46 protein-coding genes, 3 tRNA genes, 1 other RNA gene and 1 pseudogene are annotated in these 54,504 nt (G+C 34.5%); 22 read left to right on the top strand and 29 right to left on the bottom strand.

Translation table 11 applies throughout. The features are described 5' to 3' along the window. A pseudogene (locus AACY93_RS08430) lies at window positions 1–338 on the bottom strand (hypothetical protein); the annotation flags it as partial. A 30-nt stretch (window positions 339–368) separates the two neighbouring features. Further along, window positions 369–875 (bottom strand): hypothetical protein, encoded by a 507-nt coding sequence (locus AACY93_RS08425; protein ID WP_286853899.1) that lies wholly within the window; start codon window positions 873–875, stop codon window positions 369–371. 476 nt (window positions 876–1,351) lie between these two features. Between AACY93_RS08425 and AACY93_RS08420 the strand changes: the two genes are divergently transcribed. The 4 genes from AACY93_RS08420 (at window position 1,352) to AACY93_RS08405 (ending at window position 5,613) form a co-directional block, all read left to right on the top strand. Further along, window positions 1,352–1,840, top strand: a complete 489-nt coding sequence (locus tag AACY93_RS08420; protein WP_286853900.1) for a histidine phosphatase family protein — start codon at window positions 1,352–1,354, stop codon at window positions 1,838–1,840. Between the two features lie 172 nt (window positions 1,841–2,012). Further along, a complete protein-coding gene (gene ppk1 / locus AACY93_RS08415) occupies window positions 2,013–4,079 on the top strand; it encodes a polyphosphate kinase 1 (RefSeq protein WP_286853902.1) in 2,067 nt (688 codons plus the stop codon). Between the two features lies 1 nt (window position 4,080). Next, on the top strand, window positions 4,081–4,986 hold the full coding sequence (locus tag AACY93_RS08410; RefSeq protein WP_286853904.1) for a rod shape-determining protein: 906 nt from the start codon (window positions 4,081–4,083) through the stop codon (window positions 4,984–4,986). Between the two features lie 99 nt (window positions 4,987–5,085). Beyond that, window positions 5,086–5,613, top strand: a complete 528-nt coding sequence (locus AACY93_RS08405; RefSeq protein ID WP_286853906.1) for a porin family protein — start codon at window positions 5,086–5,088, stop codon at window positions 5,611–5,613. Between the two features lie 75 nt (window positions 5,614–5,688). Here AACY93_RS08405 and AACY93_RS08400 read toward each other — a convergent pair whose 3' ends face one another. The 4 genes from AACY93_RS08400 to AACY93_RS08385 all read right to left on the bottom strand — a co-directional run bounded on the left by AACY93_RS08400 (window position 5,689) and on the right by AACY93_RS08385 (window position 9,912). Continuing rightward, window positions 5,689–6,786 (bottom strand): T9SS type A sorting domain-containing protein, encoded by a 1,098-nt coding sequence (locus AACY93_RS08400; protein WP_286853909.1) that lies wholly within the window; start codon window positions 6,784–6,786, stop codon window positions 5,689–5,691. Between the two features lie 34 nt (window positions 6,787–6,820). Then, on the bottom strand, window positions 6,821–7,402 hold the full coding sequence (locus tag AACY93_RS08395) for a tRNA-(ms[2]io[6]A)-hydroxylase (protein ID WP_286853911.1): 582 nt from the start codon (window positions 7,400–7,402) through the stop codon (window positions 6,821–6,823). Window positions 7,403–7,446: 44 nt separating this feature from the next. Next, a complete protein-coding gene (locus tag AACY93_RS08390; RefSeq protein ID WP_286853913.1) occupies window positions 7,447–8,028 on the bottom strand; it encodes a hypothetical protein in 582 nt (193 codons plus the stop codon). Window positions 8,029–8,160: 132 nt separating this feature from the next. Beyond that, window positions 8,161–9,912, bottom strand: coding sequence for a DNA polymerase III subunit gamma/tau (locus AACY93_RS08385; RefSeq protein ID WP_286853915.1), 1,752 nt, complete (start codon window positions 9,910–9,912; stop codon window positions 8,161–8,163). A gap of 204 nt (window positions 9,913–10,116) precedes the next feature. Here AACY93_RS08385 and rnpB point away from each other — a divergent pair. Continuing rightward, window positions 10,117–10,430, top strand: an RNA gene (gene rnpB, locus AACY93_RS08380) — RNase P RNA component class A. A gap of 12 nt (window positions 10,431–10,442) precedes the next feature. Then, window positions 10,443–11,045 (top strand): hypothetical protein, encoded by a 603-nt coding sequence (locus AACY93_RS08375; RefSeq protein WP_286853917.1) that lies wholly within the window; start codon window positions 10,443–10,445, stop codon window positions 11,043–11,045. 11 nt (window positions 11,046–11,056) lie between these two features. Here the strand turns inward: AACY93_RS08375 and AACY93_RS08370 are convergent, their stop codons facing one another. Genes AACY93_RS08370 through AACY93_RS08360 form a run of 3 tightly spaced genes read right to left on the bottom strand, consistent with a single transcriptional unit; the run spans window position 11,057 to window position 13,132 of the window. Beyond that, complete coding sequence (locus AACY93_RS08370; RefSeq protein ID WP_286853919.1) at window positions 11,057–11,593, bottom strand: RsmD family RNA methyltransferase; 537 nt, start codon at window positions 11,591–11,593, stop codon at window positions 11,057–11,059. Further along, window positions 11,593–12,414, bottom strand: a complete 822-nt coding sequence (locus AACY93_RS08365) for a DUF3822 family protein (protein WP_286853922.1) — start codon at window positions 12,412–12,414, stop codon at window positions 11,593–11,595. Before AACY93_RS08365 ends, AACY93_RS08370 begins: the two co-directional genes overlap by 1 nt. Beyond that, complete coding sequence (locus AACY93_RS08360; protein ID WP_202898526.1) at window positions 12,398–13,132, bottom strand: hypothetical protein; 735 nt, start codon at window positions 13,130–13,132, stop codon at window positions 12,398–12,400. Before AACY93_RS08360 ends, AACY93_RS08365 begins: the two co-directional genes overlap by 17 nt. 123 nt (window positions 13,133–13,255) lie before the next feature. Here AACY93_RS08360 and AACY93_RS08355 point away from each other — a divergent pair, with 123 nt between their 5' ends. From AACY93_RS08355 to AACY93_RS08335, 5 genes are all read left to right on the top strand, one after another. Further along, the gene (locus tag AACY93_RS08355) at window positions 13,256–14,680 is read left to right on the top strand and encodes an ATP-binding domain-containing protein (RefSeq protein WP_286854217.1); all 1,425 of its coding nucleotides are present in this window, start codon (window positions 13,256–13,258) and stop codon (window positions 14,678–14,680) included. Window positions 14,681–14,798: 118 nt separating this feature from the next. After that, window positions 14,799–15,527, top strand: coding sequence for a 3-deoxy-manno-octulosonate cytidylyltransferase (gene kdsB / locus AACY93_RS08350; protein WP_286853924.1), 729 nt, complete (start codon window positions 14,799–14,801; stop codon window positions 15,525–15,527). 71 nt (window positions 15,528–15,598) lie between these two features. Then, window positions 15,599–16,303: an HAD family hydrolase gene (locus tag AACY93_RS08345; RefSeq protein WP_040491853.1), complete on the top strand. Its 705-nt coding sequence runs from the start codon at window positions 15,599–15,601 to the stop codon at window positions 16,301–16,303. A 27-nt stretch (window positions 16,304–16,330) separates the two neighbouring features. After that, window positions 16,331–17,413, top strand: a complete 1,083-nt coding sequence (locus AACY93_RS08340; protein ID WP_286853929.1) for an iron-containing alcohol dehydrogenase family protein — start codon at window positions 16,331–16,333, stop codon at window positions 17,411–17,413. Window positions 17,414–17,415: 2 nt separating this feature from the next. Beyond that, window positions 17,416–17,964, top strand: a complete 549-nt coding sequence (locus tag AACY93_RS08335) for a 1-acyl-sn-glycerol-3-phosphate acyltransferase (protein WP_286853931.1) — start codon at window positions 17,416–17,418, stop codon at window positions 17,962–17,964. A 134-nt stretch (window positions 17,965–18,098) separates the two neighbouring features. On the opposite strand, the gene AACY93_RS08330 is transcribed toward AACY93_RS08335, so the two are convergent. From AACY93_RS08330 to gcvT, 6 genes are all read right to left on the bottom strand, one after another. After that, window positions 18,099–19,565 carry a carboxypeptidase-like regulatory domain-containing protein gene (locus AACY93_RS08330; RefSeq protein ID WP_286853934.1) on the bottom strand — a complete coding sequence of 489 codons (1,467 nt, stop codon included), beginning with the start codon at window positions 19,563–19,565 and terminating at the stop codon, window positions 18,099–18,101. Window positions 19,566–19,677: 112 nt separating this feature from the next. Further along, complete coding sequence (locus AACY93_RS08325; protein ID WP_007649424.1) at window positions 19,678–20,400, bottom strand: YebC/PmpR family DNA-binding transcriptional regulator; 723 nt, start codon at window positions 20,398–20,400, stop codon at window positions 19,678–19,680. 138 nt (window positions 20,401–20,538) lie between these two features. After that, entirely contained in the window at window positions 20,539–20,829 is a 291-nt protein-coding gene (locus tag AACY93_RS08320) for a 4a-hydroxytetrahydrobiopterin dehydratase (protein WP_007649422.1), read from the bottom strand. A 54-nt stretch (window positions 20,830–20,883) separates the two neighbouring features. Further along, entirely contained in the window at window positions 20,884–21,717 is an 834-nt protein-coding gene (locus AACY93_RS08315; protein ID WP_286853939.1) for a sugar nucleotide-binding protein, read from the bottom strand. Between the two features lie 26 nt (window positions 21,718–21,743). Beyond that, complete coding sequence (locus AACY93_RS08310; protein ID WP_007649417.1) at window positions 21,744–22,658, bottom strand: glutaminase; 915 nt, start codon at window positions 22,656–22,658, stop codon at window positions 21,744–21,746. Between the two features lie 3 nt (window positions 22,659–22,661). Continuing rightward, window positions 22,662–23,744: a glycine cleavage system aminomethyltransferase GcvT gene (gene gcvT / locus AACY93_RS08305; RefSeq protein WP_286853942.1), complete on the bottom strand. Its 1,083-nt coding sequence runs from the start codon at window positions 23,742–23,744 to the stop codon at window positions 22,662–22,664. Between the two features lie 210 nt (window positions 23,745–23,954). On the opposite strand from gcvT, the gene AACY93_RS08300 reads away from it, so the two are divergent. Next, window positions 23,955–25,589, top strand: a complete 1,635-nt coding sequence (locus AACY93_RS08300) for an aminopeptidase P family protein (RefSeq protein WP_286853945.1) — start codon at window positions 23,955–23,957, stop codon at window positions 25,587–25,589. A gap of 29 nt (window positions 25,590–25,618) precedes the next feature. On the opposite strand, the gene AACY93_RS08295 is transcribed toward AACY93_RS08300, so the two are convergent. After that, window positions 25,619–26,134 (bottom strand): GNAT family N-acetyltransferase, encoded by a 516-nt coding sequence (locus AACY93_RS08295; RefSeq protein ID WP_287005653.1) that lies wholly within the window; start codon window positions 26,132–26,134, stop codon window positions 25,619–25,621. Between the two features lie 122 nt (window positions 26,135–26,256). On the opposite strand from AACY93_RS08295, the gene AACY93_RS08290 reads away from it, so the two are divergent. Continuing rightward, on the top strand, window positions 26,257–27,816 hold the full coding sequence (locus AACY93_RS08290; protein WP_287005654.1) for an NAD(P)H-hydrate dehydratase: 1,560 nt from the start codon (window positions 26,257–26,259) through the stop codon (window positions 27,814–27,816). Window positions 27,817–27,866: 50 nt separating this feature from the next. Here AACY93_RS08290 and AACY93_RS08285 read toward each other — a convergent pair whose 3' ends face one another. Next, window positions 27,867–28,901 carry a TlpA disulfide reductase family protein gene (locus tag AACY93_RS08285; RefSeq protein ID WP_287005655.1) on the bottom strand — a complete coding sequence of 345 codons (1,035 nt, stop codon included), beginning with the start codon at window positions 28,899–28,901 and terminating at the stop codon, window positions 27,867–27,869. Window positions 28,902–29,026: 125 nt separating this feature from the next. Between AACY93_RS08285 and hutH the strand changes: the two genes are divergently transcribed. Then, on the top strand, window positions 29,027–30,535 hold the full coding sequence (hutH, locus tag AACY93_RS08280; RefSeq protein WP_287005657.1) for a histidine ammonia-lyase: 1,509 nt from the start codon (window positions 29,027–29,029) through the stop codon (window positions 30,533–30,535). Here hutH and AACY93_RS08275 read toward each other — a convergent pair. Continuing rightward, the gene (locus AACY93_RS08275; RefSeq protein ID WP_287005659.1) at window positions 30,532–30,903 is read right to left on the bottom strand and encodes a hypothetical protein; all 372 of its coding nucleotides are present in this window, start codon (window positions 30,901–30,903) and stop codon (window positions 30,532–30,534) included. The two genes, hutH and AACY93_RS08275, sit on opposite strands and share 4 nt — an antisense overlap. A 104-nt stretch (window positions 30,904–31,007) precedes the next feature. Then, entirely contained in the window at window positions 31,008–33,557 is a 2,550-nt protein-coding gene (locus AACY93_RS08270) for an ATP-dependent Clp protease ATP-binding subunit (protein ID WP_287005661.1), read from the bottom strand. A 259-nt stretch (window positions 33,558–33,816) separates the two neighbouring features. On the opposite strand from AACY93_RS08270, the gene gyrA reads away from it, so the two are divergent. Together gyrA and AACY93_RS08260 are read left to right on the top strand one after the other, a co-directional pair. Continuing rightward, a complete protein-coding gene (gene gyrA / locus AACY93_RS08265) occupies window positions 33,817–36,363 on the top strand; it encodes a DNA gyrase subunit A (RefSeq protein WP_287005663.1) in 2,547 nt (848 codons plus the stop codon). A gap of 32 nt (window positions 36,364–36,395) precedes the next feature. After that, window positions 36,396–37,640 (top strand): tetratricopeptide repeat protein, encoded by a 1,245-nt coding sequence (locus AACY93_RS08260; protein WP_286853960.1) that lies wholly within the window; start codon window positions 36,396–36,398, stop codon window positions 37,638–37,640. A 57-nt stretch (window positions 37,641–37,697) separates the two neighbouring features. Here the strand turns inward: AACY93_RS08260 and AACY93_RS08255 are convergent, their stop codons facing one another. Together AACY93_RS08255 and AACY93_RS08250 are read right to left on the bottom strand one after the other, a co-directional pair. Then, window positions 37,698–38,447, bottom strand: a complete 750-nt coding sequence (locus AACY93_RS08255) for a C40 family peptidase (protein ID WP_286853962.1) — start codon at window positions 38,445–38,447, stop codon at window positions 37,698–37,700. A gap of 109 nt (window positions 38,448–38,556) precedes the next feature. Continuing rightward, on the bottom strand, window positions 38,557–39,738 hold the full coding sequence (locus tag AACY93_RS08250; RefSeq protein WP_286853964.1) for an acetyl-CoA C-acyltransferase: 1,182 nt from the start codon (window positions 39,736–39,738) through the stop codon (window positions 38,557–38,559). Between the two features lie 128 nt (window positions 39,739–39,866). Here AACY93_RS08250 and AACY93_RS08245 point away from each other — a divergent pair, with 128 nt between their 5' ends. The 4 genes from AACY93_RS08245 to AACY93_RS08230 all read left to right on the top strand — a co-directional run bounded on the left by AACY93_RS08245 (window position 39,867) and on the right by AACY93_RS08230 (window position 42,288). After that, entirely contained in the window at window positions 39,867–41,915 is a 2,049-nt protein-coding gene (locus AACY93_RS08245) for an HDIG domain-containing metalloprotein (RefSeq protein WP_286853966.1), read from the top strand. Between the two features lie 94 nt (window positions 41,916–42,009). Then, window positions 42,010–42,093, top strand: a tRNA-Ser gene (locus AACY93_RS08240). 29 nt (window positions 42,094–42,122) lie between these two features. Next, window positions 42,123–42,197: transfer RNA gene (locus AACY93_RS08235), tRNA-Pro, on the top strand. Window positions 42,198–42,214: 17 nt separating this feature from the next. After that, a tRNA-Arg gene (locus AACY93_RS08230) sits at window positions 42,215–42,288 on the top strand. 80 nt (window positions 42,289–42,368) lie between these two features. On the opposite strand, the gene AACY93_RS08225 is transcribed toward AACY93_RS08230, so the two are convergent. The 8 genes from AACY93_RS08225 to tsaD form a co-directional block, all read right to left on the bottom strand. After that, the gene (locus AACY93_RS08225; RefSeq protein WP_286853968.1) at window positions 42,369–43,025 is read right to left on the bottom strand and encodes an HAD family hydrolase; all 657 of its coding nucleotides are present in this window, start codon (window positions 43,023–43,025) and stop codon (window positions 42,369–42,371) included. 32 nt (window positions 43,026–43,057) lie between these two features. Beyond that, window positions 43,058–44,248 (bottom strand): class I SAM-dependent methyltransferase, encoded by a 1,191-nt coding sequence (locus tag AACY93_RS08220; protein WP_339611684.1) that lies wholly within the window; start codon window positions 44,246–44,248, stop codon window positions 43,058–43,060. A 7-nt stretch (window positions 44,249–44,255) separates the two neighbouring features. Continuing rightward, entirely contained in the window at window positions 44,256–45,347 is a 1,092-nt protein-coding gene (locus AACY93_RS08215) for an AI-2E family transporter (protein WP_286853973.1), read from the bottom strand. 37 nt (window positions 45,348–45,384) lie between these two features. Then, window positions 45,385–45,891 carry a TrmH family RNA methyltransferase gene (locus AACY93_RS08210; protein WP_286853975.1) on the bottom strand — a complete coding sequence of 169 codons (507 nt, stop codon included), beginning with the start codon at window positions 45,889–45,891 and terminating at the stop codon, window positions 45,385–45,387. Window positions 45,892–46,073: 182 nt separating this feature from the next. Next, window positions 46,074–46,721, bottom strand: a complete 648-nt coding sequence (locus AACY93_RS08205) for a DUF4159 domain-containing protein (RefSeq protein WP_286853977.1) — start codon at window positions 46,719–46,721, stop codon at window positions 46,074–46,076. Between the two features lie 17 nt (window positions 46,722–46,738). Further along, the gene (locus tag AACY93_RS08200; protein WP_286853979.1) at window positions 46,739–47,446 is read right to left on the bottom strand and encodes a 16S rRNA (uracil(1498)-N(3))-methyltransferase; all 708 of its coding nucleotides are present in this window, start codon (window positions 47,444–47,446) and stop codon (window positions 46,739–46,741) included. After that, window positions 47,446–48,078 (bottom strand): peptidylprolyl isomerase, encoded by a 633-nt coding sequence (locus AACY93_RS08195; protein ID WP_286853981.1) that lies wholly within the window; start codon window positions 48,076–48,078, stop codon window positions 47,446–47,448. The genes AACY93_RS08200 and AACY93_RS08195 overlap by 1 nt, the downstream gene beginning before the upstream one ends. Before the next feature lie 99 nt (window positions 48,079–48,177). Further along, window positions 48,178–49,200 (bottom strand): tRNA (adenosine(37)-N6)-threonylcarbamoyltransferase complex transferase subunit TsaD, encoded by a 1,023-nt coding sequence (gene tsaD, locus AACY93_RS08190; protein WP_286853983.1) that lies wholly within the window; start codon window positions 49,198–49,200, stop codon window positions 48,178–48,180. A 93-nt stretch (window positions 49,201–49,293) separates the two neighbouring features. Between tsaD and AACY93_RS08185 the strand changes: the two genes are divergently transcribed. Both AACY93_RS08185 and AACY93_RS08180 read left to right on the top strand, forming a co-directional pair. Then, on the top strand, window positions 49,294–53,700 hold the full coding sequence (locus tag AACY93_RS08185; protein WP_287005670.1) for a translocation/assembly module TamB: 4,407 nt from the start codon (window positions 49,294–49,296) through the stop codon (window positions 53,698–53,700). Window positions 53,701–53,822: 122 nt separating this feature from the next. After that, a partial coding sequence (locus AACY93_RS08180) for an ATP-dependent 6-phosphofructokinase (protein WP_339611678.1) occupies window positions 53,823–54,504 on the top strand: 682 nt, incomplete at its 3' end.

The raw sequence follows: 54,504 nt of genomic DNA, 5'->3' as shown, positions 1-54,504 counted from the left end.
GGATTAGCTCCATTTTCAGTTGAAAACGTTAAGGTTGACGATGAAGAGTTGCTGGTTGATGGATCGCCATCAACATCAACATACTCCATATCGTTATTACTATTGTTTCTAGTATCGGTATAATTTTCCAGGGTAAGGTTGGTATTACCTATCATGGTAAAGTCCCCTTTAATATTGTATACTGTTTGACCCGGAGTAAAATCAGATTCCCTTGGAGTAAACGGAACCCTAACTTGACTGTAGCTAAAGAAACTAGCACTTAATAACATAACTGTTAATAAAACTAGTTTTAAAACATTTCTATTAGCTTGAATTTTAATAGCGTATAATTTTTTCATCTGTATAATAATTAAATATTATAATTTTATTTAGGACGGGTTTACAACTTTATAAAATACAGTTGTAACAGAATCTGCATTTAAGAGGAAGTTTCTAATTTGTTGGTCTGTACATTCAAACAAACATTTTACATACACATATCTCAATGAAGGAAATCCATTGATTCTTGACAAATCCAATCTATTGTTCAAATCGGATGCTCTATTTAATGTTATGGTAATTACTTCTACCTGACTATACAAATTGTTGTTGTCTAATAATAAGCTGCTTGAAGTTCCATCTAAAAGTTTTAACACCTTAGGACTTGTTTCACCAGTGACATTAATAATTCTTGAATTCTCTATGTAAATGGTAGGATTTTTTCCATGCAATAATTGGTCAGGAATAGTCACAGAAGTCCTTAAATTGCTATTTTCAGAATTGTCATCGAATATTCTCTGAATGTTTTCTTGTGCCAAAAGGTTGGCAGAAAAGAAAATGGATAGCATACAAACCAATAGAAAGTTTGAAAACGTTCGTTCAATTGTTTTTTTCATAATTTTTCAAGTTTAAATTGTAAACCTTAAATAATAAAAATGTTAAAACCTAAATTTTATCTTAATTCTTTGTATTTCAATATGTTGAAAATTGTTGAGGGAAGTACATTGACGTATCAATGCATAATGGATTAAGTTAATTTCTTGATTTGGGATCATCTTTGATTAATAGCTTACAATACAAATAAATAGCGATTCTTTAATCAAATCAAAAATAAATGTTAAATAACTCAAATATTCGATAACAGGAGTTCTACAAACACTTAATCGATGAAATGCAATAATTAACCGAACTTATAAATTTTGAAAACCTTAATATTAACCATTCATGGAACTTTATGCCATGCAATTACTAATTAACAATTAATTTTTATAGTTTTATAATAGCTTACTTATATTTTTATTTGTGGCCAAAATAAGTCATATGACCGACATATGCAACACTTTATCGATAAAAATTGCATTTAATCGTAAAAATGAAAAAAATAATTATTGTTAGACATGCTAAATCTTCTTGGAAAGAAGACTTGTCAGATCATGAAAGAGGCTTGGAATCTAGAGGTATTAAAGATGCAGAACTTGTTTCTTTATACTTTAAACAGTTTGAAACACAACCGGATATGGTACTTTCAAGTACTGCAAAAAGAGCTAAAAAAACTGCAGGAATCTTTATTGAAAACCTAAAAATAAATCCAGATTTGGTTCATTATTATAAAGAACTCTATGATTTTACAGGAGAAAGCCTTATCAAAACAATAAAAAACACATCAGACAGCATTCAATGCTTGATGGTTTTTGGACATAATCATGCCTTGACCCATTTTGTGAATACCTTTGGCGATAGATATATAGACAATGTGCCTACAAGTGGGCTTGTGGTTATAGAATTTCATGTGGACTCCTGGAAACACATTTTTAAAGGACAAACACTTAAAATTATTTTTCCTAGGGATTTAAGAGAGTGATTCCTTGAAAATTTAATGGTCAAACGGGTTTTTATTGGTGTAAATTCCAGAACCATCATTCCTGCTTTTATTTTTTCAATATTGGCTTGTGCTTTAACTTATAAGTATGAGGTCATTCTATTCGGTATTTCATACTAATAGAATATATTTGTAGTATCTAAATATGTTTTTAATGACAAAAAGTGAGAAGCTTAATAACAGTTATGTTAACAGAGAAATAAGTTGGTTGCAATTTAATGCAAGAGTGCTACAGGAAGCTGCAGATAAAAATGTGCCATTAATTGAAAGATTGAGGTTTTTAGGAATTTTCTCAAACAATTTAGATGAGTTTTTTAAAGTACGTTATGCAACCGTAAAACGTATTGTTGAAGCTGGAAAAGGTGCAAAAAGCGAGCTTGGTGGTATCAAGGCCAAGGAATTGTTGGAGGAAATCACCCAAATTGTTATCGCGCAACAAAGTGAAAGCTTAGAAATTTTGAGCAATATTCAAAGCAAGCTGGAAAAAGAGCATATTTATTTTATAAAAGAAGATGAAATAAACGAAGCGCAACATAAATTCATTAAACAATATTTTATTCAAAAAGTAAGTCCGGCCTTGGTAACCATTATCTTAAGCAATCAGGTAGACTTACCCAACTTGAAGGATAGTGCATCTTACCTAGCTGTTAAAATGGTTTTGAACAATGGAAAAAACCATCAGTATGCTTTAATAGAAATATCAAAAACCATGGATCGTTTTGTTGTGTTGCCAGAACAGAACGATAAAAGCTATATCATTATGCTAGATGATTTGCTTCGATATTGCTTGGACGATATTTTTAACATTTTTGATTATGACAGCATCACTGCACATATGATAAAAATTACTCGCGATGGTGAACTGGATTTTGACAGTGACTTGAGTAAAAGTTTTATAGAAAAAATTTCCGATAGTGTAAAACACAGACAAATAGGTGAACCTGTTAGGTTTGTTTATGATAAAACCATAGACAACGAAACCTTAACCTATCTCATGTCCAAAATGGGAATTGATTCCCACGATAGCATTATTCCAGGTGGTCGTTACCACAATCGTAGGGATTATATGGGCTTTCCAAGTCTTGGTAGAACCGATTTGCTTTACAATAAAATTGAACCCTTACCAATTAAAGGCTTGAGTTTGGAAGCCAGCATTTTTGATAGTGTGGCTAAAAAAGACTACTTGCTTTATGCGCCTTATCAAACCTTTTCCTATGTGGTAAAATTTTTAAGGGAAGCTGCATTGGACCCAAAAGTAAAAACCATAAAAATAACCATTTATAGACTTGCAGAAATTTCGCATGTGGCAAGTTCCCTCATCAATGCTGCAAAAAATGGAAAGAAAGTTACTGTATCCATAGAAATACAAGCTCGTTTTGACGAACAAGCCAACATAGATTATGCCGAGCAAATGCAAAACGAAGGCATTAATTTAATATTTGGTGTTCAAGGCTTAAAAGTGCATAGTAAAATGTGTGTGATAGAAAGAGAGGAAAACCATAAATTAAAACGTTATGGTTTTATAAGTACAGGGAACTTTAACGAGTCTACAGCTAAAATATATACAGATTACACATTGTTTACCTCAGACCAAAGAATATTAAAAGATATTAATAAAGTGTTTAATTTCTTTGAAATAAATTACAAAATCTACAGATACAAACACATTATTACCTCGCCTCATTATACACAAAAAGCCTTTTTTAAACTTATAGATACCGAAATCCAAAACGTGAAAGCTGGAAAACCAGCCTATATCAGATTGAAAATGAATAGTTTGTCCAGTTTTAAAATGGTAGACAAGCTATATGAAGCCAGTAGGGCAGGTGTTAAAATTCAAATGATTATTCGTGGCATTTGTTGCTTGATTCCAGGTGTAAAAGGAATGAGCGAAAATATTGAAGTAATAAGTATAGTAGATAAGTTTTTGGAACATACCAGACTGTATATATTTTGCAATGATAATAACCCAAAGGTTTACATTTCATCAGCCGATTTCATGACCAGAAACATAGAAAACAGGGTAGAGGTGAGTTGTCCAATTTATGACGAAGACATTAAACAAGAACTTATAGATACCTTTAATATATCTTGGAGCGATAACGTAAAAGCCAGGATTTTAAACGAATCCCAAAAAAACGAATACAGAAAAAGCAAAGCACCAAAAATTAGATCGCAATTTGCTTTGTACGATTACTATTTAAAAAAACTAGAAAATTAAGATGCTTTCAATAAAAAAATATGCTGCTATAGATATTGGATCCAATGCTGTTAGACTTTTAATAGCAAATATAATTGAAGAGAAAGGTAAGGATACACGCTTTAAAAAAAGCTCTTTGGTACGAGTGCCCATTCGTTTGGGAGCCGATGTATTTTTGGAGCAACATATTTCAGACCACAACAAAGAAAGAATGTTGGATACCATGAAAGCCTTCAAGTTGTTAATGAAAACCCATAAAGTTGTAAAATACAAAGCTTGTGCTACTTCAGCCATGAGAGAAGCAGCAAACGGGAAGGACATTTCAGAATTGATTTATAAAAAAACCAACATTAAAATAGATATTATAGAAGGTGAAGAAGAAGCTGCCATTATTGCCGCAACAGACCTGCATCAGTTTATTGATAAAAACAAAACCTATCTGTATGTGGATGTTGGTGGTGGAAGTACCGAATTTACTGTTATCCACAATGGACAATCCATAACTTCAAAGTCCTTTAAAATTGGGACGGTAAGATTATTGAACGATATTGTTAAAAAAGAAACCTGGAACGAACTGGAGACTTGGATCAAGAAACATACAGAAGCTTATGAAAAAATTGATGTTATAGGCTCTGGTGGTAACATTAATAAAATATTTAAAATCTCCGGGAAACCTTTGGGTAAACCCTTAACCTATTTCTATTTAACTTCTTATTACAATACCTTACAATCGTATTCATATGAAGAGCGAATTACCGAACTGGATTTGAATCAAGACCGAGCAGACGTTATTATTCCTGCCACACGTATTTACCTCTCTGCCATGAAATGGAGTGGTGCCAAAGATATTTATGTTCCAAAAATCGGATTGTCCGATGGCATTATAAAAAGCATCTATTACGATACGGTTTCAAGCAATACACAGTAAAAATTATACATTTAATCTTTAATATATATCACTTTTCGGCAAAACGTATATATTAGCTTCATTAGAAACCCGAAACTACTTTTTTAAAAATATTTTATTATGAAAAAAACAATTTTTCTTTTGGCTTTTGTAATATGCTCAACCTATTCATTTTCACAAGGAAGCTTATATGGCATTCGTGCTGGTTTAAACATTTCCAATTTGGATTTTGAACCAAGTCCAATTTTTGATAACACACATAGAAACGGTTTTGCCATTGGTTTTTTTGGCGAATACGATTTATCCAAGTCTGTTGCCATTGCTCCAGAAATCCAGTTTTCTGCCGAAGGTGCCAAAGACAAAGATTTAAGGATTGATTACATACAAATACCAGTATTAATGAAATATAGATTTGGAGAAAGATTCTCTGTAGGTGCTGGTCCAATGGCAGGTGTAAAAGTTTGGGAACATGAAGATGGTTACAAAAACTTTGCTTTTTCTGTTGTAGGAGGCTTGGAGTTTTTTGTTACCAACGATATTTTTATTGATGCCAGATACCATTATGGTTTTACCAATGTGCTTGACGAAGAATCTTCTTTCGAAGCAAAAAACAGCAACATACAAATAGGTGTTGGTGTAAAGATTTAGTAGAGATATTAAACAATAAAAAAACTCCAATATGGCGACATATTGGAGTTTTTTGTTTTTAAATATTAAGAATGATTATTCTTTGATAAATTTTAAAACATGTTGTTGACTGTTTTTGTCTGAAACAACTAAAAAATAAACACCAGTTTCTAAATATGAAACATTAATTTTATTCTGACTTAACCCTTCTTTTTCAATAATGATTTTACCTTCCATAGAGTGAATTGAATACGATAAGTTTTCAAAATCATCATTTTCTGTCGAAATTTTCAATTCCTCATGTACTGGATTTTGTGTGATTTTAATAGATTTTCTTTCTGTAAATGTAGGATTTGAAAGGGTTTGTCTTCCAAAAACAAGTACATTGTTGTCACTGTTTGTTAATGTTAAAATGGCATTATTACTAGTTCCTGTAATATTATAAGCATGTAACATGGTGCCTGAATTATTATGATCTGTTAATAGATGTAAGTATAAATCTTCTTCTGAGGGTTCACAAAAAGCAAGAGTAGCTCCACCAAATATAAGTTCCAATACATTAGGAGATGGAATTGATGAAGAAGCCCAATATGCATTACATTTCATTTCTCCTTCATTGTCATACAAATTGAAATTGGAATTATCTATTGTAAAATTCAATCTGTAATTATATGGAGAAGTTGTTATAGGTGGATTGCCATATGCAGTAATGGTATGCAGATACCAATCACCCAATAAACTTGTGTCCAAAGCCAATTCTTGTCTGCCATAAAAGACATAATTACCATTGCTATGTATTAGTTTTAAAGTTTCGTTAATTCCAGTACCATTTAGCTCGTATGAAAAGATTGGATCATCGGTATACAATCCTAAAAAACTCCACATGTAAGGATTAAGAAAAAGGTCTTCTTCAAATTCATAACTACAGAAGCCTCCCAAAGCAGAAAAATTAGTAATACTAATTGTATTATCATTATTAAATACATAACTGCCAGCATAGCCATTGGAACATATATTTCCATAGAAAGTGGTTTCGCTGTCTATATTAAATGTATTAATCGAGTTTGGTATGGTACTGTATTGTTGCGTGTTTTCAATGTTAATGTAATGTAAAAACCATTCGCCTTGTATTTCATTTTGGCTAAAAGAATTTAAACTAATAAGTAAGGCGAAAACAAAGTAGTATGTTTTCATAAATAATTGAGATTTTTACCTAAGATACAAAATCTTATCCATGAATGGTTTCTTTTTTACCAAGGTCTTTCATGATGTCTGCTTCAAAATCAAGTAGGTCTTGCCATTTTTTATCCACTTCCTTTCGGTCTCCATATTGTCTGGCAAACCTTAAAAACATGGTATAATGGTTGGCTTCACTTACCATAAGTTTTCGATAAAATTCTGCCAAATCCTTGTCTTCCAATTCTTCTGACAGTAACCTAAAACGTTCACAACTTCTGGCTTCAATTAAAGCAGCATAAAGCAGTCTATGGACCAATTGTGTGGTTCTACTGCCTCCTTTTGGAAAGAAAGTAATTAGTTTTAATACATATTCGTCTTTTCTATCGCGACCCAAAGTCCAACCGTTGTCCAAAATCCTATCGTGAACCATTTTAAAATGACTTATTTCTTCTTTTACCAAAGCAATCATTTCCTGCACCAGTTCAGTATATTCTGGAAAGCCAACTATTAAAGAGATAGCTGTACTTGCAGCTTTCTGTTCGCAATAGGCATGATCTGTTAAAATATCTTCAATGTTTTTTTCTACTATATTTACCCAACGTGGATCTGTTGGTAATTTTAAGCCAAGCATATGGTATGGTTTATGGTTAAAGTTTAATATTCAAAGTTCAAAGTTCAAGTTTGTTCATTAAAAGCATAAAGCTCTTGAACTTCCTTCAAAACAAGGTTTCCTTCAGAATCTATAAGAATGTCACAAAATGTTATTGTCTCATTTTGAATGTCCTTTATCATTGCAGATAAAACAAGGCCATGATTTTTAACTGAAGAGACTTGGTTTACCATGACATTAATAATAGCCTTATTTAATTGAAGATTGTTGTTGTGTTTATGTATGAATTCTTTATCAATTCTCTCATTAAAAATTTCTTTGTCATTCTTTGTAACAATCACATCTGTAACAAATTCCCTATAATATTTCTTATAAACAATACTGTCTTGCTTAAATTCGTTTACAATATGTTTGTCCATAATTGTATAGGTCTTCAATTTTACATGAAACCCGTTGTATAAAATGGTATCTGTTGCAACTTCTGTATAAGTTTCCGGAACGTAGGTGATGTTTTCAGAAAAAGAGTCCAATAATTTGTTTTCAATTAAAACTTCTGTATTGGTTTTAAACACTCTGTCTCTGCCATTGCAGCTTATGGAAACTATTCCAATGGTAGCGATTACCAATAAAAAAATAAACTGTTTCATCAAAAAAAGGGTTTACAAAGGCACTAATTTAGCTAATTGTTATCAAACTCTTAACGCTTTCAAATTATATAATACCAACGTTTTTAATTATTGGATTACTTTAAACTGAAATTGAAAACAGTTTATTTTATTTTAAATATCCAAATCAAAGGTTTTCCTTAAAGTTTCTATCATTGGATTTTTTTCCAAGAGCTTTTCATATTTTTCCCTGGTTGTGTACGCGTATTGCTTTTCCATCTCTTCATTGACGTCTATAGAGAGTTGAAGCTCGTAATTGTTAAGGGATTTTTTCAAGAACATCATTAAATCGTATTGCTGACGTTCCACTTCAACTTTATTGGTGGCATTTGGAAATTCCAAGTAAATGGTGGTTCCTTCAAGTTTTGGAGTGTCTATGGATAAAATGGAAGCCAAATTAAATTGTCCTTTTTCTTCCAATTGTTTGATAAAGCTGTTCCAATAAGCCATAAAATCTTCATAGGTAAAAGCGTCTGTTGGCAAATTTTCTTCATCAACAACCACTTCCATCTGTTTGATTTCATGTTCTTTTTTGGCTTTAATGCTTTTTAAAGACAAGCCAGAAGTCGCTTTCTTACCACTATTAAGCGAAATTTTAGGAATGTGGACCTCTTTAGGTTCAGATACTTTTTTCTCTGGATTTTTTGTAGGTTGAACAGGGTTTGCAGTTGTATTGGAATAGGTTTTCTGCTTAGGTTCCTGAACCTTGGTCTCTAATGTTTTAGGAACAGAAACAGGAACAGGTTTAATGCCTTTATTTATAAAATAACTAGCGGGAATTATGAAGTTTTTGCTATTTTTTTTTTCTCCATCAAAAGTGATAGAGGCAAGTTGCATAAGGCATAATTCAACCAGTAACCGTTGGTTTTTACTGGATTTGTATTTGAGGTCACAATCGTTTGCTAGCTCAATACCTTGAAGTAAAAATGTTTGCGAAGCCTTTTGTGATTGAATCAGGTATTTTTCCTTGGTTTCTTCTCCAACTTCCAACAATTCCACGGTTTCAGAATTTTTGCAGACCAGCAAATCCCTAAAGTGACTTGCCAAACCAGCAATGTAATGATGTCCATCAAAACCTTTGGCCAATATGTTGTTAAACTGCATTAATAGACTAGGAATATTGTTTTCAAGTATATAATCTGTACTGGTAAAATAAGTTTCGTAATCAAGAACATTCAAGTTTTCTGTAACAGCCTGTCTGGTTAAGTTTTTTCCAGAAAAACTAACTACACGATCAAAAATGGAAAGAGCATCACGCATGGCTCCATCTGCTTTTTGGGCAATAATGTGAAGCGCATCGTCTTCAGCTTCTATACCTTGCTCTTCGGCTATATACTTTAAATAGTCTTTGGCATCTTTAACTGTAATCCGTTTAAAGTCGAATATTTGGCAACGGGATAAAATGGTTGGTATAATTTTATGCTTTTCAGTAGTTGCGAGTATAAAAATACAGTGTTTTGGCGGTTCTTCCAAGGTCTTTAAAAAGGCATTAAAAGCAGCTTGGGACAACATGTGTACCTCATCTATAATATACACTTTATATTTTCCAACTTGTGGTGGAATCCTCACCTGATCGGTTAATTCCCTAATTTGGTCTACACCGTTATTGGAAGCAGCATCCAATTCAAAAATATTAAATGCAAAATCTTCATCTTCCTTTTCATTGCCATCACTGTTTATCATTTTTGCCAAGATACGGGCGCAAGTGGTTTTTCCTACACCACGAGGGCCTGTAAACAATAAGGCTTGTGCTAAATGGTTGTTTTCTATGGCATTCAACAAGGTGTTTGTAATAGCCTGCTGCCCAACGACATCTTTAAATGTTTGGGGTCTGTATTTACGTGCAGATACTACAAAGTGTTCCATGTAACAAAGTTAAAAATTCAAATCGTATTTTAGAATTTAGAGTTTAAAATTTAATACGAGTTATTAACAAATACACACCCTTTTGGTTTAGGGATAATAGTTCATTAAACAACTTGAGGCCTTGTTTAAAAAACATTTTAGCCCTTTAGGGTTTTAGGCATAAGGCACGTTAGTCTTTTAAAACTTATTTGCCTATTTTTGCAGCAAGCAGATCGCCTTATCGCTGTTCGTTTAGTCGAATGGAGGAAAGTCCGAACACCATAGTGCAACATAGTGGTTAATGGCCACCAGTCGTGAGGCTAGGAAAAGTGCAACAGAAAGAATGTACAGGTAATGCTGTAGTGAAATCAGGTAAACTCTATGTGGTGCAATGTCATGTAAACCAACGTTTGAAGGCTGCACGCTTGATGTTGGAGGGTAGGCAGCTAAAGTGCTCTGGCAACAGCGCACTCAGATAAATGATAAGGGCTTTTATGAAAATGAAAGTACAGAATTCGGCTTATAGATCTGCTTTTTTTTATATTCACACCATGAAATACAAACTACTTATTTTATCTTTTTTCTTTACATGTATTGTTTTTTCCCAGAACGAAGACAGAAAAGCTTATATGTACGACGAAAATGGAACAGCCATTGATGAGAAGACGTTTTTTGAAAAATTAAGATCTGGAATTTATTATAAGAGGGCAGTAGTGAATGATACTGCTGTTTTAGCGAAACTTTATGTTAGAAAGTTTGAAGGAAAGTTAGATGCGTCGTCCTATAAAAAATTTGTATCCTATCTGGAAAAAACAGTCAAAACCAAAATAGATACAACCAAAATAGTGGTTATTTATTTTTTCTATGAAAACGATAAGCGTGTTGCCAGACACTATGCAACTACCAAGAAGCTAGAAGCACTTAACAACAATGATGCTGTTCAGGCTTTTTATATGACAGAAAAAGGATTTCGTTTTAAAAACAGAAAACATGTGTTTTACGAAGACATATTTAACTTAGCCAAACAAACTTTTTTCGAAACAAATGTCTGTTGTGGAAGTGCAGTTATACTAAAGCCAGATGGTACCTATTATAAGGAGTTAGGAGAATTTAGTGCAACAACTATTTCAGAAAAAGCCTTGTCAGACAGGTAGTTTTTTCAAGTCTAAGATTCAAAAAAACTAAACATATTGCCTCCATAAGCTTTAGAATAGCTAAAATCCTCAACTTGAGATAAATCTGTATGTTTGGAATGTTCCACGATTAAAATGCCACCTTCTTCCAATAGATTCTTGTTAAAAACTAGGTGAGGGATTTTTTTAAAATCCTCTAAAGAAAAATCATAAGGAGGATCGGCAAAAATAATCGTGGCTTTTTGAGTGGTCTTTTCCAAAAATTGAAACACATCGCTTTTTATGGTTTGTATGGGCATGTTAAAACTTTTTGAGGTGTCGTTTATAAATTTAATACACCCAAAATCCTTGTCCACACAAGTAATTTGTGTGGTGCCTCTAGAAGCAAATTCATAACTAATATTGCCAGTGCCTGCAAACAGATCCAGAACCTTTATCTCATCCAGGTAAAATTGATTGTTAAGGATGTTGAACAAGGCTTCTTTCGCCATATCTGTCGTTGGGCGAACAGGAAGTTTTTTTGGTGCAATAATGCGTCTGCCTTTAAATTGTCCGGATACTATGCGCATTAGAAACTTTGTATTAATACAAAATCGGAATAATTGGATTTTGGTTTGTGGATATAATCATACGTATCCAAGCGTTTTCCAAAATGGATATGTCTAATATATTTGTAAAGCATCTTGTAAAGATTGGAGTCTTTTTCAATATCACCTAAAAGCATTAATTTTATGGTTTCAGGATTTAGTTTTAATTGTTCAATGGTGAACAGGATATAATAAATAAAATCCTCTTTGGTTGAATAATCAAAGGTATTGTAGAGTATGAGTTTGCCTTTATTGGTCACTACAATTTCAAAATGATCTTTACTGACGTTTATATATAATTTGGCATCTTCTTCATGTTTTTCAATTTGCAATATCTTATCGATCAAAATTGATGAAAAATGACTGTAAGTAAAAGCTCCAAATGTATCGTAAATATAATTATTGATGTTAACATAAGGCACATATACACTTACGCTATCGTTTATTTCCAGTGTATCGAATGCTATAAAATCCGATTTCAAGATTTTTGAGTTAAATTTTAGATAATCGGCTAAATGTGCTTCGTCAAACAAAGGTTTAGGCACAATGGTTGCCAGTTCATTCACATAAATTACATGTACTTTGTTGAAGGTGCTTTGTAAGGCTGTTTCAGTATTGAAAAGGTGTTTTAAAAAGTCCAAGGCCTCAAAAGGCGATAGTTTTTTGTCCTTTTCAAAATGTTTTAAATAAGAAATGGTTTTCTTATCTGTATTTAGGATACAAAAAGAAAGTCCATTCAAACTTACTTGAATGGACAAATCTTGATTAGTTAGTTTATGTTCAGTTTTATTCGCTATCTCCATAGGTTTTTGGCCAATTTCCATTGGTTTTAACTTCTTCCATAGATCCAACCTTTAAAGCGTCTCCATTAACTCCATCTACCGAAACAACTTGGTTTTCTTGAGCAATCAAGTCTTTGTCTTGGTCGTGTAAAATTACACTTTTCTTTACACTTGCTTCAAAAACCGGAATTTTTAAATCGTTTTGTTCCAATAAGCCTGCCTGCATTTCAAACTGTGCATCTGTATTGGGAACGTTCATCATGGTTTTATATCTGTCAGAGTTTTTAAATAAAGAGTCTTTAACAGATTTAAAACCTAGGGTATCTATAATTGTAATTTCTTTGGTCGTTTCCACACCACCATAACGTCTTGTTAATTCTTCATCGATAACTGTGGAATCCCTACGTTGAGTAATGGTAAATTGGGCTGTATCTATAAACTTCACCAAGTTATCAAAAGTTGGTGCAAATTTACCTGTAACTTGTTGGTGCGCCAATTGGGCATCTCTTATATCAATAAGCTTCTCAATAACTGCAGCGTAACGTTTGTTTTTTACTTTGTTAAATTGAATAGGCTCATAAATAGACATAAAGGTTAAATATCCTAAATAGAAAATCAAAGCCCAAAGTGCTATAGTCAATACTGGCTTTACTTTAGAAGGAACATATTTGTCAATTAGCCATACTAAACCAATTGTAACTACTATTACAGCAACAGCTATAAGAATTATTTTAAACATAGTGTCAGTTATTAAATTTTATTAAGGTACAACGCAAATCTACAATTTTTTTTTAATCGTAAAAACCAAAGGACGTAAAAATCATTCCTATATTTGATGAAATTTAATAAATTAACACCTTTCATGACCTCTTCGGAATTTTATTCACTTATAAAACAGCAATTTCCATTCAAACCTACATCCAAGCAAGAAATTGTTTTATTGCAACTTTCCGAATTTATTTTCAGTAAAGACCCCAAAGCGCTTTATTTATTGAAAGGATATGCAGGAACTGGTAAAACAACAATAGTAGGTACTATAGTTTCAAATTTATGGAAAGCAAAAAAAAGTGCTGTTTTAATGGCTCCAACTGGTCGTGCAGCCAAAGTAATTTCCAATTATTCAGGTAAAGAAGCTTTTACCATTCACAAAAAAATATACTTTCCCAAAAAGGACAAAGGAGGTGGTGTTAAGTTTGTTCTACAGCCAAACAAGCACAAAAACACCATATTTATTGTAGATGAAGCCTCCATGATTCCAGATACTCCTGGCGAATCCAAATTATTTGAAAACGGTTCGTTGCTCGACGATTTAATGCAATATGTGTATTCTGGATTTAATTGTAAACTTTTGTTAATAGGTGATACAGCTCAATTGCCACCTGTTAAACTGGATTTAAGTCCAGCTCTGGATGCAAATACCTTGGAGTTAAACTATAACAAACAAGTTACCAAAATGGAACTGGATGAAGTTGTAAGGCAAGAACTTGATTCTGGAATACTGGTAAACGCAACCAACCTAAGGGAAGCTCTTTCAGATACGTTTTTTGACACGTTTAAATTTAATTTAAACACTTACACAGATATCGTGAGGTTGATTGATGGCCATGAAATCATGGACGCAATCAACGATGCTTACAGTAGGCTTGGAAACGAAGAAACAGCTATTGTTGTTAGAAGCAACAAACGGGCTAATTTGTATAACCAACAGATACGAAACCGAATCCTGTTTAACGAAAACGAGCTGACAGCAGGAGATTTTTTAATGGTTGTTAAAAACAATTATTTCTGGATAAAACCCACAACCGAAGCAGGTTTTATTGCCAATGGAGACATTGTGGAGGTGTTGGAGATCTTTAACATTTTAGACCTGTATGGTTTTCGTTTTGCCGAAGTTAAAATACGCATGGTAGATTACCCTAGAATGAGACCTTTTGAAACCGTATTGCTCTTAGATACCATTTCTGCCGAAACACCATCGTTGACCTATGAAGATTCCAACAGACTTTACCAAGAGGTTATGAAGGATTATGAAAATGAAACCAGTAAGTATAAAAAGTTTCTAAGCGTGAAGAACAACAAATACTTTAATGCCTTACAGGTAAAATTCTCTTATGCCATAACCTGTCATAAATCTCAAGGAGGCCAATGGAACACCGTTTTTGTAGAGCAACCGTATTTACCAGAAGGTATCACCAAAGATTATTTGCGTTGGCTTTATACTGCAGTTACAAGAGCCAAGGAAAAGCTCTATCTTATTGGGTTTAAAGATGAATTTTTTACTGAATAATAAACAAAACTTACTGCTGTTGCATTAAGAGTTTGGGAAAGAGAGAAAGTTTCGGCTGTTTAAGGCGTCTAATATCTTTTAAAAATCCTATTTTTGAATTAATAAAGTTACATTTTACATGAAAATTATCTCCATGATACCAGCACGTTATAGTGCCTCCCGATTTCCAGGAAAACTTATGCAGGATTTGGAAGGGAAATCGGTTATTAGACGAACCTATGAAGCTACTGTAAACACAGGCCTATTTGATGATGTTTTTGTGGTTACAGATAGCCAGATTATTTTCAATGAGATTACAAATCATGGAGGTAAAGCCATTATGAGCCAGAAAGAACACGAGTGTGGAAGCGATAGAATTGCAGAAGCCGTAGAATTTATGGATATAGATATTGTGGTCAATGTTCAGGGAGATGAACCTTTTACAGAAGTGTCCTCCTTAAAAAAACTCATTGAGGTTTTTAAGCACGATGCAAACAAAGAAATTGATTTAGCTTCCTTAATGGTTCACATTACAGATTGGGACGAAATTAAAAACCCAAATACCGTAAAGGTTATTGTGGATAAAGACAACTTTGCACTTTATTTTTCAAGAAGTCCAATTCCATACCCAAGAGACGAAACCGTTCAGGTAAAATACCATAAACACAAAGGGGTTTATGCTTTTAGAAAAGAAGCATTGTTGGATTTTTACAGATTGCCCATGTTAAAACTGGAAGCTTCCGAAAAAATTGAATGCATCAGGTATTTGGAATATGGCAAAAAAATAAAAATGGTGGAAACAGATGTGCAAGGTGTGGAAATAGATACACCAGAAGATTTGGAACGAGCCAAAAAGTTGTGGAAATAAAAATAATTTCTTTACCTGTAGGAAAATAGATGGTAAAAGGAATCTATAAAGTTATTTATAAAAAAACAGATTTGATAAAAGAATACAAAAACATAAAAGTGATTGGTTTTGATGCCGACGATACGCTTTGGGTAAACGAAACCTATTTTCGGGATGCAGAAGTAGCCTTTGCAAAACTGTTGTCAAAGTACGAAACCCTAAACAAAATCGATCAAGAGCTTTTTAAAATGGAGATGAAAAATCTTCCTCTCTATGGTTATGGCGTAAAAGGGTTTGTTCTATCCATGGTTGAAATGGCTCTGGAACTGTCCAACAACAACGTATCTCCCAAAACCATTCAAGAGATCTTGGATATTGGAAAAGACATGCTAAACAAGCCTGTGGAGTTATTGGATGGGGTAGAAGAAGTATTAAAGACGCTGTCATCAAAATATCGTCTAATTTTAGCAACAAAAGGCGATTTACTGGACCAACAAAGAAAATTGGAAAAATCTGGTTTAACAGATTATTTTCACCATATTGAAGTATTGATAGACAAACAAGAGGCTAATTATTCCAAACTTTTAAATCATTTGGATATTAAACCATCCGAATTTTTAATGATAGGAAATTCATTAAAATCAGATGTATTACCTTTAGTAAATATTAAGGCACATGCCATTCATGTGCCATTTCATACAACTTGGACGCATGAACAGGTTGATGAGAAAGAAACCAATGGCAAAACCTATAAAACAGTAGCTGGATTATTGGACATTTTGCCATTACTAAACTAATTTGATAATTATAGTTATTACATATTCATGAGTTATAAAAATTTCCCAATGGTGTCCAAAGTGGTTTTCGGACGAGGCAGTTTTAATCAATTAGGAGATATACTTTCACCAAAACGATTAAATGTAAAAGCACCATTTATATTTATAGTGGACGACGTATTTCAAGGAAATTCTTGGATAACCTCAAGAATACCATTGGCTTACGAAGACAAGATATATTACATCTCTGCAGATGAGGAACCTAAAACCTCACAAGTGGATAAACTGGTTGAAGAAATTATCCTGAACTATAAAGCCTTACCTTCTGGTATTATTGGCATAGGTGGAGGAACCATTATGGACCTGGCAAAAGCTGTTTCCATCATGCTAACCAATAAAGGGGAATCCAAAGATTATCAAGGTTGGGACTTGGTGAAAAAACCAGCTATATACCACGTTGGGATACCTACAATTTCTGGAACAGGAGCCGAAGTTTCCAGAACTACCGTTTTAACAGGCCCAGAAAGAAAGTTGGGAATCAATTCAGATTACACACCATTCGACCAAGTGGTTCTGGATCCAGAATTAACCAAGGACGTTCCAAAAAATCAATGGTTTTACACAGGAATGGATTGCTATATTCACTGTATAGAATCGTTAAACGGTACTTTCTTAAATGCCTTTAGTAAAAGTTATGGAGAAAAAGCCTATGAACTTTGTGTGGAACTGTTCTTGGATAACAACTTAACAGAAGAAGAAGCTCAAGATAAATTAATGATGGCTTCTTGGCATGGAGGCATGAGTATTGCTTACTCACAAGTAGGAGTGGCCCACGCTATGAGTTATGGCTTAGGCTATTTACTTGGTACCAAACATGGCATTGGGAATTGTATTGTGTTCAATCAATTGGAAGAGTTTTATCCAGAAGGTGTGGCACTTTTCAAGAAAATGAAAGACAAACACAATATCGATCTACCTCAAGGCATCTGTGCCAATTTATCTGACAAAGAGTTTGATATTATGATTGATGTGGCTTTAAGCTTGGAGCCATTATGGGAAAATGCTTTAGGGAAACATTGGAAAAAAACCATGACACGAGACAAATTAAAAGAACTTTATCTTAAAATGTAAGCATGCGTAAACTTGCTAAATTTATTTATTTTAAGGTTTTGGGATGGCAGTTGGTAGGAAACACCAACATGTCCAAGGATGCGGTTAAAAAAGCTGTTTTAATAGCTTTACCACATACCAGTTGGCATGATTTTTACATTGGTTTGTTATTAAGAAAGGTTATTTGGATTAAATCCAATTTTATTGGCAAAAAGGAACTTTTTGTTTGGCCTTTTGGATATTACTTTCGCGCTATAGGTGGCAGACCCATAGATAGGACTTCGGGACAAAATAAGGTTCAGGCCATAGCCCAATTATTTGAAGAAAACAATGAATTTCGTTTAACCTTAGCACCAGAAGGAACCAGAAAAAAAGTAGACGAATGGCGAACAGGTTTTTACTTTATTGCCAAAGCTGCAAACGTACCCATAATTATGTTTACCTTGGATTTTAAAAATAAGCAGAACAAGGTGTCAGTACCTTTTTACCCTACAGATGATATGGAAGCCGATTTTAAATTCATGAGACAGTTTTTTGAAGGTGTAGTTGGCAAAATTCCTGAGTATTCATAGGCGTTTGGCATACCTTTTGCATTTATTTTATTAGGTTAGTAAATTAAACATAAAGTAAACTTTTGTCCCTAAAAAGAAACATTTACTAATAGAAAAAAAGCTACTTAGTTTTAAGTAGCTTTTGTGTTTTTTATTTAATCTATAACCTTAAATTCCTTCATTTCTTTTAAAGGTTCCAACACATTGTAATCTTTCCAGTAGTTTGGGTCGAAAGCCTTCAGGGTTTCGTAATCAATTTTTCGTTTTTCTTTGGTGGCATTAAATTCCGAAATACTGATTTGACTTTCATCCATCACCAAAATTTCGTTTTTCTCTTTAAAAACACCTTCCACCTTAAAGTCAAAAGAAACTTTTTCACTGCTGTTGTTGTCTTTAAATTTGATGGGTCTATCCACATAAAAGTAGCGGTCCAACTGGTCTGTCATATAATTGGGATAGTAATAGCCTTCTTTGTGTTTTTTGTAAATTACAGAGCCTTTTTTGTTTTGCTCTATGTATTTAACGCCAAGCAGAAGTTTTAAATTTAATTTTTCACCTATTCGTCCTTTAGCAAATTTGTAATCTGCTTTTAAAATGGCGAAGGTTTCATGGGACACGTAAAAAGTACCTTCAAAATCGGCAGAACTCCTTCTAGGAGCATAACTGATCACGTATACCATTTCTGACCCTATAAAAGTAATGTCTTTGATTTCATATTCGTACTTTTTGGTATCTGTAATAAAATTTAAGATGGTTTTAGACGAAAACCCATGTTCCTCAACCATTTTATGAACCATGTTCCTTATAAACTTCAAGGAATTGATGGTGTCGTCCATTTTATTGTTGTTTTCTTTTAAAGACACAGAATCCGAAACTTTAAACCAACCAGATTTAACAGTATAGACTTTGTCCTTATCCAAATGTTTTAAAATAAGCTCTTGTCCTTTTTCGGCCAATTTTTCAACCGATTGGTCGTTGCGTTCATCCAATAACCTGATGGCTTTATCCACTTTCAGTTTGGAGGTTTCCTTGTCTTTAATAAATAATGTCCCAACAAACTCGGTATATTGTTTGGATTTGTTGTTTACAAGTTTTTTTTCAAGGCCATCAAAATCTTTGTTGAACGCTTCCAGTTGCTTCTTTTTAAAACCTGTGGATTTGTCTATTTCAAAATCGGCATCCTTTCCAACAATGTATTCGGTTCTTCGGCTAAAAACATCATAGCGAACCAATTCTGGCCTATAATTCTTTTTAAGGTTCCTATTTACATAATACATGATGGAATCTATAGTTAATGGCCTATTGGTAACATATACTTCGTGGAGCTCGTTAACCTGTTCGTCCAGTTTGTATATTTTAGATGAAAATTCTTCGAGTACCAAACCTTTCCTTTCAAAGCCCAAACATGAAATATACACTGAGTCTGATGCTTTAAAGCCTTCGGTTTCTATAGAAAAACTGCCTTCTTCGTTGGTGATGACACCATAATTAGGACCAATTTGAATGGTGGCAAAAGGAATGGGTTCGTTGGTTTTTGTGAGTACCTTTCCAGCAACTTGCTGTGCAAAATTACTATAAATAGAACCAAATAGACATAAGATGGTTAGTGACTTTTTGAGCATGTGTTTTATTTTTAAAACGATTGACTTGTAAAATTGTTACTTATAAAGATGAAAAAACCCAAACAATTTGTAAGGGTTTTTTAGAAATATTTATGAATTTATTTTAGAAAAGCTACTCTTCAGTACTTTCTTCCATAGTATGATAAACGTTCTGCACATCATCATCATCGTCCAGTTTTTCTAGAAGTTTTTCAACATCAGCTACTTGTTCTGGAGTTAATTTTTTGGTGACTTGAGGGATACGTTCAAAACCAGAAGAAAGGATTTCAATATCCCGAGCTTCCAATTCAGCTTGAATGGCACCAAAACTTTCAAAGGGAGCGTAGATTAAAATGCCATCTTCATCCACAAACACTTCTTCGGCACCAAAATCTATCAATTCCAGTTCCAGTTCCTCTGGATCCAAACCTTCGTTAGGGATCCTGAAATTGCAGGTATGATCGAACATAAAAACCACAGAGCCGGAAGTGCCCAAACTACCATCGCATTTATTAAAATAACTCCTTACGTTGGCAACGGTTCTGGTATTGTTATCTGTAGCGGTTTCCACTAAAACAGCAATGCCATGTGGCGCATAACCTTCAAAAATAACTTCTTTGTAATCACCTTGACTTTTGTCGCTTGCTTTTTTTATGGCACGTTCCACATTGTCTTTAGGCATATTTACAGCCTTGGCATTTTGGATGACGGCTCGTAACCTAGAGTTGCTTGCAGGATCTGGACCACCTTCTTTTACTGCCATTACAATGTCTTTGCCAATACGAGTAAAAGCTTTACTCATGGCAGACCAACGTTTCATTTTTCGTGCTTTACGAAATTCAAAAGCTCTTCCCATTTTTTAGATTAAAGTTTAAAATTCAAAATTTAAAGTTATTGAAGCAAATTTATAAAAATATGATAATTGAATGTGTTTGTATGAAGAAAATTCTCAATATGTACTACTGAAAATTAAGACAGATAACCGAACCCTATTTTATTCCTGAACTTCAACAATCATTTCTATGGCTTCTGCCAATTTGAAATCTTTTTCAGTAACACCTTCAGCATCGTGTGTGGAAAGTGAAATGGACAAAATGTTGTAGGTATTGGTCCATTCCGGATGATGGTTTAAGGCTTCGCATTCAAAAGCAATTCGGCTCATAGCACTAAAACAGTCCCTAAAGTTGTCGAATTCAAATTCTGCATGAATGGCATTGTCAAAATATTCCCAATCTGGAAAACGCAATAATTTTTTTTCTATGTCCTGTTCTGATAATTTACTCATGATATGATATTTTTTTATATCAATAAATTTAATGATTTTAGTTGAAACTATCAATTAAACTGCCAACTCTGTTAAAATATCGTCACTAGACACATGCAAATGTTTGGGCAACACATTTGTTTTAGGTAGTACTGCCAAATAACGTTCGTCGTTGGTTGTGTACACTCTTTTAAAAACGGGTTTATAAGTACCCAAACGTTTTATAATATCTTCAATAAACTCATCATGATGCACTAAATTGGTACTGCCCAAATGAAAAACCCCTGTTTTGTTCCTGTTAATGATGTAGTGGATTTGCTGTGTTACTTTAGAATCCGAAGTTACGTTCATTACCAAATTTGGAAACACTTCTATTGGTTCTTTGCTGTTTAATAACTCTTTTATTTCTTGAATTCTTGGCGATTGTGTTCCAAAAACCATAGGCAGTCTAATAATGGCAATTTGCCTTTTTGGCAAGCGCATGAGCATGTTTTCAATTTTAATTTTAAAATGCCCATAAATACTATGGCTTAGAGTTTTATCTTGTTCGTAACTGGGATATTTACTATAACCATCAAATACATTGGCAGAAGATAAAAACAGCAACCTGCAGTCCCGATGCGATTTTAAATAATCGCATATATGCGAATGTGCGATAACCTGAGCCGAAAAATCACCACGAAGCGCAGAAATGATGATACTTGGTTTAACGGCTTCCAAGATTTCAAATACATCGTCTTCTTCTAAATTATATTGAAAAAAATGGCTGTTCTTTTCCAATAGCTTATTATCTGTATGGTACGTTCCAAAGGTTTTAAAATAGGGGCAGAGCTCTTTGTAGATGGCGTTTCCTAAAAAACCACTGGCACCTAAAATCAATACACGATGTTTGTATTTTCTATCTTTCATACACGTTTATAACGCAAGATTTGAAATTAAAATATGGACTGATTGGTTAGTGTGGTAAATTGCTCCAAAGCCTGCATGCCTAATTTTGAATTTCCTCTTTCGTTTAGACCAGGAGCCCAAACCGAAATAATAAATTCGTTGGGAAGCAATGCAACGATACCTCCACCAACACCACTTTTTCCAGGAAGTCCAACCTCAAAAGCAAATTCGCCTGCTTCGTCATAAAAGCCACAGGTAAGCATAATGGCATTGATACGTTTGGCCTGGCTTTTGGTAAGCCTGGTTTTTTGTAGCATGCAATTCCCTTTATTGGCAAACACGTAAAATGCTTTGGTAAGCTGTGCACATGTCATCTCCAAGGAACATTGATGAAAGTAGAAATCCAAAACATCATCCACATGGTTATTTAAATTGTTGAATGATTTTAAAAGATTGGCTGCAGCATAGTTGTTGAAACCAGTTTGCTTTTCAGACAGGGCCACTTTATAATTGTAATCTATATTGGCATCGCCTGTAATGTCCCTAACATACTCTAAAAAGTCTGTTTTTGGGTTTTCTAATAAGGACACCAATATATCAGCAATTACAATGGCTCCCGAATTGATAAATGGATTTCTAGGGATGCCTTTTTCAAGCTCCAACAAGGACAAATGATTAAAGGGATTTCCTGAAGGCTCTACATCCAATCGGTTCCAGATATCTGTGCCCACTTTTGAAATGGCCAAAGCCAAACTAAGGACTTTGGAGATACTTTGGATTGAAAATTTCTTTTCGGAATCTCCTACCGAATATGCGCCTCCGGAAATTAATTGTAAATGGATACCAAAGCTATCTTTGTTTACGTTGGCCAATTCTGGAATGTAGTTGGCAATTTGGCCTTTATCTTCATCCTGAACGACATTGTTGTAAATGGCATTTAATATACTTTGGTAATCTATCATATGCTAACCCTTGTAAAAAGGAAGTTTTACTACAGTTGCAGGAACTGCGTTTTTTCTAATTTGAATATGGATTTTACTGTCAATTTCGGCAAATACCTTTGGTACATAACCCAAGCCTATCCCAATTCCTAAAGATGGCGACATAGTTCCAGAAGTTACGCGACCAATGGTTTTTCCTTGACCATCAACTATATCATAACCTTGTCTGGGAATGCCACGTTCGTCCAATTTAAAACCTATTAATTTGTTTTCAACACCACGTGCTTTTTCGGCTTCCAAAGCTTTGGAGTTAGTGAATTCTTTAGTGAATTTGGTAACCCAACCCAAACCAGCTTCAAACGGAGAGGTAGTATCATCTATGTCGTTTCCATAAAGGCAATAACCCATTTCTAAGCGTAAAGTATCTCTTGCAGCTAAACCAATAGGTTTGATGCCGAAATTTTTTCCAGCTTTCAAAACCTTATCCCAAACCTGTTTTACTTCGTCATTTTTACAATAAATTTCAAAACCACCACTTCCAGTATATCCAGTAGCAGAAATAATAACATGTTCGATGCCTGCAAAATCCCCAACTATAAAATTGTAGAAGTTTATTGCAGCCAAGTCATGGCTTGTTAAACTTTGCATGGCTTCTACAGCCTTAGGGCCTTGAATGGCAAGTAGGGAATAGTCTTCGCTTAAATCACGCATGGATGCACCAACGTCGTTTTTAGATGAAATCCAGTTCCAATCTTTCTCTATATTACTAGCATTAACAACCAATAAATACGTTTCTTCTTTTATGCGATAAATAATTAAATCGTCTACAATACCACCATCTTCATTAGGCAAATAAGCGTATTGCGCTTTTCCAATGGTAAGTTTGCTGGCATCGTTACTGGAAACTTTTTGGATAAGCTCCAAAGCATGAGGCCCTTCTATTAAAAATTCTCCCATGTGAGATACATCAAATACACCAACAGCCTTCCTAACCGTTTCATGTTCAATGTTAACGCCTTCATATTGAACAGGCATGTTGTAACCAGCAAAAGGAACCATTTTTGCTCCAAGAGCTTCGTGAGTGGATGTTAACGCAGTATTTTTCATAGAAAAAATGTTTTCATTTCCAAGAACCTGTCTGTCTGTATACAGGGACGGAAATCTTAGTTAGATTAAATAGTATTGTCGCGCAAAAGTATCAAAAAATATCTGTAATTAAGGAATGGACCTTCCATTAAAAATTTGTTAATTTTTAAAGTATTTACCAATACCTTTATAATAATCAAGTATTTTAGTTTATTATTAAAACCTTTCCAGATGAAACTTTCAATTACTACACTTTTTACTTGTTTGTTCTCAATATTGATTTTTGCTCAAGATGGTAATCCAACCGATTATTTGAGTTCCGATTTCCACAAAAGCCGAAGAGATGCCTTTAGGGAAAAAATGCCTGAAAACAGTGTCGCTGTTTTATTTGCCAATCCCATAAGGAATAGAGCAAACGATGTAGATTACGTATACCATCAAGATCCCAATTTTTATTATTTAACCGGTTTTAAAGAACCTCATGCTGTCTTGGTTATTTTTTCGGAAGAACAAACCAGTCCAGAAGGCAACAGTTATAAAGACATACTTTATGTTCAAGAAAAAAATGCTAGAATGGAACTTTACAATGGAAGACGCTTAGGGGTTGAAGGAGCCAAAAAGGAATTGGGTTTTGATATGGTGTTTTTTGGAACGGAATTTAAAAATTCGGGGATTGACTATAGCGCTTTTGATAAAGTGATGTTTTTTGATTTTGAAAATGATTATAGGGATTCCAAACGTAATCCAGCCGATTTATATAGTTTGGTAGAAACATTTAAACAGCAAGTGAACTACAATGAAACAAGTTTTCCAAACCCTATAAAAGAACGTGCTTATGAAATGATTAAAACCACCAACGCAGAAAACAGTGACAATTTAATTAAGGATTTAGGTAGAGCCATACAATATTATCCACAATTAAAAGAGGATAAATTAATTTCAGAATATGTAAATACTACAGATAACAAGACACGCATTGAATTAAAACAACAAGTTATCAAGATAGAGGCAGAAACCCCTAGAAGTAACTTGGATATAAAGACATTATCAACCATTATGGGAGCCTTAAGACAAATAAAAACTCCAGAAGAAATGGTATTGCTAACCAAGGCCATTCGGATTTCGGCCATGGGACAGCGCGAAATAATGAAAGCCATGCATCCTGGCATGTCTGAAACCGAAATTCAAGGAGTTCATGAATACGTGTATAAAAAATACGGTAGCGAGTACGAAGGTTACCCAAGTATTGTTGGAGCAGGTAATAACGCCTGTGTGTTACACTATATAGACAATAGTAAAATGCATGTTGAAAACGATTTGGTTTTAATGGATTTAGGAGCCGAATATCATGGTTATACAGCAGATGTTACAAGGACCATTCCTGCAAACGGCAAATTTACCAAAGAGCAAAAACTCATTTACGATTTGGTGTATAAGGCACAAGAAGCTGGTATCGCTGCAGCAGTAGTTGGAAACCCACACAATGCCACAGATACAGTTGGAAGGGATATTATAACCCAAGGGTTATTGGAGTTGGGTATTATTAAAACTGCCGAAGAATCCAGAAAATATTTCCCTCATGGCACTTCCCACTATATAGGTTTGGATGTGCACGATGCCGGATTATATGGCGCTTTTGAACCTAATATGGTAATTACAGTGGAGCCTGGGATATACATTCCTAAAGGAAGCGATTGCGATGAAAAATGGTGGGGAATTGGTGTGCGTATTGAAGACGATATATTAATCACAGAAGATGTTCCAGTCAACCTTTCAGCTGAAGCACCACGTAAATCTGAAGAGATTGAAAAGCTAATGAAAGAAAAAAGTGCTTTGGACGATTTTGTTTTGCCTAATTTGGATTGATTTATTTTATTCTTTTCTTTTTTGGTTGTTTAAAACGTTAAAAGCATTTGATGATTCGGGTTTGAATGCGTTTCAGAAATTTTAAAATCGTAACTTCCAATTATTCTAAATCCCGCTTTGTCATAAAAAGCAATGGCTTTTTTGTTTTCCACCCATACATATAACCACATGCCAAGTTGCTTATGTTGTTTGGAAAGTTTCACATTAAAACTAAAAAGTTCCAAGCCTAGTTTTAAATGATGAAATTCTTGCAGTATGTATAATCTTTCCAATTTTGCAACCTCTGCAAAGGTAATGTTTTTTTGTGAAGCATTTATAGTGATTTTTGAGTAACCAATTGGTTTTTCATGGTATTGCAACAGGTAGAAAAAGGTATTTGCCTCTTGCATTTCTGTTTCAAAATGCTGTTTTGTAAATTTTGAATCTATATAATTTGCAATGTCTTTTTTTGGTGCACTGCTGCCATGAGACTCCAAAAAAGATTGCCTTCCAATGGAAACAAGTAAGTCGCAATCCTTCATGCTTGCTTTTGTAATGTTTGTCATCTTTAAATTTTGGTTGACAGCTTTTTTCAAATTCAAAAGTATTATTTTACTGAATATAAAATTAACTGTATTTTTGAAAGACTTACAGATTTCTTAAAACAATTGAAAAAGAATATCATTACATGAAAATACTATCCAAAGAACAAGTTTACGAAGGTGATAAATTAACAACCAAAACACAAGATATTTCCTCTACGGAACTTATGGAACGTGCAGGCATCCAAATATTTAATTGGCTGCATATCAGAATGCAAGGAGCACAAGTGCCCATACATGTGTTTTGTGGCATTGGTAATAATGGAGGAGATGGTTTGGTGGTTGCAAGACATTTGGTGACCTATGGTTACAATGTGCATACCTATGTAGTAAATTGTAGCGATAAACGTTCGAAGGATTTTTTGATTAATTACGATAAAATTAAGCATGTTACCAAAGAATGGCCAACCTTGTTAAGCTGTAAAGACGACTTTCCACCCATTGAAGCAGACGATATAATTATTGATGCAGTTTTTGGTATAGGTTTAAATAGGGAAGTAGGCGATTGGGTAAAACAACTCTTTCAGCATTTTAAAGCGTCAAAAGCCTTTACTTTGGCTATAGATATTCCATCTGGCTTGCACACAGATCAAGTTCCAAAAGATGAAGATGGCGTGGTTTGGGCAAACTTTACTTTAAGTTTCCAATCGCCTAAATTGGTGTTTTTTTTACCAGATACAGCAAAATATTCTGTAGAGTGGGAAGTATTGGATATTGGTATTGACAGGGAGTTTTTAATGAAAACTGAAACCGAAGCAGAACTTATTGGTAAACAGGAAGTGCTCACCCTCTATAAACCAAGAAAAAAATACACCAATAAAGGCCATTATGGACATGCTTTAATTGTTGGTGGCAGTTATGGTAAAATAGGTGCAGCAGCCCTGGCTAGTCGTGCTACTTTAGCTTCAGGTGCTGGCTTGGTAACGGTATTCTTACCAAAATGTGGATACCAAATTATGCAAACCTCATTTCCGGAAGCTATGGTTGTGACTGATACCGATGAGGAACTAATTACCCAAATAGCAGTGAATTTCAATCCTTCGGCTGTTGGTATAGGTGTTGGTTTGGGAACCCATGATAAAACCATTATAGCTTTTGAAGATTTCCTTAGAAAAAACAAAGTACCTTTGGTAGTGGATGCCGATGCTTTGAATATTTTATCAAAAAAGAAAACTTTGTTGAAATTTTTACCAGAAGGATCTATTTTAACACCACATCCAAAAGAACTGGAACGTTTAATTGGTACTTGGACAGACGATTTTGATAAACTTAATAAAACCAAGGCCTTTTCGAAAAAGCACCAAGTTTTGGTTGTAATTAAAGGAGCCAATACCATTACAGTTTTGGAAGATAAACTTTATGTAAATACCACTGGAAATCCAGGTTTGGCAACTGGTGGCACTGGAGATGTTTTAACAGGTGTAATTACTGGTTTGTTGGCACAAGGATACAATCCGTTGGTTGCTGCCATTTTTGGAGTTTATTTACATGGGAAATCGGCTGATATTGCTGTTGAGAAAACAGGTTATCAAAGTTTAATTGCCAGTCATGTTATTGAAACCATTGGAGATGCTTACTTAGATTTATTTTGGCAGCCAGAACCACCTCAAGAAGAAACCAATGCTAAAGAGAATAAAAGGAAATAAATAAAGCCACTCAACAAAGTGGCTTTATTTATGGTGTTTTAAAAGGTGGTTTAAATGTTTAAAGAGTCAAACAACTCTTTCAATTTTTCACTGGAAGGTCTTGGAGCATCTGGAGTTACTATGTTTCCATCTGGATCTATTAAAATAAATCTAGGAATCCCGTTGATTTTATATTCCCTTACAAAAGGGGTTTGCCAGCCATTAGGCGCGAATAATTGAATTCCACCCAATTCTTTTTCAGCTATCATGGCTTTCCAATCTTCACGGGCTTTGTCCCAAGATCCACCATGAGACCTGTCGTCATCAATGGATAAACTTAAAAACTGGATGTTTTTGTCATGGTATTCTTTCTCCAGTGCTTTTAATGAAGGGATTTCAGCTTTACATGGTCCACACCAAGTAGCCCAAACGTCTATATATGTGTATTTCCCTTTTAAATCTTCAAAAGATGTAGTGGTTCCATCTACGTTTTCGTAATCTTCAAATGTTGGAGATGGCGCACCTTTTGGTAGATCTTTTTTCAAGGTAATGGCATCTGCCAAGTAGCTTCTATAAAATTTCAACATGGGCTCAATGTCTTTAACGGCATTGTTTGTTAAAGAAGAGTCTATTCCAGTTTTAGATGCATAAAACTCACTTAATTCTGTTTTAATGTTTTCCATCGCTTTGTCAAGCTCATCCATTTCTGTAATGGTACTTAACTCGTCCATATCCAGCAATTCTTCTTCTTTTAAGGATTTTTCAGCCAAAAAATTACTGTGTTCAGCTCCTGTTCCAGTATAAGTTATGGTTTCGTCAAATTCTTTGGTGTCTAAAGTCATGTTGATATCAAACCCATTTTTTAGAAAGACATTGGTGCTCTCACTACCATCAAAAAAGTTGTAAATACCTGTTTCCACTTTCAAGGTATCGCTAAATGTGCCATCTTCATTCACTGTAATGGTTTTAGAGTAATCGCGTGTTCTTAAAACTATGGAGTCGCTGTTTTTATTGGTTATTTTCCCCGAAAACGTAACGTAATCTTTAGGTTCTTCTTGGCAAGAGATAACTGCAATTGCAAGTAATAGAAATAAAATTTTTTTCATTGTTGCTTATTTATTTTTATCAAAAATAAAGGTTTAATTAGAATTTTCAACATTCCAGTTAATTATTAACAAATGTTTGCATAAAAGATTTGTAATGTTGAATTTTGGAACCAATTAAATTTAACATGGACAACAAGCACTACATCTCTACTAAAGAACTGGATTTAAAAACGCTCTACAGCATTGTTTCAGATAATTTGCAATTGGAGCTTTCTAACGAAGTAAAAGATAAGATTACCAATTGCAGGACCTATTTAAATGAAAAACTGAAAAGTCAGGATCTTCCCATATATGGTATAAATACGGGTTTTGGTTCTTTGTATAATGTAAAAATAACTAAAGAGAACCTAACAAAGTTGCAAGAGAATTTAATGATGTCACATGCTTGTGGAACTGGAGAAGAAGTGCCACAACCTATTGTAAGGTTAATGCTTTTGCTTAAAATCCAGTCTTTAAGTTATGGACATAGTGGTGTGCAACTGCATACGGTAGAGCGTTTGGTGGATTTTTATAACTTTGGTATTTACCCAAAAATATTCACACAAGGCTCTTTGGGAGCATCAGGAGATTTAGCTCCTTTAGCACATTTGGCTTTACCCTTAATAGGAAAAGGAGAGGTGTTTTATAAAGGCAAACTTTATTCTGGAGAGGCCATTTTAAAAGAGTTAAATTGGGAGCCAATTACCTTGCAATCCAAAGAAGGTTTGGCACTATTGAATGGCACGCAGTTTATGAGCGCTTATGGCATTTATTTGTTGTTTGAGTCTTATAAGCTTTCTTATTTTGCCGATTTAATAGGAAGTATCTCTTTAGATGCTTTTGATGGAAGGATAGAACCTTTTAATGAGTTGGTTCATTTGGTAAGACCACACAACGGTCAGTTAAAAACGGCCGAACGTATTAGGGAATTCTTGGAAGGTAGTGAGTTGATTCAACAAGAAAAAATACATGTACAAGACCCATATTCTTTTAGATGTATGCCACAAGTTCATGGCGCAAGTAAAGATACTTTGTCTTTCGTGGAAAAAACTTTTATCACTGAAATTAACTCGGTAACTGATAATCCAAATATTTTTTCTCAAGAAGATGAAATTATCTCTGGAGGTAATTTTCACGGCCAGCCTTTAGCCTTGGCTTTGGATTATTTAAAGATAGCTATGGCAGAGTTAGGAAATATTTCAGAAAGACGTGTGTTTCAGTTGGTTTCAGGATTAAGGGGATTGCCAGCGTTTTTGGTTGATAGTCCAGGATTGAATTCTGGGTTTATGATTCCACAATATACAGCAGCAAGTATAGTAAGTGCCAACAAACAATTGGCTGCACCAGCAAGTATAGACAGTATTGTTTCAAGCAATGGCCAGGAAGACCATGTGAGTATGGGAGCCAATGCTGCAACACAAGCATATAGATTGATAGATAATGTAAAACGTGTGTTGGCCATTGAGCTGTTTAACGCATCTCAAGCCTTGTGTTTGAGAGCTCCTTTAAAATCTTCAGGGTTTTTGGAAAGTTTTTTGAATGTGTATAGAACGGAAGTCCCTTTTGTGGCTTTTGACAGGGAACTTTATAAAGATATTGACAACTCCATTGTGTTTTTAAATAATTTACAAGTGGATAGTAACGAATTGTTTTAAGCCTTAGCGCACAATTCGTTAGCCCATTCAATAGCCTTATCAAGGGATTTAAAACTTTTAAAGGGTTTCGATAAAAACATTTTCTCCAAAGCCAGGTTGTCCAATCTTATTTTCCTGCCCAAAACAACGGCAAAACCAACTAAATTGGGTATTTTTGAAGTTTTAAAATAGATATTGGGATCAACCGAATATGAGTTGATCCTGTGAGTTATATATACAAATTTTTTGTCTTGAAAATGGTTAGCAGCCAACTCTTCTAAAACACTGTTAAGTTCAGGGCTTACTGTTATTCCTTCGTTCATAACGGTAACCATATAGTTGTCGTGCATGGAAACTGTGCCAAATGGTAAACTAATGATATTTGACATAACAAGATTATTTATATAGTAAAATTAGTAAATAAACAATTACGGAATTAAAAAACGCCATTAATTTTTTTAATGGCGTTTTCAAGTATTATAAGGTTTAAGAGTTAAGATTTGGTTGTGTTTTTAGCTTTATCAACTTTTACTGTTAACTCTTGGGATTTACTATCTAAATCCATGGCAATGGTATCGCCTTCCTGAATGTTGGAGTTTATAATTTCTTCAGCCAATTTATCTTCAATGTATTTTTGAATGGCACGTTTAAGTGGCCTGGCTCCATACTGCTTGTCAAAACCTTTATCTGCAATGTAATCTTTAGCTTTTTTGCTTAATTTAAGCGTGTAACCTAAGGCTTTAATGCGTTCTATTAATTTTTCAAGCTCAATGTCGATAATTTTGTCAATGTCCTCTCTCTCCAAGGCATTGAAAACAATAACATCGTCAATTCTATTTAAAAACTCAGGTGCAAAAGCTTTTTTAAGTGCATTTTCAATTACACTTCTGGCATTGGCATCTTCTTGGGCTTTTTGCGAAGCTGTACCAAATCCAACTCCAGTTCCAAAATCTTTTAGTTTTCTGGAACCTATGTTGGAGGTCATGATAATGATGGTGTTTCTAAAATCAATTTTTCTTCCAAGACTATCAGTTAAATAACCATCATCAAGTACTTGTAAAAGCATGTTGAAGACATCTGGATGCGCCTTTTCAATTTCATCCAATAATACAACGGCATAAGGTTTGCGTCTTATCTTTTCGGTTAATTGTCCACCTTCTTCATAACCAACGTATCCTGGAGGGGCCCCAACCAATCTGGAAATGGCAAATTTCTCCATATATTCGCTCATATCAATTCTTATAAGCGAGTCTTCGCTATCAAACAACTGTTTGGACAAAACTTTGGCCAATTGTGTTTTTCCAACACCTGTTTGACCTAAAAATATAAAGGATCCAATGGGTTTGTTTGGGTCTTTTAATCCGGCTCTGTTACGTTGAATAGCCTTTACAACCTTAGAAACAGCATCGTCCTGACCAATGACTTTACCTTTTATCAATTCTGGTAATTGAGCCAATTTGGTGCTTTCTGTTTGTGCAATTCTATTAACGGGTATGCCAGTCATCATGGATACAACATCTGCTACATTTTCCTCTGTAACTATTTCACGGTGAAGCTTGGTTTCTTCTTCCCATTTTTCTTGAGCTACGGCCAATTCTTTCTCCAAGCGTTTTTCGTCGTCCCTAAGTTTGGCAGCTTCTTCGTATTTCTGCTTTTTTACAACGGTGGTTTTGGTTTCTTTTACGGCTTCCAATTGTTTTTCTAGTTCCAAGACCTGTTTTGGGACATTGATATTTTTAATGTGCACACGGGAACCTGCTTCGTCCAAGGCGTCTATAGCTTTGTCTGGCAAGAATCGATCTGTCATGTATCTGTTTGTTAGCTTTACACAAGCTTCAATAGCTTCAGGTGTGTAATCTACATTGTGGTGCGTTTCATATTTATCCTTGATGTTGTTTAAGATCTCTATGGTTTCTTCAACACTGGTAGGCTCAATAATCACTTTTTGAAAACGACGTTCCAAGGCACCATCTTTTTCAATATATTGTCTGTACTCGTCTAAAGTGGTTGCTCCAACACATTGTATTTCTCCACGAGCCAAAGCGGGTTTAAACATGTTTGAAGCATCTAAGCTACCTGTAGCTCCTCCAGCTCCAACAATGGTGTGTATTTCGTCTATAAATAGAATGATATCGTCATTTTTTTCCAGTTCATTCATAACGGCTTTCATGCGTTCCTCAAATTGCCCTCGGTATTTTGTTCCAGCAACCAAGCTAGCCAAGTCCAGTGTTACCACCCGTTTGTTGAATAAAATCCTGGAGACTTTTCTTTTAACAATTCTATTTGCCAAACCTTCGGCAATGGCAGATTTACCAACACCAGGTTCTCCAATTAAAAGTGGGTTGTTTTTCTTTCTTCTACTTAAAATTTGCGAGACACGTTCAATTTCTTTTTCCCTACCGACTACTGGATCGAGTTTCCCTTCTTCTGCCATAGCAGTAAGGTCTCTACCAAAATTATCCAAAACAGGTGTTTTGGATTTTTTATTTGCTTTAGATGATGGAGAGTTGAACAGATTGTCTTTAGACGTATCGTCATCCATATTGGCATCATCATCTTGAAACGATTCTGCTTTAGGTTCTATATAATCTTCTTCGTTCGTTATCATAAACTTAAATTGTTCTTTTGCGTTATCGTAATCCACTTTTAGCTTGTTCAGCAGCTTGGTGGTTGGATCGTTTTCGTTTCTTAAAATACAGAGCAGTAAATGCGCTGTATTAATGGAATTGCTTTGAAATAACTTGGCTTCCAAAAAGGTTGTTTTTAAAGCGCGTTCTGCCTGTCTGGTTAGGTGCAAGTTCTTTTTTTCGTTAGAAACCACAGCCACGTTAGGGTTAGCAGGACTTAATATCTCAACTTTTCGTCTTAAATGATTTAAATCTATTTCTAGTGCATTTAATATGTTTATGGCTTTGCCACTACCATCACGAAGCAAACCAAGCATTAAATGTTCGGTACCAATAAAGTCATGGCCTAAACGCAATGCTTCTTCTTTGCTGTAAGCAATAACATCTTTTACTCTTGGGGAAAAATTATCATCCATATATTAATCCTTTCTTCATTAAAAATAATAAAATCATCTTACTAAAAACAAAAACCATACCTTAAAATATAGGTTTTGTGCTAATAGACAAAAAAAACTTAATAAAATCAAAATATTTAACAGCTTACTTATTAAATAATCCAGTATTAAATTGTTAATAAAAAACTTCAAAAAATACATAAGAAAGACTTACTATAACTGATGAAATGGTTATATTAGCACGATTTGAAAAACTTGAAAAAAACTAATTAAATTATATATGGCAGAAGGAGAAAAACTCATTCCAATAAACATTGAAGATGAAATGAAGTCGGCTTACATTGATTACTCAATGTCAGTCATTGTGTCACGTGCTTTACCAGATGTAAGAGATGGCTTAAAACCGGTTCACAGACGTGTGCTTTATGGCATGCACGAATTGGGAGTTAGAGCAACAGGAGCACACAAAAAATCAGCGAGAATTGTTGGGGAAGTTTTAGGAAAGTATCATCCGCATGGAGATACTTCTGTTTACGATGCTATGGTACGTATGGCCCAAGAGTGGAGCTTGCGTTACATGCTGGTAGATGGACAAGGAAACTTTGGGTCTATTGATGGCGATAGTCCTGCAGCAATGCGTTATACAGAGGCACGTATGCGTAAAATATCGGAAGATATGCTGGCAGATATCGATAAAGAAACAGTGGACCACAAGCTGAATTTTGACGATACCATACAAGAGCCCACAGTGTTGCCAACAAGAATTCCAGGCCTTTTGGTAAATGGGGCTTCAGGAATTGCTGTAGGTATGGCAACAAACATGCCTCCTCATAACTTAAGTGAAGTTGTTGATGGTACCATTGCGTACATTGACAACAACGACATTGAAATTGATGAATTGATAACCCATGTTAAAGCTCCAGATTTCCCTACTGGTGGTACCATTTATGGTTACGATGGCGTAAAAGAAGCATTTCATACAGGTCGTGGACGAATTGTCATGAGAGGTAAAGCCAATATTGAAGAAGTTCAAGGAAGGGAATGCATTATAGTGAGTGAAATCCCTTATCTCGTGAACAAAGCAGACATGATTAAGAAAACTGCAGATTTGGTAAACGAGAAGAAGTTGGAGGGCATTGCAACCATACGTGATGAGTCTGACAGAAATGGTATGCGTATTGTATATGTTTTAAAGCGTGACGCCATTCCTAACATTGTATTAAACAAATTATACAAATACACAGCCTTACAGTCATCTTTTAGTGTGAACAATATTGCGCTTGTAAATGGAAGGCCTCAATTATTGAACTTAAAAGAGCTTATTCATTATTTTGTAGAACACAGACACGAAGTGGTAGTAAGAAGAACCACTTACGAACTGCGAAAAGCTGAAGAACGTGCTCATATTCTTGAAGGATTGATTATTGCTTCGGATAATATAGACGAAGTAATAGCGCTTATTCGTGCCTCTTCAAATGCTGATGAAGCTCGTGAAAAGTTAATAGAACGTTTTAAACTGTCGGAAATTCAAGCGAAAGCCATTGTAGAGATGCGTTTACGTCAGCTTACAGGACTGGAGCAAGACAAATTGCGTTCTGAGTACGAAGAATTGATGAAAACCATCGAAGATTTAAAAGACATTCTTGATAAAAAAGAACGTCGTATGGAGATTATCAAAACAGAATTGGAAGAAGTTAAACAGAAATATGGCGATGAGCGTCGCTCTACAATTGAATATGCTGGAGGTGACTTGAGTATTGAAGACATGATTCCAGATGAAAAAGTGGTAATTACCATTTCGCATGCTGGATACATTAAACGTACGTCTCTAAACGAATACAAAACCCAAAATAGAGGAGGAGTTGGCCAAAAAGCATCCACGACCCGAAATGAAGACTTCCTAGAGTATTTATTTGTTGGAACCAACCATCAGTACATGTTGTTCTTTACCCAAAAAGGAAAATGTTTCTGGATGCGTGTTTACGAAATTCCAGAAGGAAGTAAAACATCCAAGGGTAGAGCTATCCAGAACTTAATCAATATCGAGCAAGATGATGCTGTTAAAGCTTTTATTTGTACACAAGACTTAAAAGACGAAGATTACATCAACAGTCATTATGTCATCATGGCCACTAAGAAAGGACAGGTAAAAAAGACATCTTTAGAACAATATTCCAGACCTAGAACAAACGGTATCAATGCCATTACCATTAAAGAAGACGACGAATTACTGGAAGCTAAATTAACAACAGGAGAAAGTCAGGTTATGCTGGCCTTAAAATCCGGTAAGGCCATTCGTTTTGAAGAAGCCAAAACAAGACCGATGGGACGTAGTGCTTCAGGTGTAAGAGGCATCAGGTTGGCCAATGAAAAAACAGATGAAGTTGTTGGGATGATAGCTGTAGATGACATGGATAGCGATATTCTGGTAGTTTCAGAAAATGGGTATGGAAAACGCTCTAGTTTAGAAGATTACAGAATTACAAACAGAGGAGGAAAAGGAGTTAAAACCATATCCATAACAGAAAAAACAGGAAACCTTGTTGCCATTAAAAACGTGACCGATCATGATGATTTAATGATTATCAACAAATCTGGTATTGCTATTAGAATGGCAGTGGAAGATTTAAGGGTAATGGGAAGAGCAACACAAGGGGTTAAGTTAATAAACCTAAAAGGAAAAGACTCAATTGCAGCTGTAGCCAAAGTTATGCATGATGAAGATGAGGTAGATGAAAACGGAGACGTAATAACTCCCGATACTACCCAAATCTCCAACCAAAATGAAGATGGCACAACTCTTGATAAATCCCAAGAAGAAGAATAAAAAACAATAAACAATTTAATTATTAAAAAACAATGAAAAAACAATTTATAGTTGCTTTAGCAGTACTTGTAACTACATTTTCTTTTGCACAAAAAAAAGAATTAAGATCTGCTGAAAAAGCAATAAAAGACAACAACTTTGCTGAAGCTAAATCCATATTGGGACAGCTGAATCCAGCTACCATGGAGGATAAATATAAAGCTGAATACTATTATTTAAACGCAGAGGCTTTATATGCCAATGGAGCTGCCAGTAACGATGATGTATCCAAAGCGCTTAAAAGCTTAGGGTTGATAGAAGGTGATTTGACTGAAGAAACTGCAGAATTGAAAAAAACCATGATTCAGTCTTTTGTTAAAAAAGCAAATGATGCCTATGAAAATAAAGATTACAGTGTTTCATCAAAAAACTTTGAAAATGCTTACAGGGTTTCAACTAAAGACACTTTGTATTTATACTATGCTGCAATAACAGCAACAGGAGTTCAAGAGTTTGATAGAGCTTTGGTGTTATTTGAAGAATTGGATGATTTGGGATATACTGGTATTGAAAAAGAATATTATGCTATTGACAAAGAAACAGGAGAAGAAGAAATCTTTCAAAATAAATCCATTAGGGATTTATCTGTAAAAGGTGGTACTCATTTAAAACCTGGCGAGAGAGATACCGAGTCCAAACAAGCAGAAATAGTTAAAAACATAGCTCTAATATACACCAACAGAGGCGAGAATGATAAAGCTTTGGCAGCCATGGAAAAAGCAAGACAGGCAAATCCAGACGATTTAAATTTATTGATTTCCCATGCCAACTTGTATTTCCAATCTGGAAACAAAGAAAAATTCAAGCAATTGTTACAAGAAGCTACAGAGAAAGATCCAAACAACCCAGAATTACAATTTAATTTAGGAGTAATGTCTCAAGAATCTGGTGATTTTGATTCTGCAAAAAAATACTACGATAGAGCTATAGAATTGGATCCAACTTATATCAATGCCGAAATTAACATGGCAGCCATGATTTTGGACCAAGAAAAAGCTTTAATCGAAGAAATGAACAGCCTTGGTAGTTCGCCTGCAGACAACAAACGTTATGACGAATTAAAGTTACAACGTACCAAAATTTACAAAAGCGCCATTCCTTATTTGGAATCTGTTATGAAAGTAGATCCAGATAATATTGATGCTGCAAAAACATTAATGAATATTTACAGTGCTACTGGTGATACTGAAAAATATAAAGCCATGAAAGCAAAAGTAGATGCTTTAATAGGAAATTAATTCCGTTAACCTTAACATAAAAAAAGCTGCAATTTAAAATTGCAGCTTTTTTTTATTTTATATAATTTTCTTTATAACCCTAAGCTTATGTGTATGCATACGCTTCTCATGATTGTATATGCCAGAATGGTCTAACCTATCTATACGCACTTTGCCATGGGCATGGATAATGTAGTTGTCTTTCATAATAATACCTACATGAACAATTTGTCCCTCATTATTATCAAAGAAAGCCAAATCTCCTGGCTCGCTTTCTTCTATAAAGCTTAAAGGTTCCCCTTGAGTGGATTGCTGCGAAGCATCCCTTAATAGTTTGTAACCATTTAATTTGTAAACCATTTGTGTAAACCCAGAGCAATCAATGCCAAAAGGTGTTTTTCCTCCCCATAAATAAGGTGCATTTAAATACATAAATGCCGTTTCAATAATATGTTGTTTAGGTTTTATCTCGTTAATAACAGCACCATCGTGAGTGTGCTTTAAAAGAGGCAATCCGTTAAGGGAAGAACCTAATGGTATAGCATAAAGCTGTTGGTTAACATCTTCAACAAACTCTACCAAATCCTTTGATAAAATAGGGGCTTCCAGATGAAGGGCTTCATATTGTTCTTCAGTAATCTCAAGGTATTGTTTGTTGTCAACCCAACCTTCATATTTGTCAAAACCAAGACGGATTTTGCTCCAAGACTTACGTTGTTCCAAAACCTTAAAATAATCGCCATACAACACTTGGGATACCAATTCACTGGTGTCGGCTGGTTCAAATCTTAAAGGAACAATGCTTAAATTACAAATTCCGTATTGCATAGAAGAAATTTTATTCGCTATTATTGTTAATTATTTATAAGCACGTTAAATAAAAAAGACAATTAGTTGAAGTTTCATGTTTATTAAATAACAACAATAAAAATAATAATTATTGGTTCCTTTCAATTACAATAGCAGAAGCGCCACCACCACCATTGCAGATAGCTGCTGCTCCAATTTTGGCATTGTTTTGTTCTAACACATTAAGTAAGGTAATTAAAATTCTAACTCCAGAACAACCAAGTGGATGACCTAAAGAAACAGCACCGCCATTAACGTTCACATTAGTGTCGTTAAGCCCCAAAATTTTCATATTGGCCAAACCAACCACAGAAAAAGCTTCGTTGAATTCAAAATAATCTACATCGTTTAAAGAAATACCAGCTTTGTTCAAAGCTTTTGGCAAGGCTTTAGCAGGAGCTGTGGTAAACCATTCTGGTTCTTGGGCGGCATCAGCATATCCAGTTATGGTGGCCAAAGGTTTTAAGCCTAATTCCAAGGCTTTTTCCTTGCTCATTAAAACCATGGCTCCAGCGCCATCATTAATAGTGGAAGCGTTAGCAGCAGTTACGGTTCCGTCTTTTGTAAATGCAGGTCGTAAAGCAGGGATTTTATCTATTTTAACATTAGTAAACTCTTCGTCTTTGGAGACTACAATGTCATCACCACGACGCTGTGGCACCTCAACAGGAACAACTTCATTGTCAAATTTTCCTGCTTCCCAAGCAGCAGCCGAACGTTTGTAGGACTGTATTGCAAAAGCATCTTGATCTTCACGTGAAAATTTATATTCTGTTGCACACGCATCAGCACAAACTCCCATGGCATTATTGTCATAGGCATCTACCAAACCGTCTTTTTGCATGCCGTCTTCCATGGTTGCAGGACCAAATTTTGTTCCTGTTCTGGCATGGTAGTAATGTGGAATCATACTCATGTTTTCCATTCCTCCAGCTACTATTATGTCTGCATCACCAAGGGCAATGGCTTGAGCAGCTTGCATAACACTTTTCATTCCAGAAGCGCAAACTTTATTTACGGTTGTACATGGAACTGTATTTGGAATCCCAGCATAAATGGCAGCTTGTCTTGCAGGTGCTTGACCTGCTCCAGCTTGAACCACATGACCCATAATTACTTCTTGGACCAAGCTTGGATCTAAATGGATTTTATCTAAGGCTCCTTTTATGGCTATTGCTCCTAATTTAGGTGCTGGAATAGTAGATAATGCGCCTAAAAAACTTCCTATTGGTGTTCTTGCTGCTGATACAATTACGACTTCTTTGCTCATTTTATGTGGGTTTAATTTTTAATGATGCAAAATTAATCAATTTTTAATAGAATTTAGAATGTTTCCCTTATTATAAGTCACCAATTTCGCTGTTATTTTTATTACATTTGAATACTTGAACCTTATCAATGAAAGACTTTATTAATTTTTTATATAGAAATCATTCCTTGGCTTACAAGCTTATACTTTTTATAAGCACCACATTTTTAATAGTTTATTTATTTCCCAAGAGTGGTAAATTTAAATACAATTTTGAAAAAGGAAAACCTTGGCAGTCTGAAAATTTATATGCACCATTTGATTTTGCAATCAAGAAAACGGATGATGAAATAAAAGCAGAAAAAAAAGAAATTACAGATAAAGCCAATTTGTATTTTAACGTTGAATTGGGAGTTGTTGATCGCGTTATTTCTGAATATAAATCTGAATTTAAACTGGAACTTCCAGACTCTTTGGTAACTTCCAATAAAACCCATTTATATAATTTGGGATTGAACATTATTGATAAACTTTATGTCAATGGCGTTTTAGATGAAGATTATGCATTCGCAGAGGATAAAAAAGCCATTTTACTGGAAGGACGTACAGAAAAACAAACAGTAAGGTATTCCGATTTAATAAAACAAAACGACATTAAGGATATCCTTACGAGCCAACTTGCCAAGGAGGGCTTCATGCAGTTTCAAAAACCCTTTATTGCTTTGTTTTTTGAAGTTATAGAACCTAACCTGAGTTACGATAAAGCATTTACCGAAAAAGCTTTGCAGAGCGATCTGGAAAAAATTTCGTTTACAAGGGGAAGTGTGGAGAAAGGAACCCTTATTATTTCCAAAGGCGAAGTGGTTGAAGGGGATAAATACCAAAAACTGAAATCCTTGGAATCTGAATACGAATCCCAAGTGTGGACAAAATCCAATTATTATTGGATTGTTTTTGCTTATACCTTACTGGTTTCCTTAGCTTTATTAATGCTGTTGTTGTTTTTAAGAAAGTACAGAAATGATATTTTTGAAAACAACACCAAAGTAACTTTTATTTTCTTTAACGTGTTTTTAATGGTTTTTATAACCACTCTGGTTGTAAACTATAACTCTCAGTATATCTATGTAGTTCCCATATGTATTTTACCTTTAGTGTTAAAAGCATTTTTTGATGCACGTTTAGGGTTGTTTTCCCACGTTATTACAGTGCTTTTGTTAGGTTCCATTGTACCTAACAGCTATGAATACATGTTCCTTCAAATAATTGCGGGAATTGTAACTATTTTAACTGTTTCAGAGCTTTACAAACGAGCTAATTTGTTCATTTCAGTTGGACAGATCACACTAATATACATTATAGCATATTTTGCTTTTTTTGTCATTCATGAAGGGAGTGTGGAAACATTAAAATGGGAAACCTTTGGAATGTTTGTGCTTTGTGGGTTGGCTACTTTGTTTGTTCAACCTTTAATTTATGCTTATGAAAAACTATTTGGTCTGGTGTCTGATGTGTCGCTTTTGGAATTATCCGATACCAATACCAAACTATTGAAAGAACTTTCCAACAAAGCTCCAGGAACTTTTCATCATTCATTAAATGTAGCCAATTTAGCAGAAGCATCTGCGAACGAGATTGGTGCAAATGCCATGTTGGTTAGAGTAGGTGCTTTGTACCATGATATTGGTAAAATGATGAATCCCACTTATTTTACAGAAAACCAATCTACCGGAATCAATCCTCATGATGAATTGTCTTCCAAGGAAAGTGCCAAGGTTATTATAGACCATGTAATCAATGGTATAGAAATAGCAAAGAAAAATAATTTGCCAGATCGTGTTATAGACTTTATAAGAACGCATCATGGCACCAGTTTGGTTTATTATTTTTATAGGAAAGAAAAAGAAATAGACGACAGCATTGATAAAAACCAATTTAAATATCCAGGACCCAAACCTTTTAGTAAAGAAACAGCTATTTTAATGATGTGCGATAGTGTGGAAGCAGCTTCAAAAAGCTTAAAAGAGCCTACTTCCAGTAAAATTGATGCATTTGTTGAAAACATCATAAACAAACAAATGGTCGACGAACAATTTTTAAATGCCAACATTACTTTTAAAGAAATTCAATCCATAAAAAAAGTGCTAAAACACAAGCTAGCAAACATTTATCACTTACGTATTGAATATCCAGAATAAATATTTAAAAAATTAAAAAAAATAGTTGCGTTCTTAAGTGATATACGTTACATTTGCATCCGCAATTTTATTGCTAAAGTTCATTAAATATTAAGGAGAGGTGCCAGAGTGGTAATGGAGCAGATTGCTAATCTGTCGACGCGTAAGTGTCGCCAGGGTTCGAATCCCTGTCTCTCCGCAATTTTTTTGACAAAAAGATAACCAATTCGGGGTGTAGCGTAGCCCGGTTATCGCGCCGCGTTTGGGACGCGGAGGTCGCAGGTTCGAATCCTGCCACCCCGACAATTTTTAAGAGTTACGGGCTCGTAGCTCAGCTGGATAGAGCACCTCCCTTCTAAGGAGGCGGTCATAGGTTCGAATCCTATCGGGCTCACAAAAAGACTTACTGTTTCGGTAGGTCTTTTTTGTTTTTAAAACATGTTAATGTATCTTGTAATTCTGGATTAAAAATGGTTAAAAAAACAACTTAACACGGTTATATTCAATTTCTTTGAAATCGTTTATTATAAAATTGGCTTTGCTATAATCCTGATTTTTTGAATGGGCACTTTTATAACCAACACAAAATATGTTAGCTGCATTTGCTGCTTTAATGCCATTAGTGGAATCTTCAATTACCAAACAATTCTTTTTGTTGTAACCACTTACTTCGGCAGCTTTAACAAATATCTCTGGATGAGGCTTTGAAGCTTTTAAATCGGCTCCACTTAGTTTTGCCAAAAAGTATTGATCCAAATCAAACCTGTTAAAAACGCTTTCTATGGTTCCCATGGAGGCAGATGAAGCCAAAACAAGTGTCAAACCATTTTCATGATAATCCTTTATCAAATCCAAAACACCATCAATAAGCTGTAAATTAGGGTCGTTTTTAAATAAATCCTTAAAAATCTGTCTCTTTATTTGAACCAATTCTTCAGGATTGTTGTGTAGTTTAAAATGGCTGCAAAGGCTTTTGCAAACGTTTATGGTAGATTGTCCTGTGAAAGTTTGGTAATGTGCTTCGCTAACCTCTATTTTTAAGTTATTGAACATCCCAAAATAGGCTTTGTGGTGAAGAGGCTCTGTATCCACTATCACACCATCCATATCAAATAATACTGCTTTTAACACGGTTTAATTTTTTTTCAAAGATACAGAAGCTTTCATTTTCTTGATAATTTAGAGCAAACTATTAAAATTTTTTCGTTTTCTAAATTGGTAGTGGCAAAAATGTAAGTGTTGCCTCCATCTTTAAGGTTCAGTTTTTTTCTAATGCTATCAACCGATTCCGGAAAATTTCTTGTAGTAATATTGGCTTTGGCTATAGCTGCTTTTTTAAAGGCTTTTTTGTTGAAAGGCAAAATATCTTCAATTTTAAATCTTCGGCCAGGAAATTCCATTAAATCGGTTGAAGTGTATAAATGTGAATGTTGGTGTAATTTTTTTAATTGAAACTGTTTGGAAACACTATGAAATCCACCTGATTTTAAAATAGCTGCATTGGGTTCGTATAAAAAATTATGAGGTAGGCTCCATTTGGATTGAGCCTTGGTTTCATCTTGAAATCTAAAGCCAAAATATTGATTATCCTTGTTTTTTATATTGATGGTTTCTATTTGTACGTCTTCTGTATGCATTTCTTTTTCCAACATCCATAGCAGTTCTTTTACCTCATTGTTTACAGCCACCACATGGATGGTTTTAACGTGTTTCAATTCCTTTAAACCTACGGATAGATCTAAAAGAGGAGAAGTTTTAATCATTAGGTTGTTGGAATGTTCAAACAAAACATGAAGGTGTTCTGGTACATTTGGCAAACAATCCTTTAAAAAGAACACTTTGCCTTTACTGTCATGTCTTCTGGATGGGTCTATGTATATCCAATCGAAATTCAAGGTTGATTCCTTTAAAAACGTCAATCCATCTTTAGCTATGGTTTGAATATGTTCTGCCCCAAGTTGTTTATAATTATGCGAAACTAGTTGAGAAAGTTCTTTGTTGATTTCACAATGAATGACCGATTTAAAATGCTTGGAAAAGTAAAAACTGTCTACTCCAAAACCACCAGTTAAATCTATTATGGAATTTCCAGAGATAAGGTTTGCCTTATATTTTGCAGTGATTTCAGAAGATGTTTGCTCAATATTTAATTTGTTTGGATAATAGATATTTGAAGTTTCAAACCAGCTAGGCAGTTTTTTTTGACATCTTTTTTTTGCTTCAATTTGCTCTATCAACACTTTTATGTCCAAGGATAATCCATCGTGTTTTTTAAACAATAAAGTACTGGAATCTGTATTTAGATTGTTGTTTATAAAATCTTGATTTTCAATATGTAAAATCGACTTATCCAAAGTGATGTTATAGGTCTTTTGTTAAGCTTTGAACTACTTTGTTGTCTGATAAAAATTCTTTTAAAATAACTTTTATGGCTGTGTAGGTTGGAATGGCAATAATCATCCCAACAATACCAAACAACAAACCTGCTATAATGATAACCAGAAAAATTTCAAGTGGATGCGATTTCACGCTTTTTGAAAAAATAAGCGGCTGACTTATAAAATTGTCTATTAATTGACCAATAATGATTACCAAAAGGACCTTGAGTGTAGTAGGTATGATTACTTCACTAAACCCACTCCCCAAATTACTGGTCATGGTCAATAAAATCATGATACATCCTCCAATTACTGGTCCCAAATATGGGATTAAGTTTATTAAGGCACATAAAAAAGCAATAACCACTGCGTTTTTTACTCCAATAATCAACAATCCAATAGTGTAAATAACAAATAATATGGAAATTTGAAAAACTAGGCCAACAAAATATCTAGATAACAGATTTTTAATTTTATCCATTGATTTTTTTAAACGAGCTTCTTTATTATCAGGAATTAGGGTCATTAAGCTGTTCTCAAACAATTTGCTGTCTTTTAAAAAGAAAAATGAAATAAAAAGCACAGAAAACAATCCCATACTAAAGCTTCCAAAACCGCTAACCACAGAGTTTAAAAATTCAGGAATCACAGCAAAATCTATTTTAGAGAGCAAACTGGAATTGGCCAAAGGATCTTCGTTTGCTTGAATTTTGCCAAGGTTAAAGTGAGAAATAAATTCTGTGTAAATATGTTTGATGTTGCTTTGCAGTTGCTCAATGTTTAGCAATGATAAATTCTGACCTTGTTCTACTATTAAAGGTATAAATAAGCCAATGAGACCCATAATAACACCTAATAAAAGAATCATGGTTATGGCAACTGCCAATAAGTTATTTAATTTTAAACGATATCTTAAAAAACCCACAATGGGTCTTCCGGTAAGGGAAACCACTGCAGAAATGGCAATATAAACAATAACAGACTGGATTTTATATAGAAAAAACAGTAGGATGCTAATTCCCAATACTGTTGCCAAAGCCTTTAAAATTCCTTTTGAAATGTCGTTTGAATTCATTTAGTAAAGATACATTTTGCTTTTAAATGTCCAAGGGTTATTTTTTACTGACCTGTTTGGTTATTTCATAAAGGGCAATGCTTGTTGCCTGAACCACATTCATACTGCTATTTTGCCCGAACATGTTTATATGGATGATAGCATCCGAAAGGGTTAAAACAGTTTCAGATATACCAAAATTTTCATCTCCAATTATCAAAGCAATCTTTTGATTGTGTGGGAACCTAAACGTATTGATTTCTTGGCTGTTATTGGTGATTTCCAAGGATATTAGAAAATAATTTTCAGATTTTAATTGATCAAGCGTTTCTAAAATGGTTTCCTTTTCATCAAAAGGTACAATGTTTTCTGTGGCTCTGGATGTCTTTGTCATTTTTCGCCCTTTAGGAATAGGAGAACCACAAAAAATAATTCTTTCTACTCCAAAAGCATCAGCTGTCCTAAACAGGCTCCCAATGTTGGGGGCGTTGGTAATGTTGTCGCAAACCAAAGTAATGGGAAAGGTTTGTTTGGTAAAATGAGTGTTGTAATGAGTTAGTTGCATTTTTTTTAAAGCTATAAATACACACATATCTTTTAAAAACAACTGTAGTGTATTTAGAAATAAAATGTTATGTTTTAATTAAACTGAGCTTGATAAATTTAACAGCTTTTGACAAGCTTTATTTAAATTTTGTGCTTAATGGTATTCACTGGTTGGTTATCGGTTTGTCATTAAGGGTTTAATTAATTTTCAAAAGCATATTTTATGATGTTTGCTCCCATTCTCAATGCTTTTTCCCTAACTTCAGCTGGATCGTTATGGACTACCTCGTCTTCCCAGCCATCACCTAAATCGCTTTCAAATGTAAAAAGTAAAACCAATCGGTTTTCGTTAAAAATTCCAAAAGCTTGAGGTCTTTTGCCATCATGTTCATGAATTTTTGGCAATCCTTTAGGGAATGGGTAAGCCACATTGAAAATTGGATGGTTTGCTGGTAGTTCCGTAAGTTCTTTATCTGGAAACACTTTTTTTAATTCTTCTGTAATATAGGGTTGCATACCATAATTGTCATCAATATGCAAAAAACCACCAGATAATAAATAGTCTCTTAAGTTTTCGGCATCTTCCTCGCTAAAAAACACATGGCCATGACCTGTCATGTGCACCAATGGATATTGAAAAATATCTGAGCTTCCAACTTCTACGGTTTCCGGCTTTGGGTTGATTTTGGTGTTGATGTTGGAATTGCAAAAGCTGATTAAATTTGGCAAAGCTGTAGGGTTGCCATACCAATCGCCACCACCTTTATATTTTAAAACGGCTATTTCCTGTGAAAAGATTAAAACAGAAAACAAACAACATACCAAAGTAAAAAAACGTGATTTAGTCATGTGTTTCATGAAAAAGTTTATAATTCATTTACAAAAGCAACAGAATGACAGGCAACAATGGCAGCTGTTTCGGTTCTAAGCCTTGTGTTTCCCAAAGTTACAGGAATAAATTGAGATTGAATGGCTTGTTCTATTTCTTTAACACTAAAATCGCCTTCTGGTCCAATTAATATGGTGATATCTTGGTTGGGTTTTATCTCTTTCTTTAAAGATTTTTTATTTGTTTCTTCGCAATGTGCTATAAATTTTTGACCCAAAACAGGTTGTTCCATAAAATCCTTAAACATGATGGCTTCTTGAAGTGTAGGCTTGTAACAAGATAAAGACTGCTTCATGGCAGCTTGCAGTATTTTCTCAAAACGTTCTGTTTTAATAACCCTTCGTTCACTATTATCACAGATAATAGGTGTAATGATGTCAATACCAATTTCGGTTGCTTTCTCCAGAAACCACTCATATCTGTCATTCATTTTGGTTGGAGCCACAGCCAAATGGACTTGATATTCTCTCTTTGGTTGCTTTTGCGAATCAGTGACAATGGCAACACAGTTTTTAATATCTGCCACTGAAATTTCAGCAGTAAAAAGCCAACCAAAACCATTGGTAATATGCAATAAGTCACCTTTAGTTTTTCGTAAAACTTTAACAATGTGCCTGCTCTCTTCTTTAGTAAAGATTATTTGAGACGTGTTTTCAGATATGTCTGGATTATAAAATAACTGCATTAGTTTTTTTGTTCTACTATTTTTAGAACTTTTATTTCTTTTATTTCTTTAGGTTGGTGTGTGTTTAGAACAATATAATACAAGCCTTTTTCTTCGTTGTCCAAGGTGTATATTTCATGTTCTGTATGATTGTTTTCTATTACATCCACATCAAAAAACAAAGAAACGTCGTCTTTTGTAAACCATCCAGTGTCACCACCACGAGTGGCATTGTCTGCTACAGAGTATTTTTTTGCCAAAAAATCAAAAGGGGAACCATTGTTATAGCTTGCGATAATCCGTTCTCTATACGCTTTGGTTTTGCTGGCTTCCATTTGCTGGCTATCCAAAAGGATGTAACTTAAACGATAGTGAGTGACTGTATTTTTTTCTACCACTTTGTAGGTGGTTTTTTCAAAATTGTTTTCTGTTGTGGTTTTGCCTCCAAGCGGTAATTTAAAAAGGTCTGTAGCCAAAACCGATTTATGCTTTTCTTCATTGAAGGTAATGAGTTTGTTCCCTTTGGATTTATTGGCTTTTATGAAGGCCTCGGCAGAACTGGTGTCTGTTATTAAGTCCAATTCTGTAGTGTTGTCTTCTTGTGCATGTATTATTGATGTAAATAGAGCGAATACAAGTAATAGTTTTTTCATTTTGCAAGTATTTTTTTAGCGTTTATAACCACAAAAAAACAAAAATATTGGCTTAAAACAACATGATTATATAAGGTTATCAACAGAGTTTCAAGGTGTTTAAATTTTTAATCTTGCTGAAGCAGTAACATCTTGTTCAGTAAAATCGTTTTCCAGATATTTTAAGTAACCAACAATGGCAATCATGGCTGCATTATCTGTTGTGAATTCAAATTTAGGAACATAAGTGGTCCAGCCAAATTTGGATTCGCCTGTTTTTAAAGCTTGTCTAATTCCCGAGTTAGCTGAAACACCTCCACCAATGGCAATGTGTTTAATACCTGTTTGTTTGGAAGCCAGTTTTAATTTATCTATTAAAATGCCAATAATGGTATACTGAATGGACGCACAGATATCGTTGATGTTTTCCTCTACAAAATTTGGGTTATTTGCCGTTTCTTTTTGAATAAAATATAAAATGGCTGTCTTTAAGCCCGAAAAACTAAAATTCAAACCTGCTACTTTGGGTTTGGTAAACTTAAAAGCTTTTGGGTTTCCCAATTGTGCACGTTTGTCAATTTGAGGACCAGCAGGATAACCCAAACCAAGAATTTTACCACTTTTGTCATAAGCTTCGCCAACGGCATCATCTATGGTTTCTCCAATAACTTCCATATCGAAATAATTGGAAACTTTTACAATTTGTGTGTGCCCTCCAGAAATGGTCATGGCCAAAAAGGGAAATGGAGGCTTGTTAAAACCATCTTCATCTATAAAATGAGCTAAAATATGGGCTTGCATGTGGTTAACATCTATTAAAGGGATGTTTAAACCCATGGCTAGCGATTTGGCAAAAGAAGTGCCAACCAGTAACGAACCCATTAAACCAGGTCCACGAGTAAACGCTATGGCTTGAAGTTGTTCTTTGGCAATATTGGCTTTTTTAAGAGCTTGATCTACAACAGGGACAATGTTTTGTTGGTGTGCCCTTGATGCCAATTCCGGAACCACACCTCCATAGGCTTCATGTATCTTTTGGTTGGCAATTACATTGCTTAATATCTTTCCGTTATGTATTACAGCGGCAGCAGTATCATCGCATGAAGACTCAATTCCAAGAATATAAATATTTTCTGAGGTCATTAGTGAATTTTAGGCACAATAATTGTTAATTTTGGTTTCAAAGTTATAACTTTAAAACGTATCAAAAAATTTTTAAAAATAGTATCTAAATTGGTGGCAATTATTTTGCTGCTTTTCATCATTTTGGTGCTGTTGTTGTCTATTCCTTCCATTCAAACACACTTGGGGAAAAAGGTTACCAAAAGATTGAACGATGACTTTGGTACCAACATAAACATTGGTAAAATTGGGCTTCAGTTTAATGGCGATGTTGAATTAAAGGAAATTTTAATAAGGGATTATAAAAAAGACACCTTATTCGCTGCGAAAGAATTAAACACCTCCATTTTAAGTTTCAAAAATATTTTAAACTCCAAATTGGTTTTTGGAGATATAGACTTGGATGGTTTGGTATTTAACTTAAAGACCTATGAAGGCGAAATTGATACCAACCTGGATATTTTTGTTGCCAAATTTGATGAAGACAATCCCTCTCCCGAATCAAGTGGCTTTTTATTATCTTCCAGTGATGTAACTATTTACGATGGTATTTTTAGATTGATAAATGAAAACAACGAAACACCTAAAATACTTGAGTTTGCCAACATACAAGCCAATACTACTAACTTGTTGATTCATGGAAGCGATGTAAGTACTAGAATAAATACCTTGGCTTTTCATGATAGTAGAGGATTGGAAGTGAAAAACCTGATAAGCAATTTTACCTATACGCCCAGTAATATTTTGCTTGAGGATTTGAGCATAAAAACAGCCAATTCTTCACTGGAAGGCGAAGTAAAGTTTTTTTACGATAGAGAAGAACTTAAATATTTTACTGATAAAGTTCAGGTAGATGCCACCTTTACCAAAAGCGATGTGGCTTTAAACGAGTTAAATACCTTTTATAATGAGTTTGGTGTCAATCAAAGGGCTAAGCTAAGTGCCAAACTTTCGGGAACCCTTAACAATTTGCAAGTAAGCAATTTGGAGCTGTTTACAAGTACCAGAAGTAAAATTGTAGGAGATATTAATTTTAAAAACCTGTTCAACAAAGAAGAAAATAATTTCTATATGAAAGGGGATTTTAGCCAATTAACTTCAAACTATAGGGATTTAAGGGCTTTGTTGCCAAATGTTTTAGGGGAGTCCATACCAACGGCTTTCGATAAATTAGGAAATTTCAACGTGGTTGGCGTTACGGAAATAACAACTTCTACCATAATGGCAAATGTGGTTATCAATACACAAATTGGTTTGATTGATGCCAATTTGGACATGCAGAAGATTAACGATATTGATAATGCTTCCTATTCAGGTAATGTGGTTTTTAAGGACTTTAACATTGGAAAGTTTATTAATGACCAAACTTTTGGCATCACCTCTTTAAATTTGGATGTTGATGGTTCTGGTTTTACCAAGGAAAACGTAAATACGCATTTAAATGGAGATATCTTCTCTGTAGTCTACAATAACTACACTTACGAAAACATTGATGTTTCCGGGAATTTAAAAAATAAGATATTTAATGGGAAACTTGTATCAAACGATAAGAATTTGCAATTGGAATTTGATGGACTGGCAAATTTTTCAGAGGAAATAAATACCTTCGACTTTGTTGCAAATGTATCCTATGCCAACCTAAACGCTTTAAACTTTGTTAGTAAAGACAATATTTCAATTTTTAAAGGCATGGTAGATATGAAAATGGAAGGCACTACCATAGATGATGCTGTTGGTAGTATACAATTTAACAAGACATCCTACAAAAATCAAAACGACGATTATTTCTTTAACGATTTTGAAATAACCTCAAAGTTTGAAGATCAGGTTAGGTATATCAGTGTTAATTCCCCAGATATTATTGAAGGGGAACTTAGTGGTGAATTTGTCTTTGAAGAGATTGGTAAACTGTTTGAAAATGCCATTGGAAGTATTTACACCAATTATAAACCTCATAAAGTTAACCAAAACCAATACATAGACTTCAACTTTAAAATTTACAATAAAATAGTGGAAGTTTTTGTGCCAGAATTAAAACTGGGTAAAAACACTTATGTTAGAGGGAGGGTTGAAAGCGATGAAAAGGAATTTAAATTAACCTTTAAGTCGCCAGAAATTAAGCTCTTCGATTATTTTGCAGATAAAATAGAACTGCAACTGGACAACAAAAACCCGGTTTTTAACGCTTTCGTGGAAATAGACAGTATCAATACCAAATATTACAATGCTTCAAAATTCAATTTAATAAATATCACGCTTAATGATACCTTGTTTGTAAGGTCTGAGTTTCAAGGTGGTCCTAAAAATAAAGATGTCTATAATTTAAACTTTTATCACACCATCAATAAGGACAATAAATCTGTAGTAGGTTTTAAAAAGTCTGATGTTACCTTTAAAGGCAATACATGGACCATTAACGAAGAGAAAAACAGGTTGAATAAAATTATATTCGACAATAAGTTTACAGATATTAAAATTGAACAAATGGTTATGAACCATAATCAGGAACAAATCATGCTTTCTGGTGTTTTAAAGGATTCTACATATAAAAATCTACATTTGGACTTTAAAGATGTTGATTTGTCAAAAATAACGCCTTCCGTTGAAGGTTTGGAACTGTTGGGAAATGTTAATGGCAAGCTGGATGTGCTTCAACAAAATGGCATCTATTTACCCACTTCAAAAATAACCATAGACCATTTTGTGGTAAATAATTTGGCATTGGGATCGTTTGATGCGGCTATTGTTGGTAACGAAGACCTAACCAATTACAATGTAAACATAAAAATTAAAGACGATGTCTCTCAATCCTTTGCTGCCATTGGAGACATAGATTTTAAAGGCGATCAATCTACAATTGATGTGAACCTTTTGTTCAATGAATTTCAATTGAGTTTTATCAATTCCTTTTTAGTGGATATTTTAAGTGATATTCGAGGCGATGTTTCAGGCACAGCCAAAGTTACGGGGAATTTGAGTCAACCTAGTATCAATGGCGACTTGCGCTTAATCAATGGTGGTTTAAGAATTCCGTATTTAAATGTGGACTATAGTTTTGCCAACAATTCCGATGTAAGCCTTAGCAACCAAAGCTTCAATTTCAATGCATTAAAACTCACAGATACCAAGTTTGATACCAAAGGGGAGTTAAACGGTTCGTTAAGCCACACCAATTTTTCCGACTGGAAGTTGAACTTAGAAGTAGAAACAGATAATTTAGTGGTTTTGGACACACATGCCGAAGACGATGAAGAAGCTTTGTACTACGGAACGGCTTTTATAGGAGGCTCGGCAAAAATTCAAGGACCATCAGATCAACTAGTAATAAGTGTTATTGCAGAAACAAATCCAGGAACCACTTTTGTGATTCCTTTAAGCGATATGGAATCTTTTGGCGATAACTCATACATTCACTTTTTAACACCTGAAGAAAAAGAAGCCAAACTAAAAGGCGAAGATTATGTGATAAAAGAAGTAAATGGTTTGGAGTTGGATTTTGATTTGGATATTACCCAAGATGCAGATATTGAAATTGTTATTGATAAAGACTCTGGAAGCACCATTAGAGGAAAAGGGGAAGGAGGCTTGTTAATTGAGATCAACACCAATGGTAAGTTTAGAATGTTTGGGGATTTTGTGGTTTTTGATGGAATTTACAATTTTAAATATGGTGGTGTAATCGAAAAGAAATTTATAGTCCAAGAAGGTAGTCTGGGTTGGGATGGAGACCCTTTAAGTGCCAGAATAGACATTAAAGCCTTATATAGGACCCAAGCAAACCCTTCGCCATTGCTGGACAATCCTATTAACAGAAGTATTCCTGTGTATGTTGAAACCACACTTACAGGGCAATTGGAAAAACCAGACATCGATTTCGGATTTACCTTTCCAAATTTAAGTTCCACTGTAAAATCTGAAATTCAATACAGGTTAAGTTCCAAAGAAGACAGGGACAATCAAGCACTTTATTTATTGGCAACAGGAGCTTTTTCCAATAGACTGAACGATGTAAACATTACAGGAACCCTAACCGAACGTTTAAATGGCATCATTAATGGCCTGATAACAAGTGGTGACAATAAGGTAAATATAGGCTTAAATTACGAAGCAGGCGAAAACACTCCAGAATACCAAACAGACGATAGGTTGGGTGTTACCTTGCAAACAAATATTTCAGAACGTGTTATCATAAACGGGAAAGTGGGAGTCCCTGTTGGAGGTGTTAGTGAAACCGTTGTTGCAGGAGACGTACAAATAGACTTTTTGTTGAATGAAGAAGGCACGCTTACTGCAAAAGTTTTTAACAGAGAGAACAGTATCCGGAATTTTGGGGAAGAAATAGGATATACACAAGGGGTTGGTATTGCATACAGTGTTGATTTTGATACCTTTAAAGAGCTACTTAATAAAATTTTTAGAGGCAAGGTAAAAACAGTGGAAAAGCCTAAAAAAGAAACAAGTAAAAAAGAGGAAAGTATGCTGCCTTCTTATGTGGGATTCAAAAAAGAAAAATCGGAATAATTGATAAAAATCATAGTATTTTAAATTAATTATTTTCTAGTTTAATTCTTCTTAAATTTATTGTAAAACCCTGTTTTTATTGGGTATTCTTTAGTAAATTTACTACAATAAACATGATATAAATGAGTAAAAAAATCAGTAAAATTGGTGTCATGACATCTGGAGGCGATGCTCCTGGTATGAATGCTGCCATTCGTTCTGTAGTAAGAACATGTGCCTATCACAACATTGAATGTGTTGGAATTTACAGAGGTTATGAGGGCATGATGGATGGAGACTTTAAATTGCTTACCGCAAGAAGTGTCAATCATATCATTCATACAGGTGGAACCGTTTTAAAATCGGCTCGTTCAGCAGAGTTTAAAACCAAGGAAGGAAGAAAAAAAGCCCATTCAAATTTAATAAAAGAAGGCATAGATGCATTGGTTTTAATAGGAGGAGATGGTACCTTTACTGGAGGATTGATTTTCAATAACGAATTTAATTTCCCAATAATTGGAATTCCAGGAACCATAGATAACGATATTTACGGAACAAACTTCACTATAGGTTACGATACAGCCATCAATACAGTGGTTGAAGCCATAGACAAAATCAGGGACACTGCCAGTTCGCATAAGCGTCTGTTTTTTGTTGAGGTTATGGGTCGCGATGTGGGTCATATAGCTTTAAATGCAGGTGTTGGAGCTGGAGCCGAAGAAATTTTAATCCCTGAAGAAGATTTAGGACTGGACCGATTGGTGGAATCATTAAAAAGAAGTAAAGCTTCTGGTAAATCCTCCAGTATTGTTGTGGTTGCAGAAG

Origin of the sequence: uncultured Xanthomarina sp. (genome assembly GCF_963971605.1) — a bacterium.
GTDB lineage: Bacteria > Bacteroidota > Bacteroidia > Flavobacteriales > Flavobacteriaceae > Xanthomarina > Xanthomarina gelatinilytica.
The sequence above is the reverse complement of the archived record's forward strand: the minus strand, read 5'-3'. Positions and strand labels throughout refer to the sequence as shown.

What these genes read in the sequence shown, in the direction of transcription:
- AACY93_RS08205 (WP_286853977.1), bottom strand. Translation starts at nt 46,721, where the DNA reads ATGACTAAATCACGTTTTTTTACTTTGGTATGTTGTTTGTTTTCTGTT.
- AACY93_RS08385 (WP_286853915.1), bottom strand. Translation starts at nt 9,912, where the DNA reads ATGGAACACTTTGTAGTATCTGCACGTAAATACAGACCCCAAACATTT.
- AACY93_RS08425 (WP_286853899.1), bottom strand. Translation starts at nt 875, where the DNA reads ATGAAAAAAACAATTGAACGAACGTTTTCAAACTTTCTATTGGTTTGT.
- AACY93_RS08315 (WP_286853939.1), bottom strand. Translation starts at nt 21,717, where the DNA reads ATGAAAGATAGAAAATACAAACATCGTGTATTGATTTTAGGTGCCAGT.
- AACY93_RS08210 (WP_286853975.1), bottom strand. Translation starts at nt 45,891, where the DNA reads ATGCAACTAACTCATTACAACACTCATTTTACCAAACAAACCTTTCCC.
- AACY93_RS08300 (WP_286853945.1), top strand. Translation starts at nt 23,955, where the DNA reads ATGAAACTTTCAATTACTACACTTTTTACTTGTTTGTTCTCAATATTG.
- AACY93_RS08290 (WP_287005654.1), top strand. Translation starts at nt 26,257, where the DNA reads ATGAAAATACTATCCAAAGAACAAGTTTACGAAGGTGATAAATTAACA.
- ppk1 (WP_286853902.1), top strand. Translation starts at nt 2,013, where the DNA reads ATGACAAAAAGTGAGAAGCTTAATAACAGTTATGTTAACAGAGAAATA.
- AACY93_RS08255 (WP_286853962.1), bottom strand. Translation starts at nt 38,447, where the DNA reads ATGCAATACGGAATTTGTAATTTAAGCATTGTTCCTTTAAGATTTGAA.
- AACY93_RS08340 (WP_286853929.1), top strand. Translation starts at nt 16,331, where the DNA reads ATGAGTTATAAAAATTTCCCAATGGTGTCCAAAGTGGTTTTCGGACGA.
- AACY93_RS08320 (WP_007649422.1), bottom strand. Translation starts at nt 20,829, where the DNA reads ATGAGTAAATTATCAGAACAGGACATAGAAAAAAAATTATTGCGTTTT.
- AACY93_RS08310 (WP_007649417.1), bottom strand. Translation starts at nt 22,658, where the DNA reads ATGATAGATTACCAAAGTATATTAAATGCCATTTACAACAATGTCGTT.
- AACY93_RS08405 (WP_286853906.1), top strand. Translation starts at nt 5,086, where the DNA reads ATGAAAAAAACAATTTTTCTTTTGGCTTTTGTAATATGCTCAACCTAT.
- AACY93_RS08370 (WP_286853919.1), bottom strand. Translation starts at nt 11,593, where the DNA reads ATGCGCATAGTATCCGGACAATTTAAAGGCAGACGCATTATTGCACCA.
- AACY93_RS08390 (WP_286853913.1), bottom strand. Translation starts at nt 8,028, where the DNA reads ATGAAACAGTTTATTTTTTTATTGGTAATCGCTACCATTGGAATAGTT.
- AACY93_RS08275 (WP_287005659.1), bottom strand. Translation starts at nt 30,903, where the DNA reads ATGTCAAATATCATTAGTTTACCATTTGGCACAGTTTCCATGCACGAC.
- hutH (WP_287005657.1), top strand. Translation starts at nt 29,027, where the DNA reads ATGGACAACAAGCACTACATCTCTACTAAAGAACTGGATTTAAAAACG.
- AACY93_RS08200 (WP_286853979.1), bottom strand. Translation starts at nt 47,446, where the DNA reads ATGCAGTTATTTTATAATCCAGACATATCTGAAAACACGTCTCAAATA.
- gcvT (WP_286853942.1), bottom strand. Translation starts at nt 23,744, where the DNA reads ATGAAAAATACTGCGTTAACATCCACTCACGAAGCTCTTGGAGCAAAA.
- AACY93_RS08325 (WP_007649424.1), bottom strand. Translation starts at nt 20,400, where the DNA reads ATGGGAAGAGCTTTTGAATTTCGTAAAGCACGAAAAATGAAACGTTGG.
- AACY93_RS08395 (WP_286853911.1), bottom strand. Translation starts at nt 7,402, where the DNA reads ATGCTTGGCTTAAAATTACCAACAGATCCACGTTGGGTAAATATAGTA.
- AACY93_RS08245 (WP_286853966.1), top strand. Translation starts at nt 39,867, where the DNA reads ATGAAAGACTTTATTAATTTTTTATATAGAAATCATTCCTTGGCTTAC.
- gyrA (WP_287005663.1), top strand. Translation starts at nt 33,817, where the DNA reads ATGGCAGAAGGAGAAAAACTCATTCCAATAAACATTGAAGATGAAATG.
- kdsB (WP_286853924.1), top strand. Translation starts at nt 14,799, where the DNA reads ATGAAAATTATCTCCATGATACCAGCACGTTATAGTGCCTCCCGATTT.
- AACY93_RS08335 (WP_286853931.1), top strand. Translation starts at nt 17,416, where the DNA reads ATGCGTAAACTTGCTAAATTTATTTATTTTAAGGTTTTGGGATGGCAG.
- AACY93_RS08285 (WP_287005655.1), bottom strand. Translation starts at nt 28,901, where the DNA reads ATGAAAAAAATTTTATTTCTATTACTTGCAATTGCAGTTATCTCTTGC.
- AACY93_RS08355 (WP_286854217.1), top strand. Translation starts at nt 13,256, where the DNA reads ATGACCTCTTCGGAATTTTATTCACTTATAAAACAGCAATTTCCATTC.
- AACY93_RS08400 (WP_286853909.1), bottom strand. Translation starts at nt 6,786, where the DNA reads ATGAAAACATACTACTTTGTTTTCGCCTTACTTATTAGTTTAAATTCT.
- AACY93_RS08360 (WP_202898526.1), bottom strand. Translation starts at nt 13,132, where the DNA reads ATGTTTAAAATAATTCTTATAGCTGTTGCTGTAATAGTAGTTACAATT.
- AACY93_RS08375 (WP_286853917.1), top strand. Translation starts at nt 10,443, where the DNA reads ATGAAATACAAACTACTTATTTTATCTTTTTTCTTTACATGTATTGTT.
- AACY93_RS08365 (WP_286853922.1), bottom strand. Translation starts at nt 12,414, where the DNA reads ATGGAGATAGCGAATAAAACTGAACATAAACTAACTAATCAAGATTTG.
- AACY93_RS08295 (WP_287005653.1), bottom strand. Translation starts at nt 26,134, where the DNA reads ATGACAAACATTACAAAAGCAAGCATGAAGGATTGCGACTTACTTGTT.
- AACY93_RS08195 (WP_286853981.1), bottom strand. Translation starts at nt 48,078, where the DNA reads ATGAAAAAACTATTACTTGTATTCGCTCTATTTACATCAATAATACAT.
- AACY93_RS08215 (WP_286853973.1), bottom strand. Translation starts at nt 45,347, where the DNA reads ATGAATTCAAACGACATTTCAAAAGGAATTTTAAAGGCTTTGGCAACA.
- AACY93_RS08410 (WP_286853904.1), top strand. Translation starts at nt 4,081, where the DNA reads ATGCTTTCAATAAAAAAATATGCTGCTATAGATATTGGATCCAATGCT.
- AACY93_RS08250 (WP_286853964.1), bottom strand. Translation starts at nt 39,738, where the DNA reads ATGAGCAAAGAAGTCGTAATTGTATCAGCAGCAAGAACACCAATAGGA.
- AACY93_RS08330 (WP_286853934.1), bottom strand. Translation starts at nt 19,565, where the DNA reads ATGCTCAAAAAGTCACTAACCATCTTATGTCTATTTGGTTCTATTTAT.
- AACY93_RS08260 (WP_286853960.1), top strand. Translation starts at nt 36,396, where the DNA reads ATGAAAAAACAATTTATAGTTGCTTTAGCAGTACTTGTAACTACATTT.
- tsaD (WP_286853983.1), bottom strand. Translation starts at nt 49,200, where the DNA reads ATGACCTCAGAAAATATTTATATTCTTGGAATTGAGTCTTCATGCGAT.
- AACY93_RS08420 (WP_286853900.1), top strand. Translation starts at nt 1,352, where the DNA reads ATGAAAAAAATAATTATTGTTAGACATGCTAAATCTTCTTGGAAAGAA.
- AACY93_RS08270 (WP_287005661.1), bottom strand. Translation starts at nt 33,557, where the DNA reads ATGGATGATAATTTTTCCCCAAGAGTAAAAGATGTTATTGCTTACAGC.